Origin of the sequence: Pelagerythrobacter marinus (assembly GCF_009827515.1) — a bacterium.
Taxonomy (GTDB): Bacteria; Pseudomonadota; Alphaproteobacteria; order Sphingomonadales; family Sphingomonadaceae; genus Pelagerythrobacter; species Pelagerythrobacter marinus.
In genome coordinates this window covers 110,366-166,583 of the sequence record NZ_WTYO01000004.1, presented here as the reverse complement: position 1 = coordinate 166,583, position 56,218 = coordinate 110,366, and the positions used below count along the sequence as shown (strand labels likewise).

Annotated in this window: 50 protein-coding genes (2 of these 50 cut by a window edge); 24 read left to right on the top strand and 26 right to left on the bottom strand. The window is 69.3% G+C overall.

Features of this window, described 5'->3' with window-relative positions; translation table 11 throughout:
• Positions 1-2,400, top strand: the 3' portion of a protein-coding gene (gene clpB / locus GRI72_RS10265; RefSeq protein ID WP_160733836.1) for an ATP-dependent chaperone ClpB. The gene continues 180 nt to the left of window position 1, outside the view; the window shows 2,400 of its 2,580 coding nt (coding positions 181-2,580); the start codon falls outside the window, past its left edge; it ends in the stop codon at positions 2,398-2,400.
• Positions 2,401-2,526: 126 nt separating this feature from the next.
• Here clpB and GRI72_RS10260 read toward each other — a convergent pair whose 3' ends face one another.
• The 4 genes from GRI72_RS10260 to GRI72_RS10245 all read right to left on the bottom strand — a co-directional run bounded on the left by GRI72_RS10260 (position 2,527) and on the right by GRI72_RS10245 (position 10,734).
• Positions 2,527-5,691, bottom strand: coding sequence for a TonB-dependent receptor domain-containing protein (locus tag GRI72_RS10260; RefSeq protein WP_160733835.1), 3,165 nt, complete (start codon positions 5,689-5,691; stop codon positions 2,527-2,529).
• A gap of 211 nt (positions 5,692-5,902) precedes the next feature.
• The gene (locus GRI72_RS10255) at positions 5,903-7,387 is read right to left on the bottom strand and encodes a 2OG-Fe(II) oxygenase family protein (protein ID WP_160733834.1); all 1,485 of its coding nucleotides are present in this window, start codon (positions 7,385-7,387) and stop codon (positions 5,903-5,905) included.
• Between the two features lie 31 nt (positions 7,388-7,418).
• Positions 7,419-7,733, bottom strand: a complete 315-nt coding sequence (locus GRI72_RS10250) for a hypothetical protein (protein ID WP_160733833.1) — start codon at positions 7,731-7,733, stop codon at positions 7,419-7,421.
• Between the two features lie 124 nt (positions 7,734-7,857).
• Positions 7,858-10,734: a TonB-dependent receptor plug domain-containing protein gene (locus tag GRI72_RS10245; RefSeq protein ID WP_160733832.1), complete on the bottom strand. Its 2,877-nt coding sequence runs from the start codon at positions 10,732-10,734 to the stop codon at positions 7,858-7,860.
• Between the two features lie 292 nt (positions 10,735-11,026).
• Here GRI72_RS10245 and GRI72_RS10240 point away from each other — a divergent pair, with 292 nt between their 5' ends.
• From GRI72_RS10240 to GRI72_RS10225, 4 genes are all read left to right on the top strand, one after another.
• Positions 11,027-12,199 (top strand): acetyl-CoA C-acetyltransferase, encoded by a 1,173-nt coding sequence (locus tag GRI72_RS10240; RefSeq protein ID WP_160733831.1) that lies wholly within the window; start codon positions 11,027-11,029, stop codon positions 12,197-12,199.
• A 95-nt stretch (positions 12,200-12,294) separates the two neighbouring features.
• Positions 12,295-13,080, top strand: coding sequence for an SDR family NAD(P)-dependent oxidoreductase (locus GRI72_RS10235; protein ID WP_160733830.1), 786 nt, complete (start codon positions 12,295-12,297; stop codon positions 13,078-13,080).
• A 160-nt stretch (positions 13,081-13,240) separates the two neighbouring features.
• Positions 13,241-14,113 (top strand): crotonase/enoyl-CoA hydratase family protein, encoded by an 873-nt coding sequence (locus tag GRI72_RS10230; protein WP_160733829.1) that lies wholly within the window; start codon positions 13,241-13,243, stop codon positions 14,111-14,113.
• Positions 14,114-14,153: 40 nt separating this feature from the next.
• The gene (locus GRI72_RS10225; RefSeq protein ID WP_160733828.1) at positions 14,154-14,639 is read left to right on the top strand and encodes a MarR family winged helix-turn-helix transcriptional regulator; all 486 of its coding nucleotides are present in this window, start codon (positions 14,154-14,156) and stop codon (positions 14,637-14,639) included.
• 33 nt (positions 14,640-14,672) lie between these two features.
• Here the strand turns inward: GRI72_RS10225 and GRI72_RS10220 are convergent, their stop codons facing one another.
• From GRI72_RS10220 to GRI72_RS10190, 7 genes are all read right to left on the bottom strand, one after another.
• Positions 14,673-15,680 (bottom strand): type II secretion system F family protein, encoded by a 1,008-nt coding sequence (locus GRI72_RS10220; protein WP_160733827.1) that lies wholly within the window; start codon positions 15,678-15,680, stop codon positions 14,673-14,675.
• Between the two features lie 16 nt (positions 15,681-15,696).
• On the bottom strand, positions 15,697-16,668 hold the full coding sequence (locus GRI72_RS10215; protein WP_160733826.1) for a type II secretion system F family protein: 972 nt from the start codon (positions 16,666-16,668) through the stop codon (positions 15,697-15,699).
• Positions 16,669-16,732: 64 nt separating this feature from the next.
• Positions 16,733-18,007 carry a pilus assembly protein CpaE gene (locus tag GRI72_RS10210; protein ID WP_160733825.1) on the bottom strand — a complete coding sequence of 425 codons (1,275 nt, stop codon included), beginning with the start codon at positions 18,005-18,007 and terminating at the stop codon, positions 16,733-16,735.
• Positions 18,008-18,009: 2 nt separating this feature from the next.
• Complete coding sequence (locus tag GRI72_RS10205) at positions 18,010-18,666, bottom strand: CpaD family pilus assembly protein (protein ID WP_160733824.1); 657 nt, start codon at positions 18,664-18,666, stop codon at positions 18,010-18,012.
• Between the two features lie 14 nt (positions 18,667-18,680).
• Complete coding sequence (locus GRI72_RS10200; RefSeq protein WP_160733823.1) at positions 18,681-20,210, bottom strand: type II and III secretion system protein family protein; 1,530 nt, start codon at positions 20,208-20,210, stop codon at positions 18,681-18,683.
• 65 nt (positions 20,211-20,275) lie between these two features.
• The gene (cpaB, locus tag GRI72_RS10195) at positions 20,276-21,292 is read right to left on the bottom strand and encodes a Flp pilus assembly protein CpaB (protein WP_160733822.1); all 1,017 of its coding nucleotides are present in this window, start codon (positions 21,290-21,292) and stop codon (positions 20,276-20,278) included.
• A gap of 86 nt (positions 21,293-21,378) precedes the next feature.
• The gene (locus GRI72_RS10190; protein WP_160733821.1) at positions 21,379-21,870 is read right to left on the bottom strand and encodes an A24 family peptidase; all 492 of its coding nucleotides are present in this window, start codon (positions 21,868-21,870) and stop codon (positions 21,379-21,381) included.
• Between the two features lie 165 nt (positions 21,871-22,035).
• Between GRI72_RS10190 and GRI72_RS10185 the strand changes: the two genes are divergently transcribed.
• From GRI72_RS10185 to GRI72_RS10175, 3 genes are all read left to right on the top strand, one after another.
• Positions 22,036-22,938: an alpha/beta fold hydrolase gene (locus GRI72_RS10185; RefSeq protein WP_160733820.1), complete on the top strand. Its 903-nt coding sequence runs from the start codon at positions 22,036-22,038 to the stop codon at positions 22,936-22,938.
• A gap of 4 nt (positions 22,939-22,942) precedes the next feature.
• Entirely contained in the window at positions 22,943-24,052 is a 1,110-nt protein-coding gene (locus tag GRI72_RS10180; RefSeq protein WP_160733819.1) for an NAD(P)/FAD-dependent oxidoreductase, read from the top strand.
• A gap of 62 nt (positions 24,053-24,114) precedes the next feature.
• The gene (locus GRI72_RS10175; RefSeq protein ID WP_160733818.1) at positions 24,115-24,291 is read left to right on the top strand and encodes a YegP family protein; all 177 of its coding nucleotides are present in this window, start codon (positions 24,115-24,117) and stop codon (positions 24,289-24,291) included.
• A 12-nt stretch (positions 24,292-24,303) separates the two neighbouring features.
• Here the strand turns inward: GRI72_RS10175 and rnhA are convergent, their stop codons facing one another.
• Genes rnhA through ispH form a run of 3 tightly spaced genes read right to left on the bottom strand, consistent with a single transcriptional unit; the run spans position 24,304 to position 26,719 of the window.
• The gene (gene rnhA / locus GRI72_RS10170; RefSeq protein ID WP_160733817.1) at positions 24,304-24,750 is read right to left on the bottom strand and encodes a ribonuclease HI; all 447 of its coding nucleotides are present in this window, start codon (positions 24,748-24,750) and stop codon (positions 24,304-24,306) included.
• Positions 24,751-24,758: 8 nt separating this feature from the next.
• A complete protein-coding gene (gene thrB / locus GRI72_RS10165) occupies positions 24,759-25,736 on the bottom strand; it encodes a homoserine kinase (RefSeq protein WP_160733816.1) in 978 nt (325 codons plus the stop codon).
• Between the two features lie 8 nt (positions 25,737-25,744).
• A complete protein-coding gene (gene ispH / locus GRI72_RS10160) occupies positions 25,745-26,719 on the bottom strand; it encodes a 4-hydroxy-3-methylbut-2-enyl diphosphate reductase (RefSeq protein WP_160733815.1) in 975 nt (324 codons plus the stop codon).
• Between the two features lie 70 nt (positions 26,720-26,789).
• On the opposite strand from ispH, the gene GRI72_RS10155 reads away from it, so the two are divergent.
• The 9 genes from GRI72_RS10155 to tatC all read left to right on the top strand — a co-directional run bounded on the left by GRI72_RS10155 (position 26,790) and on the right by tatC (position 34,276).
• On the top strand, positions 26,790-27,443 hold the full coding sequence (locus GRI72_RS10155; protein WP_160733814.1) for a hypothetical protein: 654 nt from the start codon (positions 26,790-26,792) through the stop codon (positions 27,441-27,443).
• Between the two features lie 72 nt (positions 27,444-27,515).
• Positions 27,516-29,264 (top strand): arginine--tRNA ligase, encoded by a 1,749-nt coding sequence (argS, locus tag GRI72_RS10150; RefSeq protein ID WP_160733813.1) that lies wholly within the window; start codon positions 27,516-27,518, stop codon positions 29,262-29,264.
• Positions 29,265-29,266: 2 nt separating this feature from the next.
• Entirely contained in the window at positions 29,267-29,980 is a 714-nt protein-coding gene (locus tag GRI72_RS10145; RefSeq protein WP_160733812.1) for an SPOR domain-containing protein, read from the top strand.
• A 136-nt stretch (positions 29,981-30,116) separates the two neighbouring features.
• Complete coding sequence (nagZ, locus tag GRI72_RS10140) at positions 30,117-31,151, top strand: beta-N-acetylhexosaminidase (protein ID WP_160733811.1); 1,035 nt, start codon at positions 30,117-30,119, stop codon at positions 31,149-31,151.
• Positions 31,148-31,957: a segregation/condensation protein A gene (locus GRI72_RS10135; protein WP_160733810.1), complete on the top strand. Its 810-nt coding sequence runs from the start codon at positions 31,148-31,150 to the stop codon at positions 31,955-31,957. The genes nagZ and GRI72_RS10135 overlap by 4 nt, the downstream gene beginning before the upstream one ends.
• Positions 31,954-32,679: an SMC-Scp complex subunit ScpB gene (gene scpB / locus GRI72_RS10130; protein WP_160733809.1), complete on the top strand. Its 726-nt coding sequence runs from the start codon at positions 31,954-31,956 to the stop codon at positions 32,677-32,679. Before GRI72_RS10135 ends, scpB begins: the two co-directional genes overlap by 4 nt.
• 72 nt (positions 32,680-32,751) lie before the next feature.
• Positions 32,752-33,003: a twin-arginine translocase TatA/TatE family subunit gene (tatA, locus tag GRI72_RS10125; RefSeq protein ID WP_160733808.1), complete on the top strand. Its 252-nt coding sequence runs from the start codon at positions 32,752-32,754 to the stop codon at positions 33,001-33,003.
• 27 nt (positions 33,004-33,030) lie between these two features.
• Positions 33,031-33,444: a Sec-independent protein translocase protein TatB gene (tatB, locus tag GRI72_RS10120; RefSeq protein WP_160733807.1), complete on the top strand. Its 414-nt coding sequence runs from the start codon at positions 33,031-33,033 to the stop codon at positions 33,442-33,444.
• Between the two features lie 7 nt (positions 33,445-33,451).
• Positions 33,452-34,276 (top strand): twin-arginine translocase subunit TatC, encoded by an 825-nt coding sequence (tatC, locus tag GRI72_RS10115; RefSeq protein WP_160733806.1) that lies wholly within the window; start codon positions 33,452-33,454, stop codon positions 34,274-34,276.
• Between the two features lie 320 nt (positions 34,277-34,596).
• On the opposite strand, the gene GRI72_RS10110 is transcribed toward tatC, so the two are convergent.
• Together GRI72_RS10110 and GRI72_RS10105 are read right to left on the bottom strand one after the other, a co-directional pair.
• The gene (locus tag GRI72_RS10110) at positions 34,597-34,824 is read right to left on the bottom strand and encodes a hypothetical protein (RefSeq protein ID WP_160733805.1); all 228 of its coding nucleotides are present in this window, start codon (positions 34,822-34,824) and stop codon (positions 34,597-34,599) included.
• 225 nt (positions 34,825-35,049) lie between these two features.
• Positions 35,050-36,750, bottom strand: coding sequence for an amidohydrolase (locus GRI72_RS10105; protein WP_160733804.1), 1,701 nt, complete (start codon positions 36,748-36,750; stop codon positions 35,050-35,052).
• A gap of 172 nt (positions 36,751-36,922) precedes the next feature.
• Here GRI72_RS10105 and GRI72_RS10100 point away from each other — a divergent pair, with 172 nt between their 5' ends.
• From GRI72_RS10100 to GRI72_RS10085, 4 genes are all read left to right on the top strand, one after another.
• Positions 36,923-38,176: a threonine ammonia-lyase gene (locus GRI72_RS10100; RefSeq protein ID WP_160733803.1), complete on the top strand. Its 1,254-nt coding sequence runs from the start codon at positions 36,923-36,925 to the stop codon at positions 38,174-38,176.
• Between the two features lie 199 nt (positions 38,177-38,375).
• Positions 38,376-39,218, top strand: a complete 843-nt coding sequence (locus tag GRI72_RS10095; protein ID WP_160733802.1) for an arginyltransferase — start codon at positions 38,376-38,378, stop codon at positions 39,216-39,218.
• Positions 39,184-41,352 (top strand): autotransporter assembly complex protein TamA, encoded by a 2,169-nt coding sequence (locus GRI72_RS10090; RefSeq protein WP_160733801.1) that lies wholly within the window; start codon positions 39,184-39,186, stop codon positions 41,350-41,352. The genes GRI72_RS10095 and GRI72_RS10090 overlap by 35 nt, the downstream gene beginning before the upstream one ends.
• Positions 41,352-45,560, top strand: a complete 4,209-nt coding sequence (locus GRI72_RS10085; protein ID WP_160733800.1) for a translocation/assembly module TamB domain-containing protein — start codon at positions 41,352-41,354, stop codon at positions 45,558-45,560. The genes GRI72_RS10090 and GRI72_RS10085 overlap by 1 nt, the downstream gene beginning before the upstream one ends.
• A gap of 24 nt (positions 45,561-45,584) precedes the next feature.
• Here the strand turns inward: GRI72_RS10085 and GRI72_RS10080 are convergent, their stop codons facing one another.
• The 6 genes from GRI72_RS10080 to GRI72_RS10055 all read right to left on the bottom strand — a co-directional run bounded on the left by GRI72_RS10080 (position 45,585) and on the right by GRI72_RS10055 (position 51,305).
• Positions 45,585-46,268 (bottom strand): lysozyme, encoded by a 684-nt coding sequence (locus GRI72_RS10080; protein ID WP_160733799.1) that lies wholly within the window; start codon positions 46,266-46,268, stop codon positions 45,585-45,587.
• Between the two features lie 267 nt (positions 46,269-46,535).
• The gene (glnA, locus tag GRI72_RS10075; protein WP_160733798.1) at positions 46,536-47,945 is read right to left on the bottom strand and encodes a type I glutamate--ammonia ligase; all 1,410 of its coding nucleotides are present in this window, start codon (positions 47,943-47,945) and stop codon (positions 46,536-46,538) included.
• A gap of 58 nt (positions 47,946-48,003) precedes the next feature.
• Complete coding sequence (locus GRI72_RS10070; protein ID WP_160733797.1) at positions 48,004-48,342, bottom strand: P-II family nitrogen regulator; 339 nt, start codon at positions 48,340-48,342, stop codon at positions 48,004-48,006.
• A 200-nt stretch (positions 48,343-48,542) separates the two neighbouring features.
• Positions 48,543-49,478 (bottom strand): N-acetyl-gamma-glutamyl-phosphate reductase, encoded by a 936-nt coding sequence (gene argC / locus GRI72_RS10065; protein ID WP_160733796.1) that lies wholly within the window; start codon positions 49,476-49,478, stop codon positions 48,543-48,545.
• Positions 49,475-49,816 carry a hypothetical protein gene (locus GRI72_RS10060; RefSeq protein ID WP_160733795.1) on the bottom strand — a complete coding sequence of 114 codons (342 nt, stop codon included), beginning with the start codon at positions 49,814-49,816 and terminating at the stop codon, positions 49,475-49,477. Before GRI72_RS10060 ends, argC begins: the two co-directional genes overlap by 4 nt.
• Before the next feature lie 85 nt (positions 49,817-49,901).
• Positions 49,902-51,305 carry a leucyl aminopeptidase family protein gene (locus tag GRI72_RS10055; RefSeq protein WP_160733794.1) on the bottom strand — a complete coding sequence of 468 codons (1,404 nt, stop codon included), beginning with the start codon at positions 51,303-51,305 and terminating at the stop codon, positions 49,902-49,904.
• Between the two features lie 36 nt (positions 51,306-51,341).
• Between GRI72_RS10055 and GRI72_RS10050 the strand changes: the two genes are divergently transcribed.
• Positions 51,342-52,184 carry a DUF4163 domain-containing protein gene (locus tag GRI72_RS10050; RefSeq protein WP_160733793.1) on the top strand — a complete coding sequence of 281 codons (843 nt, stop codon included), beginning with the start codon at positions 51,342-51,344 and terminating at the stop codon, positions 52,182-52,184.
• Between the two features lie 67 nt (positions 52,185-52,251).
• Positions 52,252-53,079, top strand: a complete 828-nt coding sequence (map, locus tag GRI72_RS10045; RefSeq protein WP_160733792.1) for a type I methionyl aminopeptidase — start codon at positions 52,252-52,254, stop codon at positions 53,077-53,079.
• Between the two features lie 44 nt (positions 53,080-53,123).
• On the opposite strand, the gene GRI72_RS10040 is transcribed toward map, so the two are convergent.
• Complete coding sequence (locus tag GRI72_RS10040; protein ID WP_160733791.1) at positions 53,124-53,783, bottom strand: heme exporter protein CcmB; 660 nt, start codon at positions 53,781-53,783, stop codon at positions 53,124-53,126.
• Positions 53,780-54,397 carry a heme ABC exporter ATP-binding protein CcmA gene (gene ccmA / locus GRI72_RS10035; RefSeq protein WP_160733790.1) on the bottom strand — a complete coding sequence of 206 codons (618 nt, stop codon included), beginning with the start codon at positions 54,395-54,397 and terminating at the stop codon, positions 53,780-53,782. The genes GRI72_RS10040 and ccmA overlap by 4 nt, the downstream gene beginning before the upstream one ends.
• Before the next feature lie 48 nt (positions 54,398-54,445).
• Between ccmA and GRI72_RS10030 the strand changes: the two genes are divergently transcribed.
• Complete coding sequence (locus GRI72_RS10030) at positions 54,446-54,733, top strand: 4a-hydroxytetrahydrobiopterin dehydratase (RefSeq protein WP_160733789.1); 288 nt, start codon at positions 54,446-54,448, stop codon at positions 54,731-54,733.
• A 9-nt stretch (positions 54,734-54,742) separates the two neighbouring features.
• Here the strand turns inward: GRI72_RS10030 and GRI72_RS10025 are convergent, their stop codons facing one another.
• Positions 54,743-55,549: an SDR family oxidoreductase gene (locus tag GRI72_RS10025; RefSeq protein WP_160733788.1), complete on the bottom strand. Its 807-nt coding sequence runs from the start codon at positions 55,547-55,549 to the stop codon at positions 54,743-54,745.
• Positions 55,550-55,628: 79 nt separating this feature from the next.
• Positions 55,629-56,218, bottom strand: the end of a protein-coding gene (locus tag GRI72_RS10020; protein ID WP_337191169.1) for a S9 family peptidase. It continues 1,477 nt past the right edge of the window; the window shows 590 of its 2,067 coding nt (coding positions 1,478-2,067); its start codon lies beyond the right edge, outside the window; its stop codon occupies positions 55,629-55,631.

The window sequence follows — 56,218 nt, the reverse complement described above, 5'->3', positions numbered from 1 at the left end:
GTGGACGAGGTCGATGCAGCACTGGCGAAAGTGCCCGCGGTTTCCGGGTCGGGCGCGCAGCAGACGCCGGGGCTGGACAACAATGCGGTTCGCCTGCTCGACCAGGCGGAAAAGCTGGCCGACAAGGCCGGCGACAGCTTCGTGCCGGTGCAGCGTATCCTCCAGGCGCTGGCGCTTTCCGCCGACAGTGCGGCGGGCCGCGCGCTCAAGGCCGCCAATGTCGATGCCAAGGCGCTCGAGGCCGCGATCCAGGACGTTACCGGCGGCCGCACGGCAGACAGCGCCGGGGCGGAAGAAAGCTACGACGCGATGAAGAAATATGCCCGCGACCTGACCCAGGCCGCGCGCGACGGCAAGCTCGACCCCGTGATCGGGCGGGACGAGGAAATCCGCCGCACCGTGCAGATCCTTGCCCGGCGGACCAAGAACAACCCCGCGCTGATCGGCGAGCCCGGTACCGGCAAGACCGCGATCGCCGAAGGGCTGGCGCTGCGCATCGCCAACGGCGACGTGCCCGACAGCCTGAAGGGCCGCACGCTGATGGCGCTCGACATGGGCGCGCTGATCGCGGGGGCGAAGTATCGCGGCGAGTTCGAGGAACGGCTGAAGGCCGTGCTGGACGAAGTGAAGGGGGCCGAAGGGCAGATCATCCTGTTCATCGACGAGATGCACACGCTGATCGGGGCCGGCGCGTCGGAAGGCGCGATGGATGCCTCCAACCTGCTCAAGCCCGCGCTCAGCCGGGGCGAACTGCACTGCATCGGCGCGACCACGCTCGACGAATACCAGAAGTACGTCGAGAAGGACCCGGCGCTTCAGCGGCGGTTCCAGTCGGTCTATATCGACGAGCCGACGGTGGAAGACACGATCTCGATCCTGCGCGGGATCAAGGACAAGTACGAGCTTCACCACGGCGTGCGCATCACCGACAGCGCGATCGTCGCCGCGGCGCAGCTTTCCAACCGCTATATCCAGAACCGCTTCCTGCCCGACAAGGCGATCGACCTGATGGACGAGGCCGCGAGCCGCATCCGCATGGAAGTGGAAAGCAAGCCGGAAGAGATCGAGGCGCTCGACCGCCGGATCATCCAGCTCAAGATCGAGGAACAGGCGCTAGGCAAGGAAAGCGACCAGGCCTCGCGCGATCGCCTCGCCGCGCTGCGCGAGGAGCTGGCCAACCTCGAACAGCAGTCGGGCGAACTGACCGCGCGCTGGCAGAACGAGCGTGACAAGATCCACGCCGAGAGCCGGCTGAAGGAAGAGCTGGACCAGGCGCGGATCGAGCTGGAGCAGGCGCAGCGCGCGGGCGACCTCGCGAAGGCGGGCGAGCTGTCGTACGGCCGCATCCCCGAGCTGGAGAAGCAGCTGGCCGATGCCCAGGGCCATACCGAGAACGCGCTCCTGCGGGAGGAAGTGACGGAGGAAGACATCGCCTCGGTCGTCAGCCGCTGGACCGGGGTGCCGATCGACAAGATGATGGAAGGCGAGCGGGAAAAGCTGCTCCAGATGGAATCGATCCTCGGCCAGCGGGTGATCGGGCAGGAACAGGCGGTGCAGGCCGTGTCCAAGGCCGTGCGCCGTGCGCGCGCCGGGTTGCAGGACCCGAACCGGCCGCTCGGCAGCTTCCTTTTCCTCGGCCCCACGGGCGTGGGCAAGACCGAGCTGACCAAGGCGCTCGCCGGCTTCCTGTTCGACGACGACGATGCTCTCGTACGCATCGACATGAGCGAGTTCATGGAGAAGCACGCGGTCGCCCGGCTGATCGGGGCGCCGCCGGGCTATGTCGGTTACGAGGAAGGCGGCGTGCTGACCGAGGCGGTGCGGCGCCGCCCTTACCAGGTCGTGCTGTTCGACGAGGTCGAGAAGGCCCACAACGACGTGTTCAACGTCCTGCTCCAGGTGCTCGACGACGGGCGGCTGACCGACGGGCAGGGCCGGGTGGTCGATTTCTCGAACACGCTGATCATCCTGACCAGCAACCTCGGCAGCCAGTTCCTGACCCAGATCGAGGACGGCGAAGGGGTGGAAAGCGTCGAAAACCAGGTGATGGACGTCGTGCGCGGCCATTTCCGGCCCGAGTTCCTCAACCGGCTGGACGAGATCATCCTGTTCCACCGCCTGGCGGCCGAGCACATGGCGCCGATCGTCGACATCCAGGTCGCGCGGGTGCAGAAGCTGCTGGCCGATCGCAAGATCACGCTCGACCTGACCGACGCCGCCCGCCGCTGGCTGGGCCGGGTCGGCTACGATCCCGTCTACGGCGCCCGCCCGCTCAAGCGCGCGGTCCAGCGCTACCTCCAGGACCCCTTGGCCGAGCGCCTCCTGGCCGGCGAAGTGCCCGACGGCAGCACGGTCGAGGTCGACGAAGGCGACGGCGAACTGGCGATATCGGTCGCCTGAGGACGGAGGCGGGGCGCCGCGTCGCCGCCACCGGCGCCGCCATTTCGCGGACAAACGAAAAAGGGCCCCGGTTTCCCGGGGCCCTTTCTCTTGTCCGTTCGGGCCGAGGCCCGGTGCAACGGCCGATCAGAGATCGAGCGTGAAGCCCGCGTAGTAGTAGCGGCCGAACGTGTCGTACGGGTCGCCACCGGCGGTGCCCAGCTGCCCGAAGGGCGGCTGCTTGTCGAACAGGTTATCGACGCCAATGAAGAAATTGAAGTCGTTGCCCGGCAGCTCGTAGTTCAGTCGGATGTTGTGATACGTCCGCCAGCTGAACGTGTGCTTCTCGAACTGATCCGGGTTGGCCGGATCGAGCGTCGTCAGCTCGCCCGGGGTGCAGGTGCCACCCGAGGAACCGGTCGAACCCGAGGACGGGCAGATGCCGGTGTAGGGGTTCGAGTTCTCGTACGCGCTCTTGTACATCGAGTCGAGGAACCGCATCGACCAGGTGATGTCGAACTCGCCGAAGTCGTAGTTGAAGTTCGCCGAAGCGGCCCAGTCCGGATCGCCGAGTTCGCTCTTGATGCGGTTCGGATTGACCGGGCTGGTCGGGTCCTCGAAGAAGTTCAGCGTGAGCAGGTGGGTCGCGATGGCCCGGAAGCTCAGCCGGTGGCCGTTGTCGAACGTGCGACGATAGGCAAGGTCGAAATCGATGCCTTCGGTCTTGCGCGAGGCGAAGTTGATGCCCCCCGCGATAACCGCCACGTCCGGGTCGAACAGGCCCGTGGTCGGATCACGCTGCACGGTCGCGCAGTAGGGGTTATCGATACCTTGCGGCGCGTCGTAGCAGTTGTTGATGATCGTCTGGGCACCGAGAACCGCGATCTGGTCCTCGATTTCGATGTTGTAGTAATCGACCGTGAAGTTGAGGCCCGGGATGAACCGCGGCTCGACCACGACGCCGAGCGTCAGCGACTTGCCCTTCTCCTCGGTCAGGGTGGGGTTGCCGCCCTGCGTGAACGAGGTCGAGGAAGTCCGTGCCGTGCAGTTCAGGAACGGATCGCCCAGCGCCAGCGGGAACGACGTGCCGTCGCAGGCGGCAACGAGCGCCGCGTTTGCCGTCGTCGGAACGCCTGCTGCAGCACAGTTGTCGGCCCGGTTCGGGTTGTTCCCGATATTCTGCTGGTCGCAGGGATCGGAAATGAACGCGAAGTTCTGCGAAGCCGGCGAGTAGAGATCGCTCTGCGTCGGCGCACGGACCGAGGTCGCGTAAGCCGCGCGGAAGCGGATGTCCGGGACCGGGGCATAGATGCCCTGGATGTTGTAGGCCCAGACCGTGCCGGTCGCCGAGTTGTAATCGGAAACGCGGGCCGCACCGCTGATCGTCAGCTCTTCGGCGAAGGGCATGTTGGCCAGGATGGGCAGGCTGAGTTCGCCGAACGCTTCCTTGACCGTCAGCTTGGGCGGATCGAACGGCTGGATGGCGTTGAGGAACGTGCCCCCGCTCGCCGTCAGGTCGTCGAACGCGCTGTAGGCTTTCTCTTCACGATACTCGGCACCCAGGGCGAAAGCGACCGGGCCGCCCGGCAGTTCGAAGACCTGCGACAGGTCGCCGCTCACCGAGGCGAGCGCCACGAACTGCTCCGCCTGTTCCTGGCGGAACGCGGTCGTGTTGACGTATTCCAGCGCTTCCTTGCTCGGTGCGCCATAGCCGAAGACGTTGATCGGAACACAGGCCGGGTCGTCATTGGTCGGATCGGCGTCGACGTTGATGCGGCAGACGATATTGCCCGTCCCGTCGTCAACGGCATCGATCGCGACGTTGAAACCGGTCGGGTTGCCGTCGATGTCGAACAGCAGCAGGTTGTTCAGCGAACGCATCTCGGTTTCGAGACGGCCGTAGTTCAGCGAGACTTCGTAGTTCCAGTCGTCGTTGAACGTGCCTTCGACACCGCCGACGATGCGATAGGTATCGCGATCGTGCAGTTCGCCCCGGCCGCCGAAGTCGACGTTGAAGCGCGAGAGCGGGAACGTGCCCGTGGCAGGATCGGTGCAGAGGCCGAAACCCTGCAGCACGCCCAGCGCCTGCGCGCTGAGGAACCCGTTGTCGCAGCGCATGTCGGGGCCGCCGACAAAGCCGGGACCGCCGACGAAGAAGCTCGGCTGCCCTTCCTGGATGGCGTCGATGTGAACGTACTTCGCCTCGACGAAGGGGCGGAACGCGTCGCTGACGTCGTAGCGCGCCAGCAGGTTGAGCGTGTAGCGCTCGAGGCCGGCAGCGAGCTGACCGGTGTTGCGCAGGGTCGAGCCGTTGCCGCCGATGACGTTGCCGGTGAACGGGCCGATATAGCCGCCGTTGTCGATCACGAGGTCGCCGTCGGGGGTGAAGATCAGCGCGTCGCCGTCACCCAGGCCGCCGATCGTGCCGCCGTCGGAAACCGAGCGGTTGCGGATGCCGCAAACCGGCTCGTTGTCGAACCCGTTGTAGAGCGGGCCGCCTTCGACGTTGTTGAACTGGCAGCGCCCGCTGTAGGCACCGGTCAGCTCGTCCCGTTCGTTGAAGTAAAGCGGATCGGTCTTGGCCCACTCGGCCGCGACCGAGACGTTGCCCCGGCCATCGGCGAAGTTCTTGCCGTAGACGCCGGACAGGAACCGCGTCGCACGATCGCCGCGCTCGGAGATGCCGGCCTGGCCCTTGATCGAGAGCCCGTCGAAATCGCGCTTGAGAATGAAGTTGACGACACCGGCGACGGCATCCGAGCCGTAGACCGCCGAATTGCCGCCCGTCACCACGTCGACGCGTTCGAGCAGGTCGACCGGGATCGTGTTGATGTCGACCAGGTAATCGCCCGGCGATGCGGTGATGTGGCGCTTGCCGTTGACGAGAACGAGCGTCCGGCTGGTGCCGAGACCGCGAAGGTCGAGCAGGTTCAGGCCGGCGGTGCCGATGAAGCGGGTCGAGTTGCCCTGGCTGAAGGTCGAGCGCAGCGACGGCAGGTCGTTCAGCGCGTCACCCAGCGAGATGTCGCCGGTATTGGTCAGCTCTTCGGGCGTGACCGAGGTGATCGGCGTGGGCGAGCTCAGCGTCGGGCGCGAGATGCGCGTGCCGGTGACGACGATGGCCGAGCTTTCGATAACGGCATTGTCGGCTTCGTCGGCGTCGCAGACGCCGTTGCCGTCTGCATCGACGCAGTCGGCTGCCGCCTGGTCCTGCGCGAATGCGGGCGTTGCGAACGCGGCGAGCGACAGGGCTGCCACGCCGGCGCCGGCGAACAGACGTGCCTTGCCGCCGGTGAGTCGTGAATGTTTCATGCTGTTCAGTCCCCCTGAAGCGCCGAAGGAACGGCGCGCAAGTTAGGTCGTCAAACACGCCGGGAACACGAAGCCCCCGGCCTGTTCAGAGACAACCGATGCGACAGCAAGGGATTGGTCGCAAATGAAAACAGATTGTCCCGAAACGTTCGCGTCGCGATGTAGCGGAAATGCAACAGTCGGGCGCCACTGGGCGCAGGTTTCGCCGGCGTTAACCGTCGCGATTCGCAGCGGGCGGGGCGGGGGCGATGTCGAAGGCGATCGTCAGCCGCTCGCCGCTCCCGATGGGGCGCGTGCCGTGCCAGGTCGTGGACGGGAACAGCACGAGCTTGCCGGGGGCGGGTTCCACCTCGCGCAAGGGATCGATCGCGACGTTCAGCTCTGCCGGCGGCTGCCCCAGGGCGAGCCAGCCGGCTCGCGGGTCCTCGGGCGGGCTTTCCGGCGCGGCGAAGTAGAGCGCCGCGCTGATCCACCCCTCCGGGTGGACGTGGTTCGCGTGGTGCCCCCCTCCGGTCAGGCGGACCGACCATGCCCCGGCGATGCGCGGACGATCGGGCCGACGGGCGGGGAGGGGGTGCCGCTCGTCGCTGGGCAGATCCGCCATGTATTGCGCGACCTGGCTGCTGATCGCGCGGCGCAGGGCGATCAGTTCCGGTTCGATCCGCGCGAAGAGCGGGCCGTCGGTCTGGGTTCCCTTGCGTACCGACTGGCCGAGGCACTCGGCGCGCGACCGGTGCAGGCCGCGCAGGAAGCGCGCCATGGCTGCCGCCTCCTCGTGGCCGAGCAGTTGGAATGTTCGTACGAATTCGGGGCGATGGAGCCATTGCGCCCGCTGGTCGCCGAGCAGGCGCCAGGCTGTTCCCAGCCAGGGCCAGACATGGTTGGCGCCGGGCGCCTCCGCCAGCGGCTCGCCGATGGCGGCTGCACGATCCGGGCGCCCGGCGCGCACGTGATGGCGCATGACGTGGCTCGCAAGCTCGGGCGAACCGACCGGCAGGAGCGGTGCGAAGGCCGCGTCGGCCGCTGCGATCCGGCCCAGTTCCGACAGGGCGATCGCCTTGTAGATGGAAAGCCCCGCACTCGCGCCCAGGGCTTGCTCGCAGTCGTCGGCGAAGGCTGCCAGTTCGGCGAAGTCCTGGCCGCGGTAGAGAATATCGAGCTTGGTCGCGCGCAGTTGCGCGTCCTGCCGATGGCTGGCGATCGCGTGGTCGAGCGTGGCGAGCTTTTCTTCGGCGTGGCCCTGGGCGGCCAGCATTTCGGCCAGGTGCCGGTGTCCGTCCGCCCATTGGGGACTCGTGCGCAGCAGGGCGCGCAACTCGTCGATCGCCCGGGTGGCGTGCCCCTCGGCCACGAGGGCGGAAGCGCGCCCGACGAGCAGCGCGCCGTCGCCCGGGGCAAGGGCGAGCGCCGCGTCGTAGCGATCGACCGCGGGCAGCCCGGCCTCCAGCGTCGCGCGGGCGAGCGCGTGCGCGGTAACGGCGCTCGCCGGATCGAGCGTGGCGGCCTGCACGAAGGCGGCGATCGCGCGCTCGGTCTCCAGCTCCGCGCGCCACAGCGTGCCGAGCGTGTGCCAGAGACGGGAATTATCGGGCGTATCGCGGAGGCGCTCCTCCAGCCGGGGGATCCACGCATGGCCCTTGCCGGCCTTGCGCGCGGCGATCGCGCCGCGGATCAGGCTGTCGTCGTCCAGCGCCAACTCGTTATCGTGGCAGGGGCCTGGGCGCGGATCACATCCCGGTTTCGCCCGCCGCGTCGAGCGTGCCGGCATCCTGCATCCCGGTCGCCATGGCGCGCCCCGACCGGCCCTGCGCTTCCCACTGGGCGAGCGTCATGCAGATGCGCTTGCGCTTGACCCGCGAGCCGGTGACCTTGACGCGGCGGCATTCCACCGTGTCGGGGCCCGGCTTTTCCTTGTCGGCTTCCTCGGTCGCGGCAGGGGCCGCCTGGGTGAGGATGACGGGCGCGGCCACCGAGGCCGATGCAGGGGTGGCCAGCACTGCGGCGGCGGCTGCGGCTGCGGCGAGACAAGTCGAAATTCGCACGAAGTCCTCCCTCGAAAAGAATGGAGCAAGACATATCGGCGCGCCTTGCACTTGTCACCCCGCCAAAAAAAGAAACGGCGGGCACGAGGCCCGCCGTTTCCGTTCTTCGTCGATCTGTATTCGATCAGAAGCGCAGGCGCGCAGTGACCGAGTAACGGCGACCGAGGACGTCGTAGGTCGACGGATAGGTGTTGCCCGAGTTCTGGGCGGTCGTGCCGATGTACGAGCTGACGTTCGGCGGGCTCTTGTCGAACAGATTGAACACACCGAAGGTGACGTCCATGTTGTCGTTCACGTCGGCCCGCACGTTCAGGTCGAAGTAGTGAGCGGACGGGATCTCAAGGTAATCCTCGAGGATGCCGTCGGTCGACAGGATTTCCTCGTAGACGACCTTGTCGATCCAGCGCCACCGCAGCGAGATCGCGCCGAAATCGTCCAAGTTGGCGGTAACGCGCGCGTTGGCCGCCCACTCGGGAACGATTTCGCCGTTGAAGAAGCTGCAGTTCGAGCTGTACTGGCCCACGCACTCGCGGTTGATCGACGCCGGGCTGGCCTTGAACTTGATCTCGTCGACCCAGTTGAGGCCGAGATCGAAGTCCAGACCGCCGAAGCCGGTCGGCATGCCGTAAGTGATACGGGCGTCGACACCGCTCGTCTCGATCGTGCCCTGGTTGGTAAGACCAAGGAACAGGCCGGTCGTTTCACCGCCACCGTTGAGCGAGCCGTTGAGCGGGTTACGCCCGACGAGCGCGCATTCCGGAGCCGACGGGTTCGGCGAATTGCCGTCGGGGCCGAAGCACGGATCGAGGATGTCGTTCGTGGTCGGCGTGGTGATCGCGTCGGTGATCTTGATGTTGTAGTAGTCGGCCGTGATCACCAGGCGCGGAACGAAGCTCGGCGTGAGGACGACGCCGAGCGTGTAGCTCTTGGCCGTTTCGACGTCGAGATCGGGGTTGCCGCCGCTGGTCGCGTTGACCTGGCCCGCGGACGGGGCCGGGATCGAACCGATCGAACCGGCCGGCGCGCCCTGGGCGAGACAGATGCTGCGCAGGGTGGCGTCGTTGGCCGGCGCCGCGCCCTGGCAGGGGTCGGTCGCCAGCGTTGCCAGACCGGTCGTGACCGGCAGGAACAGCTCGGCGATGTTCGGCGAGCGGACCGCCTTCTGGTAGATGCCGCGGAACTTGAACCCGTCGACGGGCTCGATCGAACCGCCGGCCTTCCAGGTCAGGCTGGTGCCCGTGTTCGAGTAGTCCGAGTAACGCAGACCGGCCTCGATCGTGGCGTTGCGGATGAAGGAATCCTCAATCAGCGGGATGATGATCTCGCCGAAGACTTCCTTCACGTCGTAGCCGCCCGAGTAGCTCGGCGACGGCGCGCCGGTGCCGAGGACTTCGTCCTGCGTGCCGAACGAGACGTCCGAGATCTGCGACGCGGAATAGTCGCGGTACTCGGCGCCGATGGCGATGCCGATCGGCGTCTGGGCGCCCAGGAAGCCTTCTTCCGTCAGGTCGCCGCTGATGCTGCCGCTGACCACGGCGAGCGAGGTCGACACGGTGTTGCCGGCCGGCTGGTTGATGAACGCCACGGTTTCGGGCGAGATCGACTGGCCGTCGCCGAACAGGTTGATCGGGACGCAGCCGTTCGACGGATCCGCGCAGGTATTGGCGTCGGTCGCGCGCAGCGCCTGCTGAACGCGGGACTTGAGGCCCCAGTTCATGTTGCGCTGGTTACGATCGGATTCGCCGTAGGTCCCGTAGACGTCGTACTCGAGCAGCGAGGTCAGGTTGCCGCGAACGCCGGCCCAGACCTGGAACTGGTTGGTCGTGTAGTCGGTCTGACGCGGACCCATCTCGACGAGACGGCGATTGATCGTCGTCGGCACTTCCATGTAGTCCGGATCGTTCGGATCCGCGGCCGCGCCGGCCGCCGCACAGGTCGCCGCGTCGATGTCGTTTTCGGCGCAGATGCTGTTGCGGATCGAGTCGGTCAGGAACGGGTTGTTCAGCGGGAACTGGTAGGCATCGCCGAACAGGCCCGACGGCGCGAGCTGCAGCTGGACCGTCGCCTTGGTGAACATGCCCTTGGTGTAGAGCTCGACACCGTCGGTCACTTCGTAGTTCGCCGTCGCGAAGACGTTGAAACGCTCCAGCGGGGTCTGGAAGTAGTTGAACGGCGCGAAGTTGAACGTGTTGTAGGTATCGACCAGGTCGCCGGAAGCGGGATCGTACTGGTCGCCGTTGATCCGGGTCGGGACCGAGGTGCCCGAACCGATTTCCTGGCCGCCGACGAACAGGGTCTTGCGCGAAATCTCGCGGTCGCCCTGCAGGACGGGGTTCACGTTCTGGTAGCCGAGGCTGAGGGCAACGTTGCCGCGGCCGTCATCGAAGCCGGCGCCCAGCGTCACGTCGGTGCGGAAACGACGGCCGTCGCCGCGTTCCGTGATGCCCATGGTGCTGGAGACTTCGGCACCCTGGAAATCGTTCTTCAGGACGAAGTTGGCCACGCCCGCGATCGCGTCCGCGCCGTAGACCGACGAGGCACCGCCGGTGACGACTTCGACACGCTCGACCAGGGCAACGGGGATGATGTTGAGGTCGGTCGTGCTGGTCAGCGTGCTGGGCACGACGCGCGTGCCGTCGAGCAGGACGAGGTTGCGGTTGGTGCCGAGGCCGCGCAGGTTCAGCGCCGCGAAGCCGCCGCTGCCGTTGTTGACGTTGTTGCCGAAGCCGGGAACCACGCCGGGCAGGTCGACCAGCAGTTCTTCCGCGTTGGTCGCCTGGTCGATCGCGATGTCGTCGGCCGAAACGACCTGGACCGGGCTCGACTGTTCGAGGTTCGGGTTGGCAATGCGCGAACCGGTGACGACGATCGTCGGCCCGGTGACGGCCGCGGAGGCCGTGCCTTCGCCCTCGGCGTCCTGCGCGAACGCCGGGGCGCTCGCCAGGGCAAGACCGAGCGCCACGGGCGCTGCACTGGCCTTGAGAATGGTTGAATTCTTCATGAGATCTCTATCCCCTTTGGATCCGCCCTCTATCGAGGGCTTCATTTTGTGCCGGGGCGAGGATGCAGGCTGCACGCCCGCCCCGCTGCGGCTAGGGATGCGCCAGCTTGCCCTTCCCCGCAAATCCAAATGGTCGCGCCTGTCAAAGATTGGCCACGCATGTCGCCATTTTGCAACAATCGGAAAGTCGCGCTTTTCCGCGCGTGTCCGGGGCGGCGGCGGGGCGGGTCCGCTTGACCGTGTCCTTTTTGCTGCGTAACCGGTGGCAAAACGAAACCTGAGAGGAAGAGCCATGGCAGCAGCCTATATCGTCGATGCGGTGCGAACGGCCGGGGGGCGGCGCGGCGGGCGACTCGCCGGGGTCCATCCGGTGGACCTGGCGGCGAAATCGCTCGATGCGCTGGTTTCGCGCACCGGGATCGATCCGGCCAGCGTGGACGATGTCGTCATGGGGTGCGTCAGCCAGGCGGGCGAACAGTCGATGCACGTCGGCCGCAACGCGGTGCTGGCATCGAAGACCCTGCCGCAATCGACCCCGGCGGTGACGATCGACCGCCAGTGCGGGTCGAGCCAGCAGGCGATCCAGTTCGCCGCCCAGGCGGTGATGAGCGGGACGCAGGATGTCGTGATCGCCAGCGGTGTGGAAAGCATGAGCCGGGTGCCGATGGGCTCGACCGCGACGTTTCACATGAAGGAAGGGCTGGGCACCTACAAGTCGCCGGGGCTGGAAGAGAAGTATCCCGGTGTGATGTGGTCGCAGTTCATGGGCGCCGAGATGATCGTGAACAAGCACGGTCTGACCAAGGACGATCTCGACCGTTTCGCGCTCGGAAGCCATCGCAAGGCGATCGCCGCGACCGAGGGCGGCGCGTTCGAGGCGGAGATCGTCCCGGTCGAGATCGAGACGGCCGAGGGCACCGAGATGCACACGGTGGACGAGGGCATCCGGTTCGACGCGACGCTGGAAAGCATCGCCTCGGTCAAGCTGCTGAGCGAGAAGGGCACGATCACCGCCGCGACCTCCAGCCAGATCTGCGACGGGTCGAGCGCGGCCCTGATCGTTTCGGAAAAGGTGCTGAAGGAACAGGGCCTGACCCCGCTGGCGCGGATCGTGAACCTGACCGTCACCGCCGGCGACCCCGTGATCATGCTGGAAGAACCGCTGTTCGCGACCGACAGGGCGCTGCAGCGCGCCGGGATGACGATCGATCAGATCGACCTGTTCGAGGTGAACGAGGCCTTCGCCCCGGTGCCGCTCGCCTGGCTGAAGCATACCGGGGCCGACCCGGAAAGGCTCAACGTCAACGGCGGCGCGATCGCCCTCGGCCACCCGCTGGGCGCCAGCGGGACAAAGCTGATGGCGACGCTGGTCCACGCGCTGAAGGCGCGGGGCAAGCGTTACGGCCTGCAGACGATGTGCGAAGGCGGCGGCGTCGCCAACGTCACGATCGTCGAGGCGCTTTGACCCTGGCGCCGGCCGCGGCATAAGCGCGGCGGGTTTTCGGACACTATCGCACGATGCCCCTGCCTCCCGCGGGGGATCAGGAAGAGGATGAAGCAATGGAAGTCAGCAGCAATACCCCCGCAGTCGTGACCGGCGGCGCATCGGGCCTGGGCGAGGCGACCGCGCGCGCGCTCGCCGCGAAAGGCGCCAAGGTCGCGATCTTCGACTTGCAGGAGGAGAAGGGGAAGAAAGTGGCCGAGGAAATCGGCGGCGTCTTCTGCGAATGCAACGTCACCGACGAAGCCTCTGTCGATGCGGCGTTCGCCAAGGCGCGCGAGGCACACGGCCAGGAACGCATCCTGGTCAACTGCGCCGGGGTGGGCAACGCGATCAAGACCGCCAAGCGCGACAAGCAGACGGGCGAGATCAGCCACTTCCCGCTCGACGCCTTCAACTGGGTGATCCAGATCAACCTGGTCGGGACGTTCCGCTGCATCGCGAAGTCGGCGGCCGGGATGATGACACTCGACCCGCTCGGCGAAGACGGCGATCGCGGCGCGATCGTCAACACCGCCAGCGTCGCGGGTGAAGACGGGCAGATCGGCCAGGCGGCCTATTCCGCGTCGAAGGGCGGGGTGATCGGCATGACCTTGCCGATCGCGCGCGACCTGATGGGCGAGGGCATTCGCGTCAACACGATCCTGCCGGGCATCTTCAACACCCCGTTGATGAACGCCGCGCCGCCGCAGGTGAAGGAAGCCCTGGCGGCCTCGGTCCCGTTCCCCAAGCGGCTCGGCTACCCGGAAGAATATGCCACGCTGGCGATGTGCATGATCGAGAACGGCTATTTCAACGGCGAGGACGTGCGCCTCGACGGGGCGATCCGCATGGCCCCGCGTTGACCGCTTTCCTACAGCGTCCCTGCTGCGTTATAGTGGCGGGATGACCACAATTGGCGCCCCCGACCCGGTTCGTATTTGCGCCGGTTCGGGGGCGCCCGTTTTTTTGGGCCAGGACAGTGTAACATGTGGTCCATGTCTCGCGGGGGAAGGGGGAAAGAGGATGAGCGGCTATAGCCAGATCGTGCTCGACATCGACGAGGGGATCGCGACGATCACGCTCGACCGGCCGGCGCGATTGAACGCCTTCACGCGCACGATGATGGGCGAGATCATCGACGCGATGGACGCGATCGACGCCGACGACGCGGTGCGGGCGGTGATCTTCACCGGCGCGGGCGATCGCGCGTTCTGCGCCGGGGCGGACCTCGCGCCCGAGGACGGGGCGAAGCCCTTCGCCGCCGAACAGGCGGTGGAAGACCTTTCGGACCCGGTCGTGCGCGACGGGGGCGGGCGCCTCGCGCTGCGCCTGTTCAACGCGACCAAGCCGCTGATCGCCGCCTGCAACGGGGCCGCGGTGGGCGTGGGGGCGACGATGCAGCTGCCGATGGACATCCGCCTCGCCGCCGAGACCGCGCGCTACGGCTTCGTCTTCGCGCGGCGCGGGATCGTGCCCGAAGCCTGTTCGAGCTGGTTCCTGCCCCGGCTGGTGGGGATGCAGCAGGCGCTCGAATGGACTTATACCGGGCGCATCTTCGACGCGCAGGAGGCGCTGGCCGCGGGCCTGGTGCGCTCGGTCCACCCGGCGGACAAGCTGCTGGGCGAGGCGCGTGCGCTGGCGCACGAGATCGCGCGCGGCACCTCGGCCGTCTCGGTCGCGCTGACCCGGGCGATGATGTGGCGCCTCTCGGCCGCGGAGCACCCGATGCACGCGCACCGGGTGGACAGCCGGGCGATCTACTCGATGGCCCGCACCGCCGACGCGGCCGAAGGCGTGGCGAGCTTCCTCGGAAAACGGCCGCCGGAGTTCCCGCTCAAGCCGTCGCGCGACATGCCGGCGTTCTACCCGTGGTGGGACGAACCCGAATATCGCTAGCCGGCTTGCCAAGGCGACCGGTTGCCTTAGAAACCATCCGATGACTTCCACGGCCCGCCCGACCAAGCTCGACGAGTTCCTGCCCTACCAGCTTTCGATCGCCTCGAACGCGGCCAGCAACCGCATCGCGGAGGTCTATCGCAACCAGTTCGACCTGCGGATTCCCGAATGGCGGATCATGGCGGTTCTGGGCGATGCCGGTTCGGCGACGCAGCGCGACCTGGCGGAGCGCACGGTGATGGACAAGGTGGCCGTCAACCGCGCCTGCCGCAGCCTGGAAGAACGCGGGCTGCTGGAACGCGAGCCGAACGCGACCGACGGCCGCTCGCACCACCTCGCGCTGACCGGGGAAGGGCGGGCCACCTACGACCGGATCATGCCGCTGGCGCGGGAGATGGAACAGCGCCTCTTCGCCGCCTTCACGGCCGAAGAGCGCGCGACATTCAGCCGGATGCTCTCGCGCGTGCGCGACCGGGCGGGACAGCTCGATCCCGATACCGACTTCGGCGATCCGGGCGCCGGCTGACCGCCGCCCGCGCGCCGCCAGCCGGCCGCGCGCTCAGCGCCCGGGGTTGGAGGCGAAGGCGTCGCTGATCGAGCAGGCCGCCGGACCCAGGATCACGATGAACAGCACCGGCAGGATGAACATGATCAGCGGAACCGTCATGATCGCCGGCAGGCGCGCCGCCTTCTCTTCCGCCCGCATCATGCGCTCGTTGCGGAACTCCGCCGACAGCACGCGCAGGGCGGAGGCGAGCGGGGTGCCGTACCGTTCGGTCTGCACCATCGTCGTCACCACGCCGCGCATCGATTCCAGATCCACGCGATAGGCGAGGTTCTCGAACGCCATCTTGCGCTCGGTCAGGAACGACAGCTCGATCGCGGTCAGCGCGAACTCGTCGCCCAGCTCGGGATAGGCCCGGCCCAGTTCCTTGGCCACGCGGTTGAAGGCCGTGTCCACCGTCAGCCCGGCCTCGGCGCAGATGACCAGCAGGTCGAGCGCGTCGGGCAGGCCCTTGCGGATCGCGTCGGTGCGCTTGGTGGCCTTGTTCTTCAGGAAGATTTCCGGCCCCTTGTACCCCAGGATCAGCAGGGCGGCCATCGCGCCGAAGCGCTGCATCGGGCCCCAGTCGGGGAAGTAGTTGACGAGGTAGATCGTCAGGAAACCGAGCCCGCCCAGCACGAGCGGCAGGATGATGCGCCCGGCGATGACGTAGACGGCCAGTTCCTTGTTGCGATAGCCGGCGTGGGCCAGCAGCTGCTGGATCCCCTCGATCTGGCTCTGCTGGAGGACCTTCATCCCCTCCAGCGTGTCCTTGACCCGCTCGGTCCCCTCGGACTTGCGGACCAGGCTCTGGCGCTTGCGCGCGTTGGCCTTGACGATGCCCGCTTTCAGCTCGTCGCGCCGCGCGTTGAGCGCGCGCACGCGGCGCACCATCGGGTCCTTCACGGTGACGGCGGCATAGATCGCGAACATCATCGCGACGGCGGCGATCCCGGCGAGGATTGAGCCGACGAGGATGACGTCGACGCCGAGGAGCGTGGGGCCGGGAGGCGTATCGGGCATGTCCTGTCGTCCTCGCTCAGATCTCGAAGCTGACCATCTTGGCCATGATGAACCCGCCGATCGACATCCACACCAGGCCGCCCAGGCCGGTGACGATCAGGCGCTCGTCTTCGAAGAAGCCGCCGACATAGCCGGGGTTGATCCACCAGATCATGGCGAAGACGAGAAACGGAAGCGCGCCGACGATATAGGCCGAAGCCTTCGATTCAGAGCTCATCGCGCGGATCTTGAGCTTCATCTGCGCCCGCTTGCGCAGCACGTCGGCGAGGTTGGAAAGCGTTTCGGCGAGATTGCCGCCGGTCTCGCGCTGGATCGCGAGCGCGATGCAGAAGAAGTTGAACTCTGGGATCGCCAGCCGGTCGGCGGTGTCCTGCAGCGCGTCTTCCATCGTCCGGCCGATCTTGATCCGCTCGACGACGCCCTTGAACTCGACGCCGACCGGGCCGGGGACCTCCTGCGCCACGACCTGCAGCGTCTCGGTGACCGGCAGGCCCGACCGCAACCCGCGAACGAGCAGTTCGATCGCGTCGGGGAAGCGGGCGTTGAAGGCATTTGTGCGCCGCTTGATGAAATGGCCGACGACGAGGTGCGGCAGGCCCGCGCCCACGAGCAGGCCGAGGCCGAGCGAGAGGAGCGGGGCGCCCGAGCGGAGATAGACGATCACCGCCACTGCCAGCGCCAGGCCGAACGAGGCGTAGAAGTACTGGGCGACCGACCATTTCTGGCCCGTGCGGTCGAGCCGCAGGGCCAGGGCCTCGATCCGCGACGTCGAGCCGGCGACCTTGTGGACGGTCGGCTTGCGCGCGGCGATGGCCTTCTTCAGCTGCGATTCGACCTTGGTGTCGGTGCTTTCCGAATGGCGGAACCGCAGCGCCTCCATGCGCCGCTGCGCCTCTTTCGCGGCCGAGGGACCGGACACCAGCATATAGCCGATGACCATCAAGGCCATGAGCCCGCATCCGACCAGCAGAAGCTGGATGATATTCATGCGCCTGTCCTGCCTTTCCCTGCCACTCGCGCCGGCCGCGGCCGGCGCACCGGGCAGCCCCGGATCATTCGGCCGGGGCCGCGACCTTCCTGTCCTTCTTCGCCAACAGCGACTTGAGGTCGAAGCTGCCGAGGAGCGACTTCTTCGCCGGCTCGTCGTCCAGCGCGCTCTCGTCGCTCGCGCCGATCACCTGGTCGGCCACGCGGCGCAGGGTCGCGCCGGCCTTGCTCGAGCGGTTCGCGTCGACGAACGTCTGGCCCAGCTTGGCCGCATTGGCCGCACCCTTCGCGTCGAAGGGGACGGTGAAGTCGATCGCGCGTTCGATCGAGGCCTCGAAATCGGCCTTGCTGATCTCCGTAACGCCCGGCTGGACCTTGTTCGCCACGACGATCGTCTGCGCGTGCGCGGCATTGGTCTTCAGCCACGAGAGGATGCGGATCGTGTCGCGGGCGGAGGCCAGCGTCATCTCGGTCGCCAGGACGACGACGTTCACTTCCGCCAGCAGGTGGGGGAAGTTGATCAACATGTTGCGCGGCAGGTCGATCACCGTCATCTCGAACGCCTGGCGGAACTCTTCCTCCAGCTGGACGAAGGCCGATCCGTCGGTCATCAGCGGCGCGTTGATCGGCGCCTCTGCCGAAAGGATCGCGAGGTTGTCGTTCGCGCGGATCATCGCGCGTTCGATGAACAGGCCGTCGATCCGGCTCGGGCTGTCGATCGCGTCGGTCAGGCCGCGACCGGGTTCCAGGTCGAGTGCGAGCGCGCCGGTCCCGAAATGCACGTCGAGGTCGAACAGCGCGGTCGGCAGGGCGTGGTCGGTGCTGAACAGCCAGGCGAGCGAGGTCGCGAGGGTCGATGCCCCGACGCCGCCGCGCGTGCCGACGACCGCGGTCGAGATATGGCGCTTGGCCGCCGCCGGGTCGCTCGTGCGCGGGGCGGCGAACACCGCCTGGGCATGGTTGAGCGCATCGCGCAGCTGCCCGGCGGAGAGCGGCTTGAGCAGGTAGTCGTGGATGCCGCTGGCCAGCAGGTCGCGGTAAAGCCGCACGTCGTTGACCTGGCCAATCGCGATCACGACCGTGCCCGGCTCGCACACTTCGGCCAGGGCGTTGATGTCGTTCAGCGGGTCGCCGCTTTCCGACAGGTCCACCATCAGGATGTTCGGGCTGGCCGTTACCGACAGCGACTGCACGGCGTTGCGAAGGCCGCCGCGCGCGCATTTTTCCGGCTGCCAGCCCATTTCGACCACGATCGGGCGCAGGACGTCGAGCGCGGCCTCGTCGCACAGGAATGCAGCGAAGGGGTCGCGGTTGCCGCTGGGTTTCCAGGGTGCATTCATCGTCAGTTTCCTCCGTTCCCGGCGCCGGTGCCCGCGGCCGGCAGCCCGCCTTCGCCGGTCGGGGCCTTCTCGCGGTAGCTGCTGATCGCCTTGCTCGAGCTCATGACCACCGTTTCCCCGGTGCCGGTCTGGCCGCTGATCAGGTCTTCGGGATTGGCGACCATGGCGGCCATGTTGCTGTTGACCGCGCAGCCGTAGTTCGGGTGCGTCGCGTTGGTGTAGTTCATGTCCGACTTGGCCGACCAGTCCGGGCATCCCGGGACTTCGGCGATCGAGCGGGTTACGACCACGCGCACGCTGCCGGGGGCGACGTGGCCCACCGTCACCGGCGCGCCTTCGCTCAGCAGGATGCCGTGGCGCGCGGCGAGGTTGGCAATCGCCTCGCGCGTGGCGCCGCCGGCCGAAGGACCGTCGATCGCGACCCGGTCGCCGTAGCGCAGGTCGACGGTCTCGAACCAGTCGGCCAGGCGCTGCTGCTCGGAAATCGGCAGGCCGCCGGGGCCGGCATGGACGTCGAGCGTGTAGTTCGTGCGCTCCACCACCGCCTGCTTGGTCGAATAGAGGCTCGCGTTGCGGGGCATTCCGCCGCAGGCCGCGAGCGACAGGCCCAGCGAGATGGCGAGCGCGCCCGCGAATGTACGATTGATGGCCTTGGGCATCGTGTTCACCTTTCTCACTTCAGGCTGAAGCCGGGCGCCGCGCCGCCGGCGCTGCGCTGGCGGTTGCCGGACGCGCCGGGCAGGACCGCCTGCGGATCGATCCGCGACACGTCGGGCTGCGGCGCATCGCGTTCGACCGTGGTCGGCGCGGGGCGGCGCTGGCCGCTGACGCCGGCGTTTTCCTGGTACCCGAACAGGCCCGCGGCCTCGTTCGGCGCGTGGAACCCGTCGGTCGGCAGGCGGATGTCGTTCGCGTCGACCGGGTTCACGAGGTAGGGGGTAACCACGATGACCAGCTCGGTCTCGCCCTTGCGGAACGAGCGCGAGCGGAACAGGTTGCCCAGGATCGGCACGTCGCCGAGGCCGGGGGCCTTGTCGATCGTGCTGTTCGCGCTGTTGCTCATCAGGCCGGCGATCATGAAGCTCTGGCCGGAGCCGAGTTCCACCGTCGTTTCGGCGCGGCGGATGGTCAGCGCGGGGATCTGGAACCCTTCCAGCGTCACCGCGCCCTGGCTCGACAGCTCGGACACCTCGGGCCGCACCCGGATCGATATCCGGCCATTGGCGAGCACCGTCGGCGTATAGGCCAGGCTGACGCCGAACTTGCGGAATTCGACCGCGGTCGTGCCCAGCCCCTGGCTGATCGGGATCGGGAACTCGCCGCCGGCGAGGAACTCGGCCGTTTCGCCCGAGAGCGCGGTCAGGTTGGGCTGCGACAGGGTGGTCAGCAGGCCGTTGCGTTCGGCGAGGTCGAGCGCACCGGCGAGATCGAGGCCGAGGAACTGGCCCATCCCGGCGATCGTGGTCCCGCCGTCGATCCCGGTGACGACGCTGGTGCCCTCGGTCGCCTCGGTCACGCCGGTGAAGACCCCGCCGCCCGGCGCATATTGCGGGAAGGGCGAACGGCCGGTGGTCACGCCGAACTTGAACCCGCTCGAACCGTCGAACGAGGCCAGGTTGGCGCCGATCGCCCGCACGAGCGAACGGCTGACTTCGGCAAAGCGGACCTGCAGGTTGACCTGCAGCGGCGTTGCCATCTTCAGCCGGCTGATCACGTTCATTTCCTCGCCCACGAAAGCCTGGACGAGGCGCTCGGCCTCGGCCGCGTCTTCGGGCGCGGCGACGGTGCCGGTCAGCAGCACGGTATTGGTGCCCATCGTGGCGACCGAGATCTGCGCCTCGGGCATCGCCAGGGTCAGCATCTGCGGAATCGAGTCGATGTTCGATCCCACGCGCACGTTGGCCGACCAGATGATGTCGCCGGCCGCGTTGCTGGCGTAGATCGTGGTCTCGCCGCCGGCCTTGCCGAAGACGTAGAGCTGGCGGCGCGACTTGACCTGGACGTCGGCGATCGATTCGTCGGCGACGAAGACGTCGGCCATCGCGCCGGGCACGCTGATCAGCTCGCCCCGGCCGATCGACAGCACGACCGTCTGGGTCGGGCGGGCGACGACCTGGGCCTGGGCCGCGGGGATGGAAAGGGCGCCCACCGGGGCCAGTGCGGCCCCGGCGAACAGGGCAGTTGCGAAAAGGCGGCGTTTCATGGTCTTGCCTTTCGATTGCGTGCCGCGGAAACGGCAGGCGGAACGGGTGCTGGGCCGGCGCATGGTCACTTCGTCCCCACCGGGACTTCGACCGTGTCCTTGCCGCGGGTCACGCGGACCACGGGGCCGCTCGGCGCCGGGGCGCGATCGGCGCGGTTGTCGCCGATGGCGCGCGGGACCGCGGCGACCGTCGGGGCGGAGGGGCGCGTGCTGGGCATCGAGGACCGCTGGAAGCGCGATACGTCGCCGCCGGTCACGTAAGTGCTGCCCTGGTCGATCGGCCGGGCCATCGCCTCGGCCAGCAGCTTTTCCTCTTCCTCCGGCGTCGCGTCGTCGGGCACCTTGATGTCGCCCGCGGCGATCGCGCGTTCGAGTTCGGACTGGCTGTCGGCGATCGAGCGCAGCGAGAGGCTGAGCGTGCCGATCGTCTGCGCGACGGCGACTTTCTCGGCGATCTTGGGCGTCACCTCGAGGGTGACGGTGCGGAAGGCGCGCACGACCGTCTTGCCGTCGACCGTTTCCTGGGTCGTGGACTGGTCGGTCGCGAGGACGCGCAGGTTGCGCAGGATCGTTTCGGATGCCTTGAGCGACTGGCCGTCGTCGCCCTTGACCGCCTGGGTCAGGACGAGGTCCACCCGGTCGCCCGGGAAGACGAAGCCGGCCACGCCGGTCTTGGCCGAGACGGGGACGGTCACCGCCCGCATCCCGGGGCCGAGCGCGGCGGCGAGGAAGCCGCTGTCGCCCGGGCTGACCAGCGAGCCCTGGGTCACCGGCTCGCCGGCCGTGATCGGGTGCCGCACGACCGTGCCGAGCAGCTTGGTAATGTCCGATTCGCCATCGAGGAAATAGGCGTCCTGCACCAGCTCTTCGGGCCACATCTGGAAGCCGAGAGCATCGGCGGTAATGATCGTGCCGGTCGGCAGCGCGCGCTGGGCGACCAGGACCTTGGGCCCCTGCGGCACGGGCTGTGCCGCCTCGGCACGGGGCGCGGAGGCCCCGGCAAACATGCTGCGCGCCGCAAGCGCAGTGGCGATCGCGATGACCAGCGCGCCGAGCAGCAGAACCAGCTTCTTCCTATCCATGGCTTACCAAGCCCCCTCGTATTGCCCGCGGAAAGTGCGGGCGGATGTGCCGGTCGGCTCTAGCGGCCGACTGGTTAAGATCGGGTTCACCCCAAAATTCCCGTGAAATCAGTCCGCGGCAGGTAATGGGTGCACAGGACCCAGAGGCCGCCGAACGAGATCGCGACGCCATAGGGCACGGCCAGGCGGTCGCGCTGGCGCCGCATGACGTGCCATGCGCCCATGGCCACGGTGAGCACCCCGCCGGCCAGGGCCATGACGATCAGCAACTGGACGAAGATGCCCGGCTCTATCCACAGCGCCAGCGCGGTCAGCAGCTTCACGTCGCCGCCGCCCATCCATCCCAGCGCGAACAGGCCGGCGAGAACGGCGAAAACGGCCAGCGCGACGCCCAGCTGGATCGCGACGCCGGGCCACAGCGAGACGCCGCCGGCCCACCAGAACAGGGGCGCGGCCAGCGCGATTCCCAGGGTCAGCCAGTTGTCGATCTGGCGCCGGCGAATATCGGTGAACGCGGCGATAACCAGCGCGATTGCCAAGCCGGCAAGCAGTACGTAGTGGAAATGGCCTTCCGGCATCGAACCCCCCGATGGTGCCCCTTCGGCCTCGATGCTAGGGCCTAGCGCTTACCAAATAGTAACCACCCCCAGGAGGACGGCATTAGCCACGCTGACGAGGCCTCTTCCCACAGTGCCGGGATCGATCGCCGCGCCATTCCGGCCCACGCGGCCGAGGGGCGCTGGATGGCGCCCGACGAACATGCCATTCGCCGGATCGACTGGCCCGGCGCAGCCGGCGGGAAGCGCGGATCGATCCTGTTCCTTCCCGGGCGCGGCGACTGTTACGAGAAATATCTCGAGGCGCTGGAACAGTGGCACCGTGCCGGCTGGCGTGTGACGGCATCCGACTGGCGCGGCCAGGCAGGTTCGGGCCGCCTGGGCAACGACGCGGTGACGGGCCACGTCGACGACTTTTCCCGCTGGGTGGACGATCTCGCGCACTTGTGGCGGCTCTGGCGGGCGGAGACTCCCGGCCCCCATGTCCTGATCGGCCATTCGATGGGCGGCCACCTGGTCCTCCGCGCGCTGGCCGAAGGGCGGGTCGGGCCGGACGCGGTGGTGCTTTCGGCCCCGATGCTGGGCTTCTACGGCAGCGTGCTGCCGGTCAGCTGGATGCACCGCATTGCCGGCGCGATGAAGCGCTTCGGCGATCCGGCGCGGCCGGCCTGGAAATGGAGCGAGAAGCCGGGCGAAGTGCCCGTCACCCGGATCAACCTGCTGACCCACGACGCGGATCGTTACGCCGACGAGCTGTGGTGGCGCGAACGGCGGCCGGAGCTTGTCATGGGGCCGGGCAGCTGGGGCTGGGTCGAGCGCGCTTACGAATCGATGCGCGGGCTGGACGCGCCCGACGTGCTGGAAGCGATCGGCCAGCCGGTCCTCCTGCTCGGCACGACCAACGACAAGCTGGTGGACATGATCGCGATCGAGGCTGCCGCGCGGCGCCTGCCGGCAGGCGAACTGGTCCGGTTCGGCAACGAGGCGCGGCACGAGATCCTGCGCGAGGTCGATCCCGTTCGCGACCGCGCGATGGAAGCGATCGCCGCGTTCCTCGACCGCGCCGCACCGGCCGCGCGCGAAGGGTAGGGCAATGTCCGAACGGTTCGACATCGCCATTGTCGGCGGGGGAATGGCCGGGGCCAGCCTGGGGGCCGAACTCGCCCCCCACGCGCGGGTCGTGGTGCTGGAGGCGGAAGACCGGCCCGGGTACCACGCCACCGGCCGCTCCGCCGCGTTCTGGGAAGAATGCTATGGCGGCCGCGGTATCGTCCCGCTGACGCTCGCATCCGGCGCGTACTTGCGCGAACGGGGCTTTCTCGCGCGGCGCGGCGCGCTCTACATCGGGCGCGAGGGGCAGCGCGGCGAACTCGACGCTTTCATGGCGCGCTTCACCGACAGCGGGGCCACGCTGGAGCGGCTCGGGCGCGAAGGGGTCGCGGCGCAGGTGCCCGGCCTGCGCGACGGCTGGACCGGCGGCGTGTGGGAAGAAGCCTGCGCCGATATCGACGTGGCCGGGCTCCACGCCCATTACCTCGCCGAACTGCGGCGGGCAGGCGGCACGGTGGAACTGCGCGCGCGGGTGTCGCAGGTCGTTCGCCGGGCGGGCGGCTGGACCGTCGCGACCGAGCGCGGCGCCCGGTTCGAAGCGGACCTGCTGATCGATGCGGCCGGGGCCTGGGCCGACGAAGTGGCGGAAATGGCGGGCGTCGCCGCGCTGGGCATCGCGCCGCTGCAACGCACCGTGGCGCAAGTGCGGGTCGATCCGCAGCCTTCGCCGGACCTGCCGTTGGTGCTCGACATCGGCGGCGCGTTCTACTTCAAGCCGGAGAACGGCCGCCTGTGGCTGAGCCCGCAGGACGAAACGCCATCGGCGCCGTGCGACACGGCGCCCGGAGAACTGGCCGTGGCCCAGGCCGTGGCCGCCTTGCAGGAGGTGGTCGACTGGCGGGTCGAGGCGGTCGAGCGCAAGTGGGCCGGGCTGCGCAGCTTCGCCCCCGACCGGCGGCCGGTCTACGGGTTCGACCCGGGCGACGGCGCGTTCTTCTGGTTCGCCGGGCAGGGCGGCTTCGGCATCCAGACCGCGCCGGCGGCGGCGCGCCTGGGCGCGCAACTCGTGCTGGGGCGCCCGCGCGACGCGATGACCGAGCGGCTGGACGCCGATCTCTATGCCCCCGCGCGTTTCGCGGCCGGCAGCGGGTAGCAATCGGGCTGACATTTGTTAGGGTGCCGGCCGGTTTTCACGGTTCGGGAGAATTTTCTGCGATGGCCCACCACTTCAAGATCAAGAAGAACAAGGCCGGCGAATTCGTCGCCTACTTCATGTACAATTCCGAAGCGATCTTCTGGACCGAAGGCTATTCCAGCAAGGCCAACGCCAAGAACGCGATCGAATCGATCAAGAAGAACGGGCCCGGCGCGGAAACCGTCGACGAAAGCTGACCGGCCGGCAGGCTATTCGCCTTCGCGGGCGATCCGGTCCGCCTCGTCGCTGGCGAGGCGGTCCACCCGCTCGTTTTCCGGATGGCCGTCGTGGCCCTTGACCCAGCGCCATTGCATGTCGTGGCGGGCCGCGGCCTCGATCAGCTCGTGCCACAGGTCGGCATTGCGGACGGGCTTCTTGCTGGCCGTCTTCCACCCGCGCCGCTGCCATCCCTCCACCCAGCGCGTGATCCCGTCGAGCACGTACTTGCTGTCGGAATAGAGCGTGACCCGGCACGGCTCGGTCAGGGCCTGAAGGCCGCGTATCGCCGCGGTCAGTTCCATCCGGTTGTTGGTCGTGTCGCTTTCGGCGCCGGCCAGCTCCTTTTCGTGCCGTCCCATGCGCAGCAAGGCAGCCCAGCCCCCGGGGCCGGGATTGCCCTTGCACGCGCCGTCGGTGAAGATCTCGACCTGTTTCATCGCCGCCGTCAATTGCCCGATCGGCCCTGCAGGTCAAAGGGGGCCATGCCCGCTTCGGCGTAAAACTGCACGCGCCGGGCGAAATCCATCGGGTCCTTGCGCGTCACCAGGGCATCGTCGGGCGTGTCCAGCCAGTCGAAGGCGCGCGTCGCGACGAAGCGCATGGCAGCTCCCCTGGCCAGCAGCGGCAGGGCGGCCCGTTCCTCTTCCGAGAGCGGGCGCACCCGTTCGTATCCGGCGATCAGCGCCCGCCCGATCTCCTCCCGGTAATGCGCGCCGGTGGGATCGAACGCCCACGCCGCGTGGGTCACCGCGACATCGTAGGCGGCGAAGTCGCGGCAGGCGAAATAGAAATCGATCAACCCGCCGACCCGATCGCCCAGCATCAGGACATTGTCGGGAAACAGGTCGGCGTGGATCACCGTTTCCGGCAGCCCCTGCGGCCAGCGGTCGAGCAGGTCGGGCATGTGCCGGGCGGTCAGCCCTGCCAGTTCCGGGTCGATCCGCGCGAGGTCCGCCCCGCACCTGTCGAACAGGGCCTGCCAGTCGCGCGGCCGCAAGTCGTTGGCGCGCGATCCGCGATAGCTTGCCGAGGCGATGTGCAACTGCCCCAGCGCCATGCCGACGGCGTGGGCCTGCTGCGCGGTCGGGTGATCGACCGAGACGCCGGGCAGGAACTCGATCAGGGCGATCGCCTTGCCGTCGAGCATGCGCCAGCCGCGCCCCTCGCGGTCGTGGATCGTGCGCGGCACCGGGCAGCCCGCGGCCGACAGGTGATCGAGCAGGCCGAGGAAGAACGGCAGGTCGTCCAGCTCGATCCGCCGTTCATACATCGTCAGGATATAGCGCGCGCGATCGGTTTCGATCAGCCAGTTGCTGTTGGAAACGCCCTCGGCGATCCCCTTGGCCGAAACCAGCGTACCGACGTCGTAATGGGCGATCAGCGCGGCCAGGTCTTCCGCGCCGAGGTGCGTGTAAACCGCCACGCGGGGCCTCAGTCCGCCAGCTGGCGCGGGAGCTTGAACACCATTTTCTCTTCCGCCGTCACGAGCGTGTGTTCTTCCACCGTGCGCCACTGCGACAGGCGGTCCACCACTTCGCGAACCAGGGTTTCGGGGGCGGAGGCACCGGCGGTCAGGCCGACGGTGCCGATGCCTTCCAGCCATTCGGGTTCGATGTCGCTGGCACGCTGGATCAGGCGGGCAGCGGTCCCGCATCGTTCGGCGACTTCGACCAGGCGGAGCGAATTGGACGAATTGGGCGCCCCGATCACCAGCACGAGATCGCTGTCGGGCGCGATCGCCTTGACCGCGGCCTGGCGGTTCGAGGTGGCGTAGCAGATATCTTCCGCGCGCGGGCCGACGATCTGGGGAAAGCGTTCCTGCAGCGCCGCGACGATGTTGCGCGTGTCCTCCACCGAAAGGGTGGTCTGCGTCAGGTAGGCAAGCGGTTCCTCGGTCGAGAAGGCCAGCCCGGCGACGTCGTCGATCGTTTCGACCAGCGTCATCGTGCCTTGAGGCACCTGGCCCATCGTTCCCACGACTTCGGGATGCCCCTTGTGGCCGATGAAGAGGATATGGCGCCCGGCCTCGATCTGGCGTTCCGCCTGCCGGTGCACCTTGCTGACCAGCGGACAGGTGGCGTCGAGATAGTCGAGCCCGCGCCGTTCGGCCTCCGCCGGGACGGCCTTGGGCACGCCGTGCGCGCTGAACACCACCGGTGCGCCGTCGGGCACGGCGTCCAGCTCTTCCACGAACACGGCGCCCTTGGCCTTCAGGCCATCGACGACATAGCGGTTGTGGACGATCTCGTGCCGCACGTAGACCGGCGGGCCGTACCGCTCCAGCGCGCGTTCGACGATCTCGATCGCGCGGTCCACCCCGGCGCAGAACCCGCGCGGCGCGGCGATCAGCAGGGTCAGCGCCGGCCGTTCGTCGGGGCGCGCAGCGGTCTGCAATGGGGCATTCATGTCCGCGCCTCTAGCGCTTTGCCGCTCGCGCCGCTAGGGCGGCGTCACTGGAATTCGAAGGAAGCCTTGCATGATCCCGAGCCGCCGCGCCCTAGCCCCCGTAGCTCTCGCCGCAGCCCTGGCGGCCTGTGCGGGGGAGGGTGACCTCGTCATCGACCAGGGCGTGGGCATTACCGCCGTGCGCACCCCGTGCCCCGCCGTCGGCGTGCCCGACTATACCGGCGACATCACGACCTTCCGCACGCCGGGCAGCCGCAACGCGGCCGACATCGACGTCACCGCCTCGATCACCAACTTGCGTTCCACCTGCAACGAGCAGGGGGGCGAGCGCATCTATAGCGAGGCGACGTTCGACGTTCTCGCCCGCCGTAGCGACACGCGCGAGGCGCGCCGGGTGGAATTGCCCTATTTCGCCACCGTCCTGCGCGGCGGTTCGGCGGTCCAGTCGAAGCGGCTGGGCACGGTGGTGATTGATTTCGCGCCGGGGCAGGAACGGGCGCAGGCCCGCGCCGTCGCGGGCGCCTTCGTCGATCGCGCGGCGGCCACGCTGCCCGACGACATCCGCGAACGCATCACGCGCCGCCGTCGCGCGGGCGATCCCGACGCTGCGCTCGACCCGCTGGCCAACCCCGAAGTGCGCGCCGCGCTGAACCGGGCGACGTTCGAACTGCTCGTCGGCTTCCAGCTGACCGAGGAACAACTGGCCTACAACGCCACGCGCTAGCGGCGCCGTCATGGCGGCCGGGCAGGCGGCGCATGCTTGCGCTTCGCCCCATTTCGTCTAACCGCGCGGGCCATGTCGGATAGAAAGACCCTCCACGCCGCCTTCGCGGCGAAAGTCGATGCCGTTCTCGCCGCGCTGGAAGCCGAGGGGGTGCTGCCCGCCGGCGTTTCGCGCGCCAATGTCACCGTTGAGCCGCCGCGCGATGCGAGCCACGGCGACCTGGCGACCAATGCCGCGATGGTCCTGGCCAAACAGGCCGCGACGAACCCGCGCGCCCTTGCCGAAAGGATCGTCGAGCACCTGGGCCGGGACGCCCAAATCGAAAGCGCCGGCATCGCCGGCCCCGGTTTCATCAACATGCGGCTGGCCGATTCCGCGTGGCGGCGCGAGATCGGCGCGATCGCAGGGCTTGGCAGCGATTATGGCCGGTCCGCGATGGGCGCGGGCCAGCGGGTCAATATCGAATATGTCTCGGCCAACCCGACCGGCCCCATGCACATGGGGCATTGCCGCGGGGCCGTGGTCGGCGATGCCCTGGCGGCCCTGCTGGAATTCGCCGGGCACGAGGTCGTCCGCGAATACTACGTCAACGATGCTGGCGGGCAGGTGGACGTGCTCGCCCGTTCCGCCCACTTGCGCTATCGCGAGGCGCTGGGCGAGGATATCGGCGCGATCCCCGAAGGCCTCTATCCCGGCGACTACCTGAAGCCGGTGGGCGAGGCGCTGGCCGCCGAGTTCGGCGATGCCCACCGCGACCGGCCCGAAGGCGACTGGCTGCCGCTGTTCCGCGAGCGCGCGGTTGCCGAGATGATGGCGCTGATCCGCGCGGACCTCGCGCTGCTGGGCATTCATCACGACGTCTTCGCCTCGGAAGCCGAGCTGCAGCGTGCGGGGAAGCCCGAAGCGGCCGAGGCCTGGCTGCGCGAGCACGATCTCGTCTATGACGGCCTGCTCGAAGCGCCCAAGGGCAAAACGCCGGAAGACTGGGAGCCGGTCGAGCTGCCGCTGTTCCGTTCCACCCGGTTCGGCGACGACCAGGACCGCCCGATCCGCAAGAGCGACGGCAGCTGGACCTATTTCGGGGCGGACCTCGCCTATCACATGCAGAAGGCCGAAGGGGCCGACGCCCTGATCGACATCTGGGGCGCGGACCACGCGGGCACGGTCAAGCGGATCAAGGCGGCCGTCGCCGCGCTGAGCGAAGGCGCGGGCGGCAGGACGATCCCGTTCGACGTGAAGCTGGTCCAGATGGTCCAGCTCCTGCGCGGCGGCGAACCGGTGAAGATGTCGAAGCGCGCCGGCACTTTCGTCACGCTCGCCGACGTCGTGCGCGAAGTGGGCAAGGACGTCGTGCGTTTCACGATGCTGACGCGCAAGCCCGAGGCGCAGATGGACTTCGACTTCGCCAAGGTGGTCGAGGCGTCGAAGGACAACCCCGTCTTCTACGTGCAGTATGCCCATGCCCGGATCAGCTCGACCTTGCGCAAGGGGGCGGCGGAGGGCGTGGCGCCCGCCCCGGACGCGCTCGACCGGCTGGGCGGCGAGGAGCTTGCCCTGGTCAAGCAGGCGGCCCAGTTCCCGCGCGTGGTCGAGGCCGCGGCCCAGGCGCGCGAGCCGCACCGGATCGCGTTCTTCCTCTACGACCTCGCGGCGGCGTTCCATGCCTACTGGAACCTCGGCAACGACGACCCGGCGAAGCGCTTCATCGTGGCACATGACAACGAGCTGACCGCGGCGAGGCTTTTCCTCGCCGCGCAGATCGGGCAGGTAATACGCAATGGCCTGGCCCTGCTGGGGGTGGAGGCCGTGGAGGAGATGTGAGCATGGCGGGGCGCGACGGGGAATACGAGGGCGAAGAGCCGGCGGAAGAGACCTGGGAAGAGGGCGAGGCCACCGACGACGGGCGGCTCGAACTCGACGAGGACGAACGCCTGCCCTGGCTCGAATCGGCCGATTACGAGGACGAGGAGCCGGGCGTCGATACCGGCCGTATCGTCGGTTTCGTCCTGGTGGCCCTGGTGGTGCTCGCCGCGCTCCTGGGGGGCGGGTGGTACCTGCTCAACCGCGACTCCGCGGGCGAAGCGGTCGCCGACGGCAGCACGATCGAGGCGCCCGAAGGGCCGTACAAGGAACGGCCCGAGAATCCCGGCGGCCGGATCGCGGAAGGCACCGGCGACATCGCGCCCGCGATCGGCGAAGGCGAAACCCGCGAAGGCCGCCTGGCCGAGAGCGAGCCTGCGCCCGCGGCGGCCGACGGCGAAGACGGCGATGGCGATGGCGGCGAGACGAACCAGGCCCCCGCCGGCGTCGGCGTGCAGGTCGGCGCGTTTTCCACCCGCGAGCTGGCGCAGCGGGGCTGGACCACGCTGACGCGCCAGACCAACGCGCTGAGCGGCGTGCGCCACCGGGTGGTGGAAGGGCAGGCCGATATCGGCAAGGTCTATCGCCTCCAGGCCGTCGCCGACGATGTCGCCGCCGCGAAGCGGCTGTGCGACGCCTTGCAGTCCGACGGGGTCGCCTGCCAGGTCAAGCGCTGACCGGGCAGGTCCGCCTCGGGACAGCGGGCGCTGACAGCCGGCTTCGGCGACAGGGCCGCGCGGGGGACGCGCGTTTTGCACATCGCAAGCGCAGGGCGCGCTTGCGGTCGGCGGCGATAGCTGCGAACCCCGGGCCATGACGCCCGCCATTTTCGGATTGTCCGGGACTGCGCTGACAACGGAAGAGCGTGCCTTTTTCCGCGAGGCCGATCCGGCCGGCTACATCCTTTTCGGCCGCAATTGCGAAACGCCGCAACAGTTGCGCGCGCTGACCGACAGCCTGCGCGATCTCCACGGGCGCGAGCGGCTGTTCATCTGCATCGACCAGGAAGGGGGGCGCGTCGCCCGGCTGCGCCCGCCGCACTGGGGCGACTATCCCACAGGCGAGGCGTTCGACCGCCTCTATCGCCTGGCCCCGGCGAGCGCGATCGAGGCGGCCCGCGTCAATGCGGAGGCGATGGCGCTGGAGCTTTCGGCAATGGGCATTACCGTGGACTGCCATCCGCCGCTCGACGTCCGGCAGGAAGGCGCGCACGACGTGATCGGCGACCGCGCGCTGGGCGATACGCCGATGCAGGTCGCCGCGCTGGGGCGGGCGATCCTCGACGGGCTGGCTCGGGGCGGGGTGGCCGGCTGCATCAAGCACATGCCGGGCCACGGCCGTTCGAGCACCGACACGCACAAGGAGCTGCCCACCGTCACCGCCAGCGCGGAAGAGCTGGAAACCGATCTCGCGCCGTTCGCGGCGCTGTCGCACGCCCCGGTCGGGATGACCGGGCACTTGCTGTTCGCCGCCTGGGACGGGGAGAACCCGGCCACGCTCTCGCCCAAGGTGATCGGTGACGTGATCCGGGGCCGGATCGGGTTCGACGGCCTCCTGCTCACCGACGACATCGACATGGAGGCCCTGTCCGGATCGGTCTTCGAACGCGCCGAACGGGCGATTGCGGCCGGTTGCGACCTGGTGCTGAACTGCTGGGCGAGGATGAACGACATGGCGGCCATGGCAAACGGCCTCCCGCCGGCCGGCCCGCGCACGCGCGAGCGGCTGGCCCGCGCTCTCGAAGGGACGGCGCTCGAAAGTACAGCGCCGGTGGACGACGCGGAGAGGCGGCGCGCGCTTATTGCCAAGCGCGACGCGCTGCTTTCGCAAGCCGGGAAGGCCGCGTGAACGAGGCCGGCTCCGTCGTCGGCGAAACGCCGTCGCAAAGGCCGGAAAGCGGCTGGGACGGCCCCGGCACGCGCGAGGGCGAGGAAACCGCGCTCTACCTCGAGCTCGACGGGTGGGAAGGGCCCCTCGATCTCCTGCTCGATCTCGCGCGGCGGCAGAAGGTGGACTTGCGCTCGATCTCGATCCTCGCGCTGGTCGACCAGTACCTCGACTATATCGAGCGGGCCGAGGCGTTGCGGCTGGAACTGGCGGCCGATTACCTGGTGATGGCGGCCTGGCTCGCCTACCTCAAGTCCGCCTTGCTGCTGCCCAGGGAGGAGCAGGAGGACCCGAGCCCGGAAGAGCTGGCCCTGCGCCTGCAACTGCGCCTCCAGCGGCTGGGCGCCATGCGCGAGGCGGCGGCGCGGCTGATGGCGCGCGACCGCATCGGGCGCGACGTCTTCCTGCGGCCGGCGCCCGAAGGCCTGCGGATCGACCGGACGACGCGCTGGACGTGCGACTGGTACGCGCTCGTCCAGGCCTATGGCCGCGTCAAGGCCCGCACGGCACCGGCGATCCACATGGTGCGCGAACGGCCGGTGATGACGCTCGAATCGGCGCTGGACCGGGTTTCGGCCATGCTTGGCGTGACTCTGGACTGGATGGAACTGCGCGACTTCCTGCCGCCGCACGCCGAACCGCGCCTGCGCCGTTCCGCCCTGGCATCGAGCTTCGTCGCCGCGCTCGAACTCGCCCGGCTCGGCAAGGCGGAGCTGGACCAGCAGGAAACCTTCGGCCCCCTGCGTTTGCGGCGGGCGCCGGGATGAGCGGGGCGGTGGACGATCTCCAGCGCGCGGTGGAAGCCACGCTGTTCGCGGCCGAAGAACCGATGACGGTGGAAGCGCTCGCGGGCCACCTCGGCGATGCGGAGCCGGCCGCGGTCCGCCGGGCGTTGCGCGAACTGGCGGGGCACTATGCAGGCCGGGGGATCGAACTGGTGGAGCGCGGCAAGCGGTGGCATTTCCAGACCGCGCCCGATCTTGCCCACCTGCTGCGGCGGGAGCGCGAACAGGTCCGCCGACTCAGCCGCGCGGCGACCGAGGTCCTGGCGATCGTGGCCTATCACGAGCCGGTCAGCCGGGCGGAAATCGAATCGATTCGCGGCGTCCAGACCTCCTCAGGCACGCTCGACGTGCTGATGGAGGCGGGCTGGGTGCGCGCGGCCGGCCGGCGCGAGGTGCCGGGAAGGCCGGTGATCTATGCAACAACGCCCGAGTTCCTCCAGCACTTCGGCCTCGAATCGCGCCGCGACCTGCCCGGCATCGACGAGTTGCGCGCCGCCGGCCTGCTCGACCCGGTCGATGACGCCTACGATGCCATCGTCTCGCAGGAACGGGCCGCGGGGGACGGGGAGCCCGAAGGCGGGGTGCCTGACGATCAGGCGCCGGATGATCAGGTGCCGGACGAGCTGGGCCCGGACGATTGCGGCGCGGACGAGAGCCGGGCCGGCAGCGGGGCCGCCGCGCCGCAGCGTTCGCCGGAACACTGATCGCTGCCTTCGCCGCTGGCAACGGGCGGGGCGAGCGCCTATAATGGGCCAAAGCAATCGGAAAGGTTACCCATGTCGCTCGGCCCCTGGCAGCTTATCATCATCGCGCTCGTCATCCTCGTGCTGTTCGGGCGCGGCCGCATTTCCGAGATGATGGGGGATTTCGGCAAGGGAATCAAAAGCTTCAAGCAGGGCATGAACGAAGAGGACGGGCAGGAAAACAAGCCCGCACCGCGGATCGAAGGCCCCGCGCACGAGGCCAAGCCCGCGTCCGACGCCGCGGCGGATACCAAGGCGGCGGAATCGCGCGACAAGGGCCGCTGATGCGGCTGCGCCGCGCCGCCTGATCCCATGTTCGATATCGGCGCAACCGAGCTCCTGGTGATTGCGATCGTGGCGATCCTCGTGATCGGCCCGAAGGACATGCCGCTCGCCCTGCGCACGGCCGGGCGCTGGATCGGCAAGGTGCGCCGGGTGTCGGCCCATTTCCGCACCGGCATCGACGCGATGGTCCGCGAGGCGGAGATGGAGGACATGGAGAAGAAATGGCGCGAGCAGAACGCCCGGATCATGGCCCAGCATCCCCCGCAGGACATGGAAGCGCCGGATATCGACGGCTCGCACGCGGCCCCCTCGGGCGGCGCGACGCCCGCCTCGGCGGAGGCGCGCGGCGAACCGCCCGCGGCCGGCATTGGCGAAGCGGATCGCGAAAGCGGCGGCCAGGATCAACCCGGCCTGCCGCTCGGCAAGCCGCCGGTGGGGTAGGGCGGACATGGCACTGAAACTGCGCGATCTCGACGAGACGCAGGCGCCGCTCCTCGACCACCTGATCGAGCTGCGCACGCGCCTGCTGCGCTGCGTCCTCGCGCTCGCGGTCGCTTTCGCGGTCTGCCTCTATTTCGCCGACGACATCTTCGGATTCCTGGTCCGCCCGCTGACCGCCGCTTTCCCCCAGGGGCAGGGGCGGCTCATCTACACCCAGCTCTACGAGGCGTTCTTCGTCGAACTGAAGGTGGCGCTCTTCGCGGCATTCTTCATCAGTTTCCCGATCATTGCCAACCAGCTCTGGGCCTTCGTCGCCCCCGGCCTCTACGCGCGGGAGAAACGTGCCTTCCTGCCGTTCCTGGTCGCGACCCCGATCCTGTTCGTGTGCGGGGCCGCGCTTGCCTACTACGTCGTCATGCCGACGGCGTTTCGCTGGTTCCTCGGCTTCGAAGGGACCGTCGGCGGCCTCGATATCGAGGCGCTGCCCGGCACCGGCAATTACCTGTCGCTGGTGATGCAGTTCATCCTGGCCTTCGGCATCAGCTTCCTGCTGCCGGTCCTGCTGCTGCTGCTCAACCGCGCGGGCATCGTCTCGCGCGCCCAGCTGGTTTCGGCGCGGCGCTATGTCGTCGTGCTGGTCGTCGCCGTCTCGGCCATCGTCACGCCGCCCGATCCCGGCTCGCAGCTCATCCTCGCCCTGCCGCTGCTGCTGCTGTTCGAAGGATCGCTGGCGCTGATGCGGATTACCGAGCGGCGGCGGGAGACGGAGGGTGAGGAAATCGGCGCGGAGGCCGGGGCAGCCCCGCCGAAAGCGCCGGGCGAGGAAGTCTGATTCCGCCTGCCGTCCAGCCTGCGCGGACATGACGGAACGAGGGCGGGCCGCCGTGAAGTGGGCCGCAAGGTCGCCCGGGCAGAGATGGGTCCGTGGCCGGGCATCTGCCGCGCATGGGGCATCGCACCGCGCCATCCCGGTTTTGCCGGGTCGTTGTCCTCGCGAAGCCCTGATCGTCCGCAATGGCCGGTGCGCTACCGGCGGTTGGTCCCGCGCGGCCGCGCGTGCGGAGGGGAGATCGCGTCAGCCGTGGAAAGCGGGCACAAAAAAACGGGGCCCGAAAGCCCCGTTTTCCTGAACCGTGTTCTGATTCGGTCGAATTAGACGCTGACGGGATCGTCGTCGCCGTCGACGGCGATCACGATGCCGGCCACGATGGCGGCCGCCGCCAGGATGGCGAGAATGATGCTGGAGCTGCCGCCAGCGATCTCGCTCTCACCTTCGACGGGAGCGGTCGCACGATCGGCAACCGGGGCCGACTGAGCGAGGGCCGGCGACGCGGCGAGGGACAGAGCTGCCGTCGCGGCAAGAACGTTGCGGAATTTCATCGATACGTCTCCTGAGCACTCAAACACTTCGAAACTCGTCGCCCCCACTAAGGCAGGCGCATTGGGCTGACAACCCAAAATTCCCGACGAAAAACAATAAAGGCACCACTGTGGCTCAAAAGTCTCGCCGTATCGGCGCAATCACCGAATAAGGTTGCAAAAGCACTAAGAGTATCGCGGCCGAAGCACTTTTCGACCAATCGTGCAGCCGGGGCGGCGGCAGGATCAGTCGTCGGCCGCTTCCCCGGCGAGGAAAAGCCGTTCCCCCCCGACCCAAGTCTGCAGGACCCGGGTGGCGCGCAGTTCCTCGGGCGTGGCGAGCAGCGGGTCGGTGTCGATCACGACGAAATCCGCCCACTCCCCTTCGGCGATCCGGCCGAATCGCCCTTCGGCGAAGCCGGCATAGGCGCCGAGGCTGGTGAACGAGGCGAGCGCCTGTTCGCGGCCGACCGCCTCGGCCGGGTACCAGCCGCCGAAGGGCTGCCCGTCGGCCCCGCGCCGCGTGATCGCGGCGGCCAGGCCGGCGAAGGGATCGGCCGATTCGACCGGCGCGTCCGATCCGAAGACCAGCGGAGTGCCGCCCCCGGTCATCGATTTCCATGCATAGGCACCCGCGAGACGCGGCGGATCGAGCCGCAACTCCGCCATCTGCCGGTCGGAGGTCTGGTGCACCGGCTGCATCGAGGCGATCGTGCCGTGCCGCGCGAAGCGGGGGATATCGGCCGGATCGACGACCTGAGCATGTTCGATTCGCCAGCGGCGGTCGCCCTCATAGGTTTCCGAAAGCTCGTCGATCGCGGTCAGCACCTCGGCATTGGCGGCATCGCCGATGGCGTGGACGGCGACCTGGAACCGGTCGAGCGCGGCGCGGCTCATCAGGTTGCGAAGCTGCGACCCGGTCAGCAGCGGCAGCCCGGTATTGTCCGGGTCGTCGGCATAGGGCCGCTTGAGCCAGGCCCCGCGCGAGCCGAGCGCCCCGTCGAGGTAGATCTTCACACCGTTCAGCCGCAGCCTGTCGTCATAGAGCCACGGGGTCGGGCCGGGGCCGCCGATCAGTTCCATCGCCCCGGTGCCCGCGGCATAGGCCATGATCCGGATCTTCAGCCAGCCGCCGTCGCCCGCGCGGCGATAGGATTGCCAGTCCTCGATCGTCGTGCCCATGTCTGCAACGGCCGTGACGCCCTGGCGCAGGAGCGCGTCCTGCGCCTTCTGCAGCGCGAGGTCGCGGTCCTCGGGGCGCAGCGCGGGCAGCCTGGCCGCGACCAGTTCGCTCGCCGCATCGACAAACACGCCCGCCGGGCGGCGCGTGCCGGCAACGCGCTCGATCCGCCCGCCCGCGGGGTCGGGCGTGTCCGCGTCCACCCCCGCGATGCGCATGGCCGCGGTGTTGGCCCAGCCGGCGTGGCCGTCCACCCGCTCCAGCCAGACGGGGCGGTCGGCCACCGCGGCATCGAGCTCCTCGGCGGTCGGGAACCGGCCCAGGCCCCATTTCTCCTGGTTCCAGCCGCGCCCGATGATCCAGCGGCGGCCGGGATTGGCCGCGGCATAGGCGGCGATCTTCTGCTGCGCATCGGCCAGCGAGGTCGTGTCCGACAGGTCGAGCGTGAGCGCCGCGAGTCCGATACCCATGACGTGAAGATGCGAATCGACGATCCCCGGGATCACGAAGCGCCCTTCGCCATCGACGTGGAAATCGGTATCGCGCGGCCGCTTGTCGCGCCGGCCCAGGACTTTCGCGATCCGCCCGTCGTCGCCGATGACCAGCCCGGTAAAGGTTTCCACCTCGCCATCGGTGTCGATCGTGATGCCCTGGATATTGTCCACCAGGGTATCGGCCGCGGCGGGGGCGGCCCAGGCACAGGCGAGGGCGGCAGCGGAAAGGGCGATCGCGGAGCGGGCGGGGGCGGAAAGGGCGGGGCGGATCATCGTCTCTCCTTAGCTTCGCAGGCACGGCTTCGGCCGTCGGCCCGGCAGTTACGGCAAGTGGCGGGGGATGCAATAGGGGCCGGGATCGGCGCCGGCGGAGCGAGCGGGCGCTCGCCGGGGCCGTCACGTCGCATATTTCCTGCTTGGCCGTTTTGCCCTAGGGCGCTCGGCCATGACCGAGCCAGCCACCGTTTCCGCAGCGGAATCCTCCGCCGACAGCCTCACCGTCGATCACGTCCGCGCCGCGGCCGAGAGGATCGCCGGCGCCGTCGTGCGCACGCCGACGATGCACAGCAAGACGCTGTCGGAAATCGCGGGGGCGGACATCTGGCTCAAGTTCGAGAACCTGCAGTTCACCGCCGCCTACAAGGAACGCGGCGCGCTCAACGCGCTGCTCCTCCTCTCGCCCGAGCAGCGCGAGCGCGGCGTTATCGCCGCTTCGGCCGGCAACCACTCGCAGGGGCTCAGCTATCACGGCACCCGACTCGGCGTGCCGGTCACGATCGTCATGCCGCGCCCGACCCCGACGGTGAAGGTCATGCAGACCGAGAGCGTGGGCGGACAGGTCGTGCTGGAAGGCGAGACTTTCGACGAAGCCTATGCCCACGCGCGCAAGCTGGAGGAGGAGCTGGGCCTCACGTTCGTGCACCCGTTCGACGATCCCAACGTCGCGGCGGGCGCGGGCACCGTGGCGCTCGAGATGCTGGAGGACGCGCCCGAGATCGATTGTCTGGTGACGCCGATCGGCGGCGGGGGCCTGATTTCCGGCATGTCCACCGTGGCGCGGGCCCTGCGGCCCGAGATCGAGGTCGTCGGCGTGCAGGCGGCCCTGTTCCCGTCGATGTATGCGAAAGTGAAGGGCGAAGACCGCGATTGCGGCGGCGACACGCTGGCCGAAGGGATCGCGGTCAAGGCGCCGGGTGCATTCACCTCCAGGGTCATCGCCGACCGGGTGGACGACATCATGCTGGTCAGCGAGGAATCGCTGGAAAAGGCGGTGTCGCTGCTGCTCCAGATCGAGAAGACCGTGGTCGAAGGGGCCGGCTCGGCCGGGCTCGCAGCGGTGCTGGAGCATTCGCAGCGCTTCGCCGGGCGCAAGATCGGCCTCGTCCTGTGCGGCGGCAATATCGATACCCGCCTGCTGGCGAACGTCCTCTTGCGCGATCTCGCGCGGTCGGGCCGCCTGGCGCGCCTGCGGGTCACGCTGCAGGACCGGCCCGGCGCGCTCTACCGCGTAATGCGCGAGTTCGAGGCGCACAACGTCAACATCATCGAGATCTATCACCAGCGGATCTTCACCAGCCTCCCGGCGAAGGGGCTGATCACGGATATCGAGTGCGAGGCGCGCGACCGCGAGCAGATCGACGCCCTCGTCGCGGCGCTGCGCGAACAGGGATACTCGGTCAGCCAGGTGGAACTGGCCTGACGGTCCGGCCCCGCCCGGCCGCGAGGCTGCGAGCGGCCGAGGTCCGTTCGAGGGCGCGGCGTTCGAAGGGGGCTGTTCAAAAATGCGCCATTCGGCGCGGATCTATGGTTAAGGGACTTTTACCCGGCCGCACATGTCGGCATAGTCGGTTCGTGCTCGCAAAGCGTCCGTTCCAGCCGAGAGAGGTAAAGCCCCAGTCGTGACGGCCCCCGTTCGTTTCCCCCGCTTCTTCGTGACCAGCCCGGCGCCGTGCCCCTACCTCCCGGGGCGCAGCGAGCGGAAGGTCTTCACGGAGCTGAAGGGCCCGAACGCGGACGAGCTGAACGAGGCGCTCGGCCGGATCGGGTTCCGCCGCAGCCAGACGGTGGCCTATCGCCCCAGCTGCCTCGACTGCCAGGCCTGCGTCTCGGTGCGCGTGGTGGCCGACGCGTTCGCCCCCTCGTCCTCGCAGAAGCGGATCGCGCGGCGCAACCGCGACCTCGAAGTGACAGAGTGCCGCCCCTGGGCGACCGATGAACAGTTCGAACTGCTCCAGCGCTACCTCGGCGTGCGCCACCCGGGCGGCGGGATGGCGTCGATGGACGAACTCGATTTTGCAGACATGGTGGAACACACCCCGGTTAGCAGTTATGTTGCTGAATATCGGGAACCATCCGACGGCTCGGGGCCGGGTCGCCTTGTCGGAGCGTGCCTGACCGATCGCCAGGGCGACGGATTGTCGATGATCTACAGTTTCTACGACCCGGAGCATGAGGCGCGGTCTGGACTTGGTACGTACATCATTCTCGATCACATTCGCCGCGCTGCCGAGGAAGGCCTGCCCTATGTCTACCTCGGGTACTGGGTCGAGGGATCGCAAAGCATGCAGTACAAGGTCCGCTTCCGCCCGCTGGAGCGCCTCGGCACCGACGGCTGGCGCCGCCTCGGCCGGGAAGAGCAGGACGCTCTCATCGCCGCCGCCGTCGGCGGGCGCCGCGATTCGCCCGCCGCGGCCCGGCCGGCCAAGGATGGCACCGCCAGCCAGTATCGCATGGCCGACTAGGGTCGCCGCCGCGATCGCGGCGCTCGGCCTCGCCACCGCTCCCCACGCGCTGCTCGCGCAGGATCGCCAGGCCCCGCCGGGGCTGGAGGACCTGATCCCCGATTCGGCGGTGGACGACCCGGAAGGCTGGGCGCGCGAGGGGGTGGAGCCCGAAGCGCGCGCCAGCGCGGAGCAGGCGCCCGCGATCGATCCCGCCTCCCCGCTGGTGGACGATCCCGCGATCGAGGTCGCCTGGCCCGACCAGGCGCCGATCCCCCGGCCCGAACCGCTCGCCGGGGACGAGGAGATCGAGTTCGCGCAGATCGACCGCGAGTTCTTCCGCGGCGGGCCGGAAATGGAGGTCGTCTCGCTCGGGCCGGAGCTCGCGCTCGGCTTCCCGACCGACGAGGACGCCTTCCCGATGCGCGACGCCTTCGCCGACCGGTTCGAGGCGCTGTCCACCGTCGAGGAGCTGCAGGACGACGACGTGGACGACAATATCGCCCAGCTCGCGGCCCGCGCGCGGGAAGACGAGGAACTGCTGGGCCAGTTGCTGCAGGTCTATGGCTATTACGATGCCGAGGTGATCCGCATCGTCGGCGCGCCCGGCCGGCGCGGCGGGGCGGACGATGCAGGCGCGCAGGTCCGCTTCGATATCGTGCCGGGCGAGCGCTATAGCTTCGGCGCGATCGACCTGGGCGAACTGGCCCGGGCGCCCGATGCCGCCGCGCTGCGCGACGCCTTCGACATTGCCACCGGCGACCCGCTGTCGAGCGACGCGATCGTGGAGGAGCAGTTCGACCTCGATCGGGCCCTGGGCGAAACCGGCTATCCCTTCGCCGAGATCGACGCGCCCGAGCTGCTGATCGACCATGCCCGCGCGCAGGGAGACCTGACGATGCCGGTGCGGCCGAACGGCAAGTACGCGTTCGGCGAGGTGGTCAGCGGTTCGCCCGATTTCCTCTCCAGCCGGCACCTGGAAACGATCGCCCGCTTCGACCGCGGCGATGTCTACCAGCGCAGCCTGGAGCAGGACCTGCGCCGCGCGATCGTGGCCACGGGCCTCGTTTCGTCGGTCACGATCACCAAGCGCGAAGTCGCCCCGCCGGGGCCGGAAACGCCGGGCGAAGTCGCCCTCGACGTCGAGATGACCAAGGCCAAACTGCGCACGATCGCCGGCGCGATCGGCTACGGTTCGGAAGAGGGCTTCCGGCTGGAGGGGAGCTGGGAACACCGCAACTTCTTCCCGCCCGAAGGGGCGGTGCGGGTGCGCGGGATCGCCGGTACGCAGGAACAGCTGGCCGGGATCACCTTCCGGCGCAACAACTTCGGCGGGCGCGACCGCATCCTCAACGTCGATGCCTATGCCAGCACGATCGACAGCCCGGCCTTCGACGCGCGGACCGTCGCCTTCGTCGCCAGCTACGAGCGGTCCTCCACCCTCCTGTTCCAGAAGCCGATCAGCTGGAGCGTCGGGTTCGAGGCAGTGGCCACCGGGGAACGCCCGGCGACCGCGGGCAATGCGCCGCAGCAGGCGCGCCAGACCTATTTCGTCGGCGCGATCCCGCTGTTCCTCCAGCTCGACACGACCGACGACCTGCTCGATCCGAAAGAGGGCTTCCGCGTCGCGGGGCGCCTCTCGCCCGAGGTTTCGCGCAGCAACGGGGTCGAAAGCTTCTACCTGCGCAGCCAGTTCGACGCGAGCTATTACCAGCAGGTGAGCGATAGCGTGGTGGTCGCCGGCCGGGCGCGCTTCGGCACGATCCAGGGGACCGCGATCGCCAATATCGCGCCGTCGCGCAGGCTCTATGCCGGCGGGGGCGGATCGGTGCGCGGCTACGGCTATCGCGAGATCGGCCCGCACGACGACCTGGGCGATCCGACCGGCGGGCGCTCGCTGGCCGAAGTCGCGCTGGAGGCGCGGATCAGGACCGGCATGTTCGACGGCGCGCTGTCGGTCGTGCCGTTCATCGACGCGGGGACGGTCAGCACCAGCACGTTCCCCGATTTCGAGACGTTCCGCGTCGGCGCGGGCCTGGGCGTGCGCTATCACACCGGCTTCGGGCCGATCCGGGTGGACGTGGGCGTGCCGCTGAACCCGGGGCCGGACCATAGTGCCGTGGCCGTCTACGTTTCGCTGGGGCAGGCTTTCTGATGGCGGAGGAGGATCTGCCGGACACCGCCGCCGACGATGCACCCGCGCGCGAAGAGGGCGCGGCAGGCCCTTCGCGGCTGGGCCGGGCCGGGCGCTGGGCCGCCGGCATCCTGGTGGGTCTGGTCGCGCTCGTCGTCCTCGCGCTGGCGGCGCTCAACAGCCCGATCGGCAAGCGCTTCATCGTCGATCGGATCGCCGAAGTGGCGCCCGCGTCCGGCCTGCGGATCGCGATCGGCCGGATCGAAGGGGACATATACGGCCAGGCGACGCTGCACGACCTCGTCCTCTCCGACCCCGAAGGCCGCTTCCTCACCGTGCCGGTGGCGGAGCTGGACTGGCGGCCGCTGAACTGGCTGTGGAGCGGGCTCGACGTGCGCCACCTCGTCGCGCGCCGCGGGACCCTGCTGCGTGCGCCGGAGCTGCTGCCGGGCGATCCCGACGCGCCGATCCTGCCCGATTTCGACATTCGCGTGGACCGGCTGGAGCTGGACAACTTCCGCGTTGCGCGCGGGGTGGTGGACGATGCCGAGCACCGGGTGGACCTGTCTGCCCAGGCGGACATTCGCGATGGCCGCGTGTTCCTCGACGCCGCGGGGCGGCTGGGCCAGCGCGACACGCTGCGCCTGCTGGTCGATGCCGAGCCGGACGGCGACCGGTTCGACCTCGAGCTCGACTATCGCGCGCCGCGCGACGGGGTCATCGCCGGGCTGGCGGGGGCCGACGCCGGCTATCGCGCGCGCATTACCGGCGACGGCACCTGGAGCCAGTGGCGCGGCGCGCTGCTGGTGGAGCGGGACGACGACCGCCTCGCCGCCTTCCGCCTGACCAACCGCGCCGGCCGCTATGGCGCGGTCGGGCAGGCAAGCCCCGCGCCATTGCTGGACGGGCCGCTGGCCGATCTCCTTCCAGGCCCGGTCTCGCTGGCCGCGTTCGGCACGCTGGAGGACAGCGTGCTCGACGGCGACCTCGCGCTGCGCGCCCGCGGGCTGGTGGGCGACGCGCAGGGGGCGGTGGACCTGGCCGGCAATGCCTTCGACGATTTCGCGCTCGACCTGCGCCTGGCACAGGCCGCGCCGGCGGCGGACATGCGGGTGGAAGGCGCGCGGATCGTCGCCACGCTCGATGGCGCCTTCCGCGACCTGACGATCGCGCACCGCCTGGTCGTCGATCGGTTCGTTTCCGGCACGACCCAGGTGCGCGGGCTGGTGCAGGACGGCACGGCGACTTACGACGGGGTCCGCTGGACCCTGCCCCTGGACCTGCGCGTCCAGCAGGTCGTCGCCGGCAACGACCTGCTCGATCCGCGGCTGGTGCGCGGGCGCCTGTCGGGCGAAGTGGCCTATAGCGGCACCCGCATCGTGGCCGACGACCTGCGGCTGGTCTTTCCCGATGCCAGCGCCCGGTTCTCGCTGCGTGGAGAGACGCGCACCGGCGCCTATGCGCTGGCCGGCCCGGTCGCCCTGCGCGGGCTGCCGCTCGACAACGTCGGTTCCGCCAGCGGCACGGCCAAGGTCCTGTTCCGCGTCGCCGACGGCGTGCCCTGGCGGCTGCGCGCCAACTTCGCGGGACGGATCGGTAGCGTGACCAACGCCACGCTGGCCAACCTCGCCGGCCCGACGATCGCCGTGCGCGGCGGCGTGGGGCTGAGCGCCGACGGCCCGGTCGTCTTCCGCGATCTCACGGTTGATTCGCAGAAGCTGCAACTGGCGCTCGACGGGCGGGTCCAGGGCGGGACGACGACGATCGCCGGGCGCGGCACGCACACCGATTATGGCCCGTTCACGGTCGAGGCCGGGCTGGACGGCGCCGGGCCGCGCGCCGCGCTGGTCTTCGCCGATCCGCTGCCGGCGGCCGGGCTGGAGGACGTGCGGGTCGCGATCGCGCCGAGCGAAGACGGGTTCCTGATCGATACCGAGGGCGGATCGATGCTCGGCCCGTTCGACGGCCGGCTGGAACTGCTGATGCCGGCCGGCGGACCGACGCGGATCGCGGTCGAGCGGCTCGACCTCTGGGAGACGAGCGTGCGGGGCGACCTCGTGCTCGGCGACGCGGGCGTTTCGGGCGACCTCGCGCTGGCGGGCGGCGGGCTCGACGGCACGATCGCGCTTGCCCCGCGGGGCGGGGGGCAGGCGTTCGACGTCGATATCGATGCGCGCAATGCCAGCTTCGGCGGCGCGACCCCGATCGCGATCGGCCGGGCGGACATCGTCGCCAGCGGTCTCCTGGCCGAAGGCAGCACGACGATCGAGGGCGAGATGACCGCGCAGGGGCTGCAATACGGCAGCCTGTTCCTCGGCCGCCTGATGGCCGATGCGCAGCTGCGCGACGGGCAGGGGGACGTCAACGTCGCCTTCACCGGCCGTCGCGGCAGCCGGCTGGGGATGCAGATCGACGCCGAGATCGCCTCGCAGCGCATCGCCGTGGCCGCGCGCGGGTTCTTCGCCGGGCGCCGCATCACGATGCCGCGGCGCGCGGTCCTCCTCGCCAGCGAGGGCGGCGGGTGGGCGTTGCAACCGACGCAGGTGAGCTATGGCGACGGGATCGCGATCGCCTCCGGCCGGTTCGGCGGCACCGGCCCGACGGCGCTGGAGCTGAAGATGGCGGAAATGCCGCTTTCGCTGGTGGACGCGGTGACCGACGATCTCGGCCTCGGCGGGACGATCTCCGGGGTGGTCGATTTCAGCGCCGGGGCAGGCGGCGTGCCGACCGGCACCGCGCGCGTCCAGGTCGAAGGGCTCACGCGTTCCGGGCTCGTCCTCACCTCGCGCCCGGTGGACCTGTCGCTGGTCGCGCGGCTGGGCGCGAGCCAGCTGGAAACGCGCGCCGTGATCGACGAGGGCGGCGAGCGGCGCGGCCGCCTGCAGGGGCGGATCTCCGGCATGCCGGCAGCGGGGGCGCTGTTCGATCGCCTGCGCGCGGGCAGCCTGGCCGCGCAACTGCGCTTCGCCGGCCCGGCCGACGCGCTCTGGCGCCTGGCCGCGATCGACACCTTCGACCTGACCGGGCCGCTTTCGGTCGCCGCCAACGTCAGCGGCACGCTGGCCGACCCGCAAGTGCGCGGATCGCTGGCGAGCGACAACCTGCGGCTGCGCAGCGGCCTGTCGGGCACCGATATCACCGGGGTCAGCGCGCGGGGCGACTTTGCCGGCGCGCGCCTGCGCCTGACCCGCTTTTCCGGCACGGCGCCGGGCGGCGGCGCGGTTTCGGGCAGCGGCACGGTGACCTTGCGCGACCTGGGCCAGCGCGGCCCGCAGATGGACATCCGCATTGCCGCGCGCAACGCGCGCCTCCTCGACGCCAACGGCCTGTCCGCCACGGTCACCGGTCCCTTGCGGATCGTGTCCGACGGGATCGGCGGGACGATCGCCGGCCGCCTGCTGGTCAACCGCGCGAGCTGGTCGCTCGGCACGATGGACGAGGCGCAGGACCTGCCGCAGATCCGCACGCGCGAGGTCAATGCCCCGGCCGACATCGCGCCGCGCGCCGCCCCCAGCGCCCCCTGGCGATACCTGATCGATGCCCGGGCCCCGTCGCGCGTCGATGTCGACGGCATGGGGCTGGACAGCGAATGGCGCGCCGACGTGCGCGTGCGCGGGACGACCGACGATCCGCGGATCGGCGGCGAGGCCGAGGTCGTGCGCGGCGAGTACACGTTCGCCGGGGCCAGTTTCGAGCTGACCCGCGGCCAGATCGAGTTCGACGAGACCGGCCCGATCGATCCGCGGCTGGACATCCGCGCCGAGACCGAGCGCGACGGCCTCGACGTCACCGTCCAGGTCCAGGGCAATGCCATGCAGCCCGAGATCAGCTTCAGTTCCACGCCCGCGCTGCCGGAGGAGGAGATCCTCGCCCGCCTGCTGTTCGGCGGGTCGATCGCCGACCTCTCGGCCACCGATGCGCTCCAGCTCGGCGCGGCGGTCGCCTCGCTGCGCGGGGGCGGGGGGCTGGACCCGATCAACCAGCTGCGCTCCGCCATCGGGCTCGACCGGCTGCGGATCGTCGGGCCCGACCCGGCGCTGGACCGCGGGACGGCAGTGGCCGTGGGCAAGAACTTCGGCCGCCGCTTCTATGCCGAGATCATCACCGACGGGCAGGGCTACAGCGCGACCGAGGTCGAGTTCCGCGTCACCTCCTGGCTCTCGCTGCTCGCCAGCGTCTCGACCATCGGGCGCGAGAGCGTGCGGGCCGAGGTCAGCCGCGATTACTGACCGCGGCCGGGCGGCCCGGCCCGGTCACGGCCGCTCGCCGGCATAGAGGCGCGCCTCGGCCCGGCGCCGGCGCACGAGGCCGCGCAGCACCCGCCCGCCGGCGCGGTTCCAGCGCGCGAACTCGCGGGCGGCCGCGGCATGATCGCCGGCGACGTGGCGGCGCGTCAGGGTGGCGCGGGCGATGGCCCCGGTGTTGTAGTGGAAGGAGACGAGGGCATCGAACTGCCCCTGCGTGGTCGGCGCATCGCCGATCGCGGCGGCGACGTCGGCGGCATGGCGCTCGAGGTCGCGCAGCAGGCGTGCATCGCACTGCTCCTGCGTCCAGACGGTCCCGGGGCCGATCCCGGGCCCGGTCGCGCCCCAGCCGATCGTCCACGGCGCCCCGCCGGTGCCGGGATCGGGGTAGGCTTCCACCAGCCCGTCGAGCCGTTTGCGGGCGCACCCCTCGAACCGCCTGACCAGTGCGATCCCCTCGGCGCCGATCGTCCGCGGCGGGCGGTCCGGGGGGAGACATGGACCGGGTGTTACACTGTCCTGGGGTAAGAATTCCGCGCCGCTTTCGCGCCCTCCGCCGGCCCGGCGGGGCGCGGTCTCGGGCGCGGTACCGGCCGCGGCATCGATCGCGGCGTCGAGCGCCTCGACCTCGCGCTGGCGGAAGCCGCGGCCGAGCATCTGCCGGACCGCGTGGAATATCGTCTTGCGTTGCATCGGGGCACCTCGTCGATTGCGATTCGAGGCGGAACAACTAGGCAACAAATGGCCATGTAGGAAAATGGTTTGTGGCCCGGCTCCGGCGCCCCCGTTCGCAATCGGGCGTTCGCAATCGGCCGTTCGCAACCGGCCGTTCGCCGCCCGCCGGTTGCCGTCCCGCCGTTCGCGACCCGGCGAAAGGGCGCGCAATGCAAAAGGGCGCCCGGACTCGCGTCCGGACGCCCCCCTCGGTGATCGGGTCCCGTGGTGATCGGGTCCAGCGCCTCAGGCGCTGTAGTACATGTCGAATTCGACCGGGCAGGGCGTGGTCTCGAGGCGCATGACCTCTTCCCACTTCAGCTCGATATAGGCTTCGATCTGGTCCTTGGTGAACACGTCCCCCTTCAGCAGGAAGTCGTGGTCGGCCGAAAGCGCCTCCAGCGCCTCGCGCAGCGAACCGCACACGGTCGGCACGTCGGCCAGCTCGGCCGGCGGCAGGTCGTAGAGGTTCTTGTCCATCGCCTCGCCCGGGTGGATCTTGTTCTGGATCCCGTCCAGCCCGGCCATCAGCAGGGCGGAATAGGTGAGGTAGGGGTTGGCCATCGCATCGGGGAAGCGGAATTCCACCCGCTTCGCCTTGTCGCCCGCGCCATAGGGGATGCGGCACGATGCCGAGCGGTTGCGCGCCGAATAGGCGAGCAGGACCGGCGCCTCGAACCCGGGGACCAGCCGCTTGTAGCTGTTGGTGGTCGGGTTGGTGAAGGCGTTCAGCGCCTTGGCATGCTTGATCACGCCGCCGATGTAATAGAGGCAGTTGTCCGACAGGCCGGCATAGCCGTTGCCCGCAAACGTCGGCTTGCCTTCGTTCCAGATCGACATGTGGGTGTGCATGCCGCTGCCGTTATCGTCCTTGATCGGCTTGGGCATGAAAGTCGCCGTCTTGCCGTAGGCATGGGCGACCTGGTGCACGACGTACTTGTAGATCTGCATGTTGTCGGCGGTTTCGACCAGGGTCGAGAACAACAGGCCCAGTTCGTGCTGCGCGGCGGCCACCTCGTGGTGGTGCTTGTCGCACTTGAGGCCCATCTCGGTCATCGTGGCGACCATCTCGCCGCGGATGTCCACCGCGCTGTCCACCGGGGCGACGGGGAAATAGCCGCCCTTGGCACGCGGGCGATGGGCGAGGTTGCCCGCCTCGTATTCCTTGCCGCTGTTGGTCGGCAGCTCGACGTCGTCGATCGCGTAGCCCGAACCGGCATAGCCGTCTTCGAAGCGCACGTCGTCGAACATGAAGAACTCCGCCTCCGGCCCGACGTAGACGGTGTCGCCGATGCCGGTGCTCTTGAGGTAATTCTCCGCCCGCTTGGCGGTCGAGCGCGGATCGCGCGCGTACCAGTCGCCGGTCGAAGGCTCGACGATGTCGCAGAACAGGATCAGCATCGGCGTGGCGCTGAACGGATCGATGTAAGTCCGCTCGAGATCCGGCTTCAGGATCATGTCGCTTTCGTTGATGACCTTCCACCCGGCGATGGAGGAGCCGTCGAACATCAGCCCGTCTTCCAGCTCGTCCTCGCCCAGCATGGCGGCGGTCATGGTCAGGTGCTGCCACTTGCCCTTGGGGTCGGTGAAGCGCAGGTCGACCCACTCGATCTCGTGCTCCTCGATCTGCTTGAGGACATCTTTGGCCTTGGACATGTGGTTCCCTCTTGGTTGCCCGGGTTCGGGCGGTGAACGGGTGCGCGCGGGGCGCAGCTCAGATGGCGTCGTCGTCCTTCTCGCCGGTGCGGATCCGCAGCGCCGACTCGATGGTGGAAACGAAGATCTTGCCGTCGCCGATGCGGCCGGTCTGCGCGGCGGCTGCGATCGCCTCCACCACGCGTTCGGCGATCTCGTCGCCCACGACCACTTCCAGCTTAACCTTGGGCAGGAAATCGACGACGTATTCGGCCCCGCGATAGAGCTCGGTATGGCCCTTCTGGCGGCCGAAGCCCTTCGCCTCGGTCACGGTGATGCCGGACACGCCGATTTCGTGCAGCGCCTCCTTCACCTCGTCGAGCTTGAAGGGTTTGATGATCGCTTCGATCTTTTTCATGTGGCCTTCGATCCCTGCGCAATGTGCCGATCCGTGCGGAGTTCCTTGCCCGCCCGGTCCGGCTCATCGCTTACCCGGGCACGCAAATCAAGAAGCGTGCCAGATGGCAAAAAGTGCCCGCCGCGCAGGGAAAGGGCGCGATCGCGCCGGCCCCGGAGCAGGCCGGTTTGCCCAATCGGAATCCAGTCGCTGCCTAAAAATCAGGCACCGAGGCGCAGGCCGGCGGTCTCGGGAAGGCCGCACATCAGGTTGAGGTTCTCGATCGCCGCGCCGCTGGCGCCCTTGCCGAGGTTGTCGAGAACGGCGACGAGCCGCGCGTTCCACCCGCCCGCATTGCCGAAAACGTGCAGCGTCATGCCGTCGCCCGGCTCGGCCTCGCGCTCGAGCAGCAGCTCGCCCGTGTCCCGCGCCGGGGCGACCGCGACCACCTCGGAGCCGGCGTAGAACCGCGCCAGGGCATCGCGCAGCCGGTCGGCCGTCGGCTCGCCCTCCATCGCGCCCAGGTGCAGCGGGACCTCGACGATCATGCCGCGATAGGCGGGCACGACCGAAGGGGCGAAGATCACGTCGTGCGCCAGCCCGGCGTGGGCCTTCATCTCGGGCAGGTGCTTGTGCGCCAGGTCGTAGCCATAGGCGCGGAAGGCGGGCGCCCCGTCGGCGCGAAAACGTTCGATCAGGGCCTTGCCACCGCCCGAATATCCGCTCACCGCGTTGACCGTGTAAGGCCAGTCGGCGGGCAGCAGCCCCTCGCGCACGAGCGGCGCGACGAGCGCGAGGAAGCCGGTCGGATAGCAGCCGGGGTTGCTGACCCTGGCGGCGGCGGCGATGGTGTCGCGGCCGACCAGTTCGGGGAAGCCGTAAGCCCACCCCGCGGCGGTGCGGTGGGCGCTGGAAGCATCGATCACGCGCGTGCCCGAAGCCGGATCGATCAGGGCCACCGCCTCGCGCGCGGCATCGTCGGGCAGGCACAGGATCGCGATGTCGGCATCGTTCAGCGCCTCGCGCCGGGCCGCCGGGTCCTTGCGCCGGCCGCCCTCCAGCACATGGAGCGCGAACTCGTCGCGGCCGCGCAGCCGCTCGACGATCTCCAGCCCGGTGGTCCCGGCCGCGCCATCGACGAAGACCGCGGTGGTCATTGCGCCAGCCGCCCGATCGGCAGGTAGCCGCTCGGCCCGTCCGGGCCGCAGGTGGCCCAGCACCAGTCGCCGGCATAGTCGAGCGCCTCGATCGCGGCCCCGGCCTCGAGCTCGGCCAGGATCTCGCTGTCGTCGCGCGGGGCCAGGTGCAGGGCCGCCCCCTGCGGGCCGACGGTCCGCGGCTGGGGCACGACGTAATGGGCGGCGAGGAAGCGTCCCGCCAGGGCGACATGGGCCAGGTCGCCGCGCAGCGGCAGGGTGCCGGGCGCGGGGCGCGCGACCGGGCCCTTCAGGCCGATCGGGCCTTCGGGCAACGGGTATTGTTCTTGCGGCGTCACGGGAGTTTCTTTTGCGGACCTCGAAAGTCTGGGTGCGGCGCGCTTACCCCCTGCGGGGCCGCTGGGCAAGCGCGGCGCCCGCGGGTCATCCGCCGGCGTAGCGCGCGCGCAGCATGTGCCACGCGGCCCTGAGGCCATAGGCCTCGCCGCCCTTGGGCCGGCCGGGCTTGGGCGTCGGGCGCCAGGCGAACGTGTCGAAATGGGCCCAGTCGATCGGCGTGCCGTCGTCCAGCGTGCCGACGAACTTGTCGAGGAACAGGCCCGCGACGCTGGCCCCGGCGAAGGCATTGCCATGGGCATTGTTGGTATCGGCGATGTCCGATTTCAGCCACTCGGCATAGGCTTCGGGCAGCGGCAGGCGCCAGGGTTCGTCGTCGTGCGCCTTGCCCGCTTCGATCAGCGCGGCGGCCGTTTCGTCGCGCCGCGCCATCAGCGCCGGGTATTCGGGCCCGAGGGCGACCCGGGCGGCGCCGGTCAGGGTGGCGAAATCGATCACCAGGTCGGGGCCGTGCTCGCTCGCCAGCGTCAGCGCGTCGCCCAGGATCAGGCGCCCTTCGGCATCGGTATTGCCGATTTCCACCGTCAGTCCCTTGCGGCTGGAAAGCACGTCCCCCGGGCGGAAGGAATGGGCCGAGATCGCGTTCTCGACCGCGGGAACGATCAGGTGGAGCCGCACCGGCAGGTTCGCCCCCATGACCAGCCCGGCCAGCGCGATCGCGTGGGCCGCGCCGCCCATGTCCTTCTTCATCAGCAACATGCCCGATGACGACTTCACGTCCAGCCCGCCCGAATCGAAGCAGACCCCCTTGCCGACCAGCGCCAGCACGGGATCGCTTTCCTTGCCCCAGGTCAGGTGCATCAGGCGCGGCGCGTGGTGGCGCGCGGCGGCGCGCCCGACCGCGTGGACCATGGGAAATCCCTGCTCCAGCGCGTCGCCGCGGGTGGTGGACAGCTTCGCCCCGTGCGCCCGGGCCAGCCGCTCGCACTCTTCCTCCAGCGCGGCGGGGCCCATGTCCTCGGCCGGGGTATTGACCAGGTCGCGCACCAGGCACACGGCCTGCGCCTCGGCCAGGGCCGGTTCGATGTCGCGCACTTGCGCGCTCAGCAGCACGCGCGGGCCGGTCGGCTCCTCTTCCTTGCGATAGCGTTCGAACCGGTACTGCGCGGTCTGCCAGCCGTGGACCGCGGGGCCGGGATCGCCCCCGGCAAGGCGATAAGTGCCCGCGGGCAGGGTCTCGGCCAGGCGGGCCATGCACCAGCTCGACAGCGAATCGGGGTCGGCCACGCCGCCCACCGCGAACCAGCCGTCGCCATCGGGCACGATGCCGACCTGGAACCCGCTGCCGTCGAAACGCTGCGCGGCGAGCGCGGCGCGCTGCCCGGCGGAAAGCCTGCGCGACCAGTCCTCGAAGCCGTCCTTGCCGACGAGGTGGATCGGGATCGCGTCCTGGCCGCGATCGTCTTGAATGAGAGTAGCGTTCTGGCCCATACTCGCCCGATAGCGCCTTTCGCGGGAGAAAATCCAATGTCGTTTCGCACAATTGCCGCCATCCCGGTTGCACTCGCATTGGCCGCCTGTTCCTCGCCCGACGAGGTGAGCGAGGAACTGGGCGTCTCGCAGGAGGGTGCTGGCGCGCAAGCTGTCGGCGCCCAGGGCGCCGCGACGGCCAATGCCACTGCCACCGGCGGCGGCGCGAGCGCGGTGGAGGAAGAGAACGATACCTACAGCTTCGACTATGCCTACCCCGCCGCGGCCGGGGCGATCCCCGATCTCGCCGCGATGCTCGACCGCAAGCGCGAAGACGCCCGCAGCGCGCTGGAGGAGCAGGCGGGGGACGACCGCGCCCAGGCGGAGGCGAACGACTATCCCTATCGCCCGCACAGCTATTCGCAGGAATGGAAAGTGGTCGCCGAAACGCCCGGCTTCCTCTCGCTTTCGGGCGAGTTCGCGACCTATTCGGGCGGGGCGCACGGGATGTACGGCCTCGAATCGCTGGTCTGGGACAAGCGGGCCGGGCGGGCGAGGGACGGGGTGGACATGTTCCGCTCCGCCGAGGCGCTCGACGATGCGCTGGGCGAGAAGCTGTGCGAGGCGCTCGACGCGCAGCGGGCGCAGCGGCGGGGCGAGCCGCTGCCCGCCGGCCCGGGCGGCGACGATTTCGGCTTCGACAGCTGCCAGCACGTGAAGGATGCCACCGTCCTCGTCGGGTCGTCGAACGGCCGCGCGTTCGACCGGATCGGGATCTGGTTCGGCCCCTATGTCGCCGGTCCTTATGCCGAAGGTGCCTACGAGCTGAACTTCCCGGTGGACGCGGCGGTGCTCGACGCGGTGAAGAGCGAATACCGCGCGGCCTTCGCCGCCCGATAGTACGGCTCCCACAAGCTGGCACGCGTTAAACTGGCAATTGCGCGCCGGTGCGCCTACATCGCCGGGCATGACCGAATACCAGGTGATCGACAGCCGCGACACGGTGATCCGCGACGGCACCATCAAGCTCCACGACGAAGCGGGCTTCGAAGGGATGCGCCGCGCCGGCCGGCTGGCGGCCAGCATCCTCGACGCGATCGTCCCGCTGATGCAGCCGGGCGTGACGACGGCCGAGATCGACGACAAGGTGCGCGAACTCATGCTCGCGGGCGGCGCGGTCCCGGCGACGCTGGGCTATCGCGGCTATACCCATTCCTGCTGCATCTCGATCAACCACGTCGTCTGCCACGGCATCCCGGGGGAAAAGGCGCTGAAGGACGGGGACATCGTCAATGTCGACGTCACCCCGCTGCTCGACGGCTGGCACGGCGACACCAGCCGCATGTACCTGGTGGGCGACGTTCCGCTGAAGGCGCGGCGCCTGGTGGACGTGACCCACGAATGCCTGATGATCGGGATCGAGAAGGCCCAGCCCGGCGCACGCCTGGGCGACATCGGTGCCGCAATCGAAGCCCATGCCCGCCAGTTCCGTTACGGCGTCGTGCGCGAGTTCTGCGGCCACGGCCTCGGCCGCCTGTTCCACGATGCGCCCGAAGTCGTCCACGCGGCGACCGCGGGCACCGGGCCCGAACTGCGCCCGGGCATGTTCTTCACGATCGAACCGATGATCAACCTCGGCCGACCGTGGGTGAAACTGCTGAAGGACGGCTGGACCGCCGTGACCCGCGACAAGAGCCTTTCGGCCCAGTTCGAACACTCGATCGGCATTACCGAAACCGGCAACGAGATCTTCACGCTGAGCGAGAAGGGCCTGCACAAGCCCCCTTACGACTGAAGGGGGCTTTGGCATTTCTGCGTGGGTTGACGCGCGGGGCGTGACTATTCCTCGCGCGCGGCGCGGATCGCGGCGCCGCCGGCGAAAGGCGCGATGGCCACGAGCAGGAGGCTGATCGCGCCGGTCAGCGCCAGCCCGCCTTCGCCCGGCGCCGAAAGCGCCCCCGCGCCGAACACCAGCAGGGGCACGGCCAGCGGGATCGCCAGCAGCCCGGCCAGCGCCGCGCTGCCCCGCAGGCCGATCGTCAGCGAGGCGATCAGGATGCCGATCGCCGCCAGCCCGGGAGTCCCCGCGAGCAGCCCCAGTTCCACCAGAAGCAGCGTTTCCCCGTCGATCCCGACGAGCGCGCTGGCGGGCACCGCCGCCAGCATCAGGAACGGGCCGAAGCCGAGCCAGTGGGCGAACAGGCGAACGGCGATTACCAGTTCTTCCGAAATGCCGCGCAGCGCCCACTGGTCGAACAGGCCCTGTTCGACGTCGCCCGCCAGAAGCCGGTCGAGCGGCAGGATCGCGGCGAGCAGCGCGGCGACCCAGATCACGCCCCCGCCGGTGGCGGCCAGCAATTGCGCGTCCGGCCCCACGGCGAAGGGATAGACCATGGCCACGGCGAGGAAGAACAGCAGCGGCAGCATCATCCCGCCTCCGCGCCCGCCGGGCAGCAGACGGGCCAGGTCGCGGCGCAGGAGGGCGGCGATCGTCCTCACGCGGCCGTCTCCCCCTGGCGGGAGCCGGCCGGGCCGGGCAGGGCGAAGTCGGCCAGCGCCAGCGTGGCCGGGGCCGGCATCGCCATCACCTGGTGGCTGGCGACCACGGCGATGCCGCCTTCGGCGCAGTGTTCGGCGACCAGCGCCTCGCACAGCAAGGCACCTTCGGCATCGAGGCCGTTGAGCGGTTCGTCGAGCAGCCAGACCGGCGCGCCCTGCGCGGCCAGGCGGGCGAGTGCAGCGCGCTTCTTCTGCCCGGTCGAGAGATAGCGGACCGGCACGTCCTCCAGCCCCGCCAGGCCCAGGCGCCGGGCCTGCCGGCCCACGTCCGCGCGGTCGAGCCGGGCCCAGAAGGCCAGCGCGCGGCCGAGGGGGAGCTGCGCGTCCAGCGCATGGCGGTCGTCGAGCAGGGCGACCATGCCGCGCCGTTCGACCGTGCCGGCGAGCGGGCGCAGCAGGCCGGCGAGAATGCGGATCAGGCTGGTCTTGCCGATCCCGTTGGGCCCGGCGATGCGACAGGCCGCGCCGGGGCCGAGCGCGAGCGAGACGCCGCGGAACAGGACCCGCTCGCCCCTGCGGCAGGCGAGATCGGTCGCGGCGAGGTGCGCTTGCATGGTCGCGCGGGTTAGGCGAAAGCGCCCGGCCTAACAAGGAGACACGAAATGGCCGTTGCCCGCCTGACCGATTCCGAACGCGAAGAGCTGCTGCGCCGGCACCCCGAATGGTCGCTGGCACGCGACGGCGACGCGATCGAGCGGACGTTCGCGTTCGCCGATTTCAACGAGGCTTTCGGCTTCATGACGCGCGTCGCCCTGCTCGCCGACAAGGCCGACCATCATCCGGAGTGGTCGAACGTCTACAACCGGGTGCAGATCGCCCTGACCACGCACGATGCAGGCGGCCTGTCGCAGCGCGATGCCGACATGGCGAAGGCGATCGACGCGCTCTGAGGCGGCGGCTTACTGCCCCAGCGGGCGCGCGGTGGCGCGGGCCATCCTGCGCACCCGGCCGGGCATCCAGCGCGCGCCGAAGGCCAGCCGCCGCGCGGTCTGGCCGACGAGGGTGTGAAGCCGCTCGCCATGGACGGCCGCCCAGGCCGCTTCGGCCACCTGTTCGACCGGGGTGATCTCCAGCCCCGCGGCGCGCACGCGGTCGCGGATCGCCTCGTTGCTCTGCTGGTTCGGGGCATGTTCGAGCAGGGGCGTGTCGATGAAGCCGGGGCACAGGCTGCGGACCCTGACGCCCAGCTCGGCCCATTCGGCGTCGAGCGCCTCGGTCGCGCCGCGCACGCCGAACTTGGTCGCCGAATAGACCGAGGCCCCGCTCGTCCCGTAGATACCCGCCGCGCTGGCCGTGTTGAGCAGGCAGCTGCCCGGCGCGGTCTTCTCCAGCCAGGGCAGGGCGGCCTGCGCGCCGTAGAGCACGCCCTTCAGGTTGATGTCGATGCAGCGGTCGATTTCCTCGGTGCTGTTTTCCGACAGCGATCCGCCCAGCGGAATGCCGGCGTTGTTCGCGACCACGTCGATCCGGCCGCCCGCCGCGGTCGCGAAAGCGTCCAGCGCCGTGTCCCAGGCGGCGCGGTCGCGCACGTCGAACTTGTGGGCGTAAGTGTACCCGTTGCCGATGGCCGACAGCGTCTGGTCCATCCCGGCGGTGTCGATGTCGCCCACGCCCACGAACCAGCCGCGCTGGCCGAACAGGTGGGCAATGGCCCGCCCGATGCCCGAACCGCCGCCGGTGATGAAGATCGCCTTGCGATCGCCCATTGTGCCTCTCCCGCAAAAAATGGCCGCGCGGGGATGGGTACCCCCGCGCGGCCGCTTTTGCCAGCACTTTACGTAAGCGTCAGTCGGCGAGCGCTTCGGCCAGGCCCTGGACGAATTCCTCGCCCTCGACGATCTGCGCCGAGGACGCGGCGACGGTGTCACCGATCGGCTCGGCCCGGCCGCCCAGGCAGGTGGCGAGGAAATTCTCGCTGATCGCGGTGAAGGCGATGTTGTTCGCCGGGCGGGCGAACCCGTGGCCCTCGTCGGGGAAGAGCACGTACGTGACCGGGATCCCGTGTTCCTGCATCGCAGCGACGATCTGGTCGCTTTCCGCCTGCTTGACCCGCGGATCGTTGGCGCCCTGCCCGATCAGCAGCGGCTTGGTGATCCGGTCCGCCGAATGGAGCGGGCTGCGTTCCTTCAGCAGGGCCAGCCCTTCGGGCGTGTCGGGATCGCCCATGCGCTGGTGGAACTGTTCGACCAGCGGCGCCCAGTAGGGCGGGATCGTCTCCAGCAGGGTCTCGAGGTTGGACGGGCCCACGATGTCCACGCCGCAGGCGAATTTCTCCGGCGTGAAGGTCAGCCCGGCGAGCGTGGCATAGCCGCCGTAGGAACCGCCCATGATCGCGACCTTGTCGGGCGCGGTCACGCCGCTTTCGATTGCCCAGT

Bases quoted from the DNA above. Each gene is read 5' to 3' on its own strand.
- GRI72_RS10025 (WP_160733788.1), bottom strand. From the start codon at position 55,549: ATGGGCGATCGCAAGGCGATCTTCATCACCGGCGGCGGTTCGGGCATC.
- GRI72_RS10215 (WP_160733826.1), bottom strand. From the start codon at position 16,668: ATGAATATCATCCAGCTTCTGCTGGTCGGATGCGGGCTCATGGCCTTG.
- GRI72_RS10205 (WP_160733824.1), bottom strand. From the start codon at position 18,666: ATGCCCAAGGCCATCAATCGTACATTCGCGGGCGCGCTCGCCATCTCG.
- GRI72_RS10080 (WP_160733799.1), bottom strand. From the start codon at position 46,268: ATGCAACGCAAGACGATATTCCACGCGGTCCGGCAGATGCTCGGCCGC.
- GRI72_RS10055 (WP_160733794.1), bottom strand. From the start codon at position 51,305: ATGGGCCAGAACGCTACTCTCATTCAAGACGATCGCGGCCAGGACGCG.
- scpB (WP_160733809.1), top strand. From the start codon at position 31,954: ATGAGCGGGGCGGTGGACGATCTCCAGCGCGCGGTGGAAGCCACGCTG.
- GRI72_RS10230 (WP_160733829.1), top strand. From the start codon at position 13,241: ATGAGCGGCTATAGCCAGATCGTGCTCGACATCGACGAGGGGATCGCG.
- GRI72_RS10110 (WP_160733805.1), bottom strand. From the start codon at position 34,824: ATGAAATTCCGCAACGTTCTTGCCGCGACGGCAGCTCTGTCCCTCGCC.
- GRI72_RS10180 (WP_160733819.1), top strand. From the start codon at position 22,943: ATGTCCGAACGGTTCGACATCGCCATTGTCGGCGGGGGAATGGCCGGG.
- map (WP_160733792.1), top strand. From the start codon at position 52,252: ATGACCGAATACCAGGTGATCGACAGCCGCGACACGGTGATCCGCGAC.
- nagZ (WP_160733811.1), top strand. From the start codon at position 30,117: ATGACGCCCGCCATTTTCGGATTGTCCGGGACTGCGCTGACAACGGAA.
- GRI72_RS10070 (WP_160733797.1), bottom strand. From the start codon at position 48,342: ATGAAAAAGATCGAAGCGATCATCAAACCCTTCAAGCTCGACGAGGTG.
- GRI72_RS10235 (WP_160733830.1), top strand. From the start codon at position 12,295: ATGGAAGTCAGCAGCAATACCCCCGCAGTCGTGACCGGCGGCGCATCG.
- tatC (WP_160733806.1), top strand. From the start codon at position 33,452: ATGGCACTGAAACTGCGCGATCTCGACGAGACGCAGGCGCCGCTCCTC.
- GRI72_RS10030 (WP_160733789.1), top strand. From the start codon at position 54,446: ATGGCCGTTGCCCGCCTGACCGATTCCGAACGCGAAGAGCTGCTGCGC.
- GRI72_RS10225 (WP_160733828.1), top strand. From the start codon at position 14,154: ATGACTTCCACGGCCCGCCCGACCAAGCTCGACGAGTTCCTGCCCTAC.
- GRI72_RS10175 (WP_160733818.1), top strand. From the start codon at position 24,115: ATGGCCCACCACTTCAAGATCAAGAAGAACAAGGCCGGCGAATTCGTC.
- ispH (WP_160733815.1), bottom strand. From the start codon at position 26,719: ATGAATGCCCCATTGCAGACCGCTGCGCGCCCCGACGAACGGCCGGCG.
- GRI72_RS10240 (WP_160733831.1), top strand. From the start codon at position 11,027: ATGGCAGCAGCCTATATCGTCGATGCGGTGCGAACGGCCGGGGGGCGG.
- GRI72_RS10090 (WP_160733801.1), top strand. From the start codon at position 39,184: ATGGCACCGCCAGCCAGTATCGCATGGCCGACTAGGGTCGCCGCCGCG.
- GRI72_RS10210 (WP_160733825.1), bottom strand. From the start codon at position 18,007: ATGAATGCACCCTGGAAACCCAGCGGCAACCGCGACCCCTTCGCTGCA.
- GRI72_RS10085 (WP_160733800.1), top strand. From the start codon at position 41,352: ATGGCGGAGGAGGATCTGCCGGACACCGCCGCCGACGATGCACCCGCG.
- GRI72_RS10155 (WP_160733814.1), top strand. From the start codon at position 26,790: ATGATCCCGAGCCGCCGCGCCCTAGCCCCCGTAGCTCTCGCCGCAGCC.
- ccmA (WP_160733790.1), bottom strand. From the start codon at position 54,397: ATGCAAGCGCACCTCGCCGCGACCGATCTCGCCTGCCGCAGGGGCGAG.
- tatB (WP_160733807.1), top strand. From the start codon at position 33,031: ATGTTCGATATCGGCGCAACCGAGCTCCTGGTGATTGCGATCGTGGCG.
- GRI72_RS10050 (WP_160733793.1), top strand. From the start codon at position 51,342: ATGTCGTTTCGCACAATTGCCGCCATCCCGGTTGCACTCGCATTGGCC.
- GRI72_RS10260 (WP_160733835.1), bottom strand. From the start codon at position 5,691: ATGAAACATTCACGACTCACCGGCGGCAAGGCACGTCTGTTCGCCGGC.
- cpaB (WP_160733822.1), bottom strand. From the start codon at position 21,292: ATGGATAGGAAGAAGCTGGTTCTGCTGCTCGGCGCGCTGGTCATCGCG.
- glnA (WP_160733798.1), bottom strand. From the start codon at position 47,945: ATGTCCAAGGCCAAAGATGTCCTCAAGCAGATCGAGGAGCACGAGATC.
- GRI72_RS10190 (WP_160733821.1), bottom strand. From the start codon at position 21,870: ATGCCGGAAGGCCATTTCCACTACGTACTGCTTGCCGGCTTGGCAATC.
- GRI72_RS10105 (WP_160733804.1), bottom strand. From the start codon at position 36,750: ATGATCCGCCCCGCCCTTTCCGCCCCCGCCCGCTCCGCGATCGCCCTT.
- GRI72_RS10200 (WP_160733823.1), bottom strand. From the start codon at position 20,210: ATGAAACGCCGCCTTTTCGCAACTGCCCTGTTCGCCGGGGCCGCACTG.
- GRI72_RS10100 (WP_160733803.1), top strand. From the start codon at position 36,923: ATGACCGAGCCAGCCACCGTTTCCGCAGCGGAATCCTCCGCCGACAGC.
- rnhA (WP_160733817.1), bottom strand. From the start codon at position 24,750: ATGAAACAGGTCGAGATCTTCACCGACGGCGCGTGCAAGGGCAATCCC.
- GRI72_RS10245 (WP_160733832.1), bottom strand. From the start codon at position 10,734: ATGAAGAATTCAACCATTCTCAAGGCCAGTGCAGCGCCCGTGGCGCTC.
- GRI72_RS10185 (WP_160733820.1), top strand. From the start codon at position 22,036: ATGGCGCCCGACGAACATGCCATTCGCCGGATCGACTGGCCCGGCGCA.
- tatA (WP_160733808.1), top strand. From the start codon at position 32,752: ATGTCGCTCGGCCCCTGGCAGCTTATCATCATCGCGCTCGTCATCCTC.
- GRI72_RS10220 (WP_160733827.1), bottom strand. From the start codon at position 15,680: ATGCCCGATACGCCTCCCGGCCCCACGCTCCTCGGCGTCGACGTCATC.
- argS (WP_160733813.1), top strand. From the start codon at position 27,516: ATGTCGGATAGAAAGACCCTCCACGCCGCCTTCGCGGCGAAAGTCGAT.
- argC (WP_160733796.1), bottom strand. From the start codon at position 49,478: ATGACCACCGCGGTCTTCGTCGATGGCGCGGCCGGGACCACCGGGCTG.
- GRI72_RS10145 (WP_160733812.1), top strand. From the start codon at position 29,267: ATGGCGGGGCGCGACGGGGAATACGAGGGCGAAGAGCCGGCGGAAGAG.